Origin of the sequence: Pseudomonas sp. MS19, assembly GCF_013277615.1 — a bacterium.
Lineage (GTDB): Bacteria > Pseudomonadota > Gammaproteobacteria > Pseudomonadales > Pseudomonadaceae > Aquipseudomonas > Aquipseudomonas marincola.
This window is the reverse complement of sequence record NZ_VBTO01000013.1, coordinates 458,747-512,693: the sequence shown is the minus strand read 5'-3', so window position 1 is coordinate 512,693 and position 53,947 is coordinate 458,747. Positions and strand designations below refer to the sequence as shown.

Here is a 53,947-nt window from a genome sequence, read left to right as displayed (position 1 = left end):
GCATCGCGGTTTGCGTCATGACGATTTGCCGGATTCACTCGGCGGCATCTGCGCCTGCACAATCGCTTGACGGATTGCGTTGCTGCGCGCCGCTATCCATCCTCCGGGTATAGGGTTGAGTTTTCGGGCGGGGCTGGAATTCGCGGCAATAAAAAACGGGAGCCATTGGCTCCCGTTTTTGTCTGAGTAACTTGTTACTCAGCTTGCTGAGGCAAACTTAGGCTTCAGCTTTTTGCACAGCGTCTTTGATCAGGGTCTGCAGCTCGCCCTTATCAAACATCTCGGCAAGGATGTCGCTACCGCCGACCAGCTCACCGCCAACCCACAGTTGCGGGAAGGTTGGCCAGTTGGCGTACTTTGGCAGGTTGGCGCGGATTTCCGGGTTTTGCAGAATATCGACGTAAGCGAATTTCTCGCCGCACGCCATCACAACCTGCGAAGCCTTCGACGAGAAGCCGCACTGCGGGGCATTCGGCGAGCCTTTCATGTAAAGCAGAACAGTGTTGTTAGCGATCTGCTCTTTGATAGTTTCGATGATATCCATTGGGCACCTCAGGTCTTAACTTTTCGACTCATACGTCGACACGGTGGCTGCATTGTAACGAAAAACCGAGCGCCATGCTCGGCTTTGAAAACGCCACGGCAGCCACCCTTAGGCAGCCACCACCTCGACTGGCACACCGTTCAATGCCGCGTTACCTGAAAGCTTATCCAACTGACGCTCATCAGTCAGGTCATTGGCGCTGGCACCTGGCTGTTCGGTCGCAGTGGCCAATTGCACACCGGGCCGCGCGTGTCCCCAGCCATGCGGCAGGCTGATAACGCCCGGCATCATGTCTTCACTGGCGACTACTTCGACCTCAATTTGACCGATGCGTGATCGCACTCGCACGCGCTGGTTATCAGTCAATCCCCGCGCCGCCATGTCTGCGCTGTTCATCAATAGTTGGTGACGCGGCTTGCCCTTCACCAGCCGGTGATAGTTATGCATCCAGGAGTTATTGCTGCGCACATGGCGCCGGCCAATCAGCAACAGTTGGTTCTCGGCCGGCACCGGCTCTGCGGCGAAACGTTGCAGGTCGGCAAGAATCACCTCTGGCGCGGCATTGATGTGTTTGTCCGCGGTTTTCAAGCGCCCCGCCAGATTCGGCTTCAGCGGCCCCAGATCCAGCCCATGCGGATGATCGGCCAGGGTTTGCAGCGATAGTTTATGCGCGGAACGGTCGCCGTAAGCCCCTGCCCGCAACCCCATATTAATCATTTGCGAAGGTGCCATGGTTGGCTTCAACTGAGCGTCGGTCTTCTCGGCGAAAGCCTTGGCCAGCCCGACGAATATTTCCCAGTCGTGCAACGCGCCCGCCGGTTTAGCCAAAACCGGCTGGTTGAAGCGGGTGACGTTACGCACCGCGAACATATTAAAGGTGGTGTCGTAATGATCATGCTCCAGCGGCCCGGTTGGCGGCAGAATCAAGTCGGCGTAGCGCGTGGTTTCGTTGATGTAGAAATCGATGCTGAGCATGAACTCCAGACCATCCAGCGCCTGCTCCATCTGCCGGCCGTTAGGCGTCGACAACACCGGATTACCGGCCACAGTGATCATCGCCCGAATCTGCCCTTCGCCTTCGGTGAGCATTTCTTCTGCCAGCGCCGCCACGGGTAATTCGCCGCCGTATTCGGGCAAACCGGACACGCGGCTCTGCCAGACGTTGAAGTGCCCGCCGGAAGTGGCCGCAACCAGATCGACAGCCGGCTCGGTGCACAGCGCGCCGCCCACCGAGTCAAGGTTGCCGGTGACCATATTGATCAGTTGCACCAGCCACTGACACAACGTGCCGAATGCCTGTGTCGATACGCCCATGCGCCCGTAACACACCGCTTTTTCAGCGCTGGCAAAGTCACGCGCCAACTGGCGGATTGTTTGCGCGGGTACGCCGCAACGAACGCTCATGGCTTCGGCGGTGAAGTCTGCAATCGCCGTTTTCACCTGCTCGATACCGGCAATTTGCAGGTGGCTCTGACGGGTCAGGTTTTCACTAAACAAGGTGTTCAGCAGGCCAAACAGCAAGGCGGCGTCCTGCCCGGGACGGACGAATACATGCTGGTCGGCAATTGCTGCGGTCTCGCTGCGACGCGGGTCAACTACAACAAACTTGCCGCCACGCGCCTTTATCGCCTTGAGGCGTTTCTCCACGTCCGGCACTGTCATGATGCTGCCATTCGATGCCAGCGGGTTGCCGCCCAGAATCAGCATGAAATCTGTGTTGTCGATGTCCGGAATCGGGATTAACAGCCCGTGTCCGTACATCAGATAACTGGTGAGATGATGCGGCAGTTGATCGACCGAGGTCGCCGAAAACCGATTGCGGGTTTTCAACTGGCCAAGGAAATAGTTGCTGTGGGTCATCAACCCGTAGTTATGCACGCTCGGGTTGCCCTGATAAATGCCCACGGCATTTTTGCCGTAGCGCATCTGAATCTCGCTTAAGCGCTCAGCAACCAGCGTGAACGCCTCATCCCATTCGATCGCCTGCCACTCGCTGCCAACGCGGCGCATGGGGCGGTGCAAGCGATCAGGGTCATTCTGGATATCCTGCAGGGCCACTGCTTTTGGGCAGATATGGCCGCGACTGAAGGTGTCCTGCGCATCACCCTTGATTGAGACAATGCGCTCGGAGCCGTCTTCGGCGGGCGCAGTTTCGATAGTTAATCCGCATATCGCTTCGCACAGATGGCACGCACGGTGATGCTGGGTATGGGTCATGGCCAAGCCTCTGATTTTTATTCTGGCAGTTTCAGTACCGACTACAACAACTATGCCGCGCGCAGGGCCTCGCCGCCAGCAGCGTTCGTCTCATGAATCGACCTCTATCAGGCCAGCCGATTGCAGCAGTTATGAGCCCGACATAAACAGCCCAACGGCGGGCTATAACACGCTTTATTGCTGGGTTTAAGCCGACAATTTGCGCCGGATCGCCATTTCCTTATAAGATTTCGCCTTTCCCCGTTTCGTCGCACGCTGCGGCCTTCTGCTGCTGGCTCTGCTATTCCCGGATTACCACCGGCCCAATGAGCCTGCACCCTGTTGCAAAAAGGTATGTGAGTTATGAGCGCAAGACACTTTCTCTCGATGATGGATTGCACACCAACCGAGCTGGTGAGCCTGATCCGCCGAGGCATGGAGCTGAAGGACTTGCGCAATCGCGGCGTCTTGTTCGAGCCTTTGAAAAACCGCGTACTGGGCATGATTTTCGAGAAAGCCTCGACCCGCACCCGCGTCTCGTTCGAAGCCGGCATGATCCAGCTGGGCGGCCAGGCGATCTTCCTTTCGCCGCGCGATACGCAACTCGGCCGTGGCGAGCCAATAGGCGACGCGGCGATTGTGATGTCGCGCATGCTCGACGTGGTGATGATCCGCACCTTCGCCCACAGCACCCTCACCGAGTTTGCTGCCAACTCGCGCGTACCGGTAATCAACGGCCTGTCGGATGATCTGCATCCGTGCCAGTTGCTGGCCGACATGCAGACCTTTTTTGAACATCGCGGCAGCATTGCCGGCAAAACCGTGGCCTGGATCGGCGACGGCAATAATATGTGCAACTCCTACATCGAGGCCGCCGAGCAATTCGACTTCCAGCTGCGCGTTGCCTGCCCGCAAGGCTACGAGCCCAGCGCTGAGTTGCTGGCCAAATACGGCGATCGCGTATTGGTCACTCAGGACCCGATGGAAGCCGTTCGCGGCGCGGATCTGGTCAGCACCGACGTCTGGGCCTCGATGGGGCAGGAAGAAGAAGCCGTGCAGCGTATGGCGCGCTTCAAGCCTTACCAAGTGACCCGTGAGCTGCTCGACGCGGCCGCCGAAGATGTGCTGTTCATGCACTGCTTGCCGGCACACCGTGGCGAGGAAATCAGCGAAGACCTGCTCGACGATCCGCGCTCCGTGGCGTGGGATCAGGCCGAGAACCGCCTGCACGCTCAAAAAGCGCTGCTGGAGTTCCTGGTAGAACCGGCGTACCACCACGCATGAGCCAGTCATTGCTGCTCAACCTGCACAACCTGAGCTGTGGTTATCACGAGCACAAGGTTGTGCAAGACCTCAACCTGCACCTCAATGCTGGTGACATCGGCTGCCTGCTCGGCCCATCCGGCTGCGGCAAGACCACAACCCTGCGCGCAATCGCAGGCTTTGAGCCGGTTCATACAGGCGAAATCCAGCTGGCTGGCGATGTTATCTCCAGCCCGGGTTTCACCCTCGCCCCGGAAAAACGCCGGATTGGCATGGTGTTTCAGGATTACGCGCTGTTCCCGCACCTGAGCGTCGCCGAGAACGTCGCATTCGGCATTCGCAAGCTCGCCGACTGTGCGCGCAGAACCGAAGAGCTACTCGAACTGGTCAACCTTGCGCACCTGAGCAAGCGCTATCCGCATGAGTTGTCTGGCGGCCAGCAACAGCGCGTATCGCTGGCCCGTGCCCTGGCACCGGATCCAAGCCTGCTGTTGTTGGACGAGCCGTTCTCTAATCTCGATGGCGAACTGCGCCGCCGCCTCAGCCAGGAAGTTCGCGAGATCCTCAAGGCACGCGGCACCAGCGCCATTCTGGTCACCCATGATCAGGAAGAAGCCTTTGCGGTTAGCGATCACGTTGGCGTGTTCAACAACGGCAAACTCGAACAATGGGATACGCCCTACAACCTTTACCACGAGCCGCACACGCCGTTTGTGGCGAGTTTTATCGGCCAGGGCTACTTCATTCGCGGCCAGTTGCTCACCCCGGACACGGTGCAAACCGAATTGGGCGTGATTGGCGGCAACCGCGCCTATATCTGGCCAGTGGGCAGCGCAGTCGATGTATTGCTGCGCCCTGACGATATTGTCTACGCCCCCGACAGCCAGCTGCAGGCACGCATTATCGGCAAGACCTTCCTCGGCGCAGCCACCCTTTACCGCCTGCAAATGAATACCGGCAGCCAGCTAGAAGCCATCTTCCCCAGCCATGCCGATCACCAGCCCGGTGAAAACGTAGGCATCCGCGTAGCAGCCGATCATCTGGTCGCCTTCCCCGCGCCGGGCAGCATTGCCGCCCACGCCGACCTCTCGGAATCCGGCGTTCGCCGCTACAGCAGCTCCACACGCTAACGCACAGCAATACATACCTGCGAGGCCTGCAAAGGCTTCGCAGAATACTGAACTGTGGAAATGATAATCACGATGCGCAGAGATGCGCCGGGCAGTGATTGCTGCATTTTTCGTGCAGCAATGCACCTGAAAGATGGCGTCCCCTACTGGAGTCGAACCAGTATCTAACCCTTAGGAGGGGTTTATTCTATCCATTGAACTAAGGAGACGAGGTATTGCAAACAACGGCCGGCATCTTAACCATGATCGACCGTTTTGTCATGCCACTGCCACAACACAATTGCCATACTGAGAACACTCACTGGAGGAAATCAGCATGTCGCAGCCAATTGCCCAGCTTGTCCCCGACTCGCCCTTCGCCAACTTCAGCGTGCGTGCCGCCTGCGCGACCGACGCCCATGCGCTCGCCTCACTGCTCCAGCAGTTGGGGGATGATGAGCCAAGGCCAGATCCCGTCATTCTGGCGATGCGCCTCAACGAGCCAAATCAGGGCCGTGTAGTGCTGGTCGCCGAACGCGAAGGCAAACTATTGGGCACCTGCACCGTACATTTAATAGAGCATCTGGCCCACAACTTCGCCCGCTCGGCGATCCTTGAAGATGTCGTGGTCGATGCCAATATGCGCAGTTTGGGAGTGGGTCAGGCTTTGGTACACAAAGCCGCTGAACGAGCGCGCAACTGGGGCTGTTACAAATTGGCGCTTTCCAGCCGGAACAACCGTGCCGATGCCCAGCGCTTTTATCAAACGCTGGGTTATCAGTTGCACGGCGTTAGCCTGGCGCTGGAGCCTGTTTAAAGTTGCAGCGGCTCGTTTAGCGAACGCTGAATCTTTGCACGGCGATGGCATCAGCCACAGCAGTGGTGGTTCTGCCCTGCTGCTGCGCCTGTACGAAGACCTGTTTAAGGGTGTCGCCGATACCGTCCAGATGCGCTTTTAATTGCTCAGTAGTCCCGCCACTGCGCTCGTAGTAAATATCGATAATACCGCCCGCGTTAATCACGTAATCCGGCGCATAAAGCACGTTATTGAGCTGCAATTCCTCTGCGACGGAGGCATCGGCCAACTGGTTGTTGGCCGCGCCGGCGATGATGGGAGCGCGTAATACTTCAAGCACCTGACGATTGATAATTCCGCCCATCGCGCACGGAGCGAACACATCGACATCAAGGCCGTAGATATCCGTAGCGCTGACTGCAATCGCGCCTAGCTCCGTAACAGCGTGACGCATGTTGGCCTCGACGATGTCGGTCACCCACAGTTCGGCGCCAGCCTCTTTAAGGTGCCTGGCCAGCGTAAAGCCCACTTGCCCGACGCCCTGAATCGCCACCTTGAGCCCGTGCAGATCTTCACGTTGCAGACGTTGCTGCACAGCCACCTTGATCCCGCAAAAAACCCCGTAAGCCGTTGCTGGCGACGGATCGCCACTGCGCTGACCGCCACCGATCGCTTCACGCGCATTGGCGCCGGCCACATGGCGGGTACGCTCAGCCATTATCTGCATTTCGGCAACGCCAGTGCCCGAGTCGGCAGCGGTGATATAGCGACCGCCGAGGCTCTCGACAAAGTCGCCCATCGCCTGAAACAGCGCGGTGCTTTTGCCCGTGTGCGGATCACCGATGATTACGGCTTTGCCGCCACCCAGCGGCAGATTGGCCATCGCCGATTTGTAAGTCATGCCGCGCGACAAACGCAGCACATCACGCAGTGCAGCTTCTTCATCGGCATACGGCCACATCCGGCAGCCGCCAAGCGCAGGGCCAAGATTGGTGTTGTGGATGGCAATGATAGCTTTCAGGCCGCTGGCCTTGTCGTGACCGTAGACAACGTGCTGATGCTGGTCGAAATCAACGTGTGTAAACACCGACATGGTGTACCTCGATAAATCAATAAAGTTAAAAATTGAAGGCTGAATAGAAAGCGTGAAGGCTGCGCTGGCAGCCCTCATGCATCACTCAAGCGGCGGGTTCGAATACCTGAACGGCAGGAATCTCGGCACTGCTCAGGCGTTGCTGCAACTGCTTGGCATGCTCACGAGCCTTGAGCAGTGCTTGCTCTTTAACGTGGCCATAACCACGAATGGACTCGGGCAACTCGGCAATCGCCACGGCTGTGCGGTAATTGGCGGGCGTAAGCACTTTGAGAAATCCATCGATGCTTTGCTCGTACTCAGCAATCAACTGCTGCTCCACCCGGCGCTCAGCGCTGTAGCCGAAGGGATCGAACGGGGTCGCGCGCAAGAATTTGAACTTGGCCAAAACTGCAAACGCCTTAAGCATCCACGGGCCGAATTGACGCTTGCGTGGCTGGCCGCTGAGCGGATCACGCTTGGCCAACCATGACGGTGCCAAGTGAAACTCAAGTCGCAAATCGCCCTCGAACTGCGCTTGCAGTTGCTTGACGAATTTACCGTCGCTATACAGCCGGGCCACCTCGTATTCATCCTTGTAGGCGAGCACCTTGAAGTAATAACGCGCCACGGCCTTGCTCAACAGCTGCTCTTCACTGACATCGGCCTTGCGCACGCGCTCGACCAACTTCTGATAGCGCCGCGCATAACCGGCGCTCTGGTACAGACGCAGTTGCTCGACCCGATAGGCAATGATTTCATCGAGGGTTTTGGCCATCGGCTCGTCAGCAATAGCCGGACGCGCCAACTTCTCGACCGCCGCCAAATCGTGTGCAGCGCGACGCCCCCAGAGAAACGCTTGCTGGTTGAGTTGCACAGCCACGTTATTCAACTCGATGGCCTTGTTGATGGCCTCGGCCGAGACCGGCACGAAGCCTTTCTGGTAGGCATAACCGAGCATGAACAGGTTGGTTGCAATGCTGTCGCCCAACAGGCGAGTGGCGAGACGCGTCGCATCAACGAACCAGGTTTTCTTCGCGCCAACGGCTTCAACCAAGGCCTCACGCATGGCGGCGCCTGGCACTTGAGCATCTGGGTTGCGGGTAAACTCTGCTGTGGCCGCCTCGAAACTGTTGACCACCGCAAAGGCAATCTGATCATTGAGCTTGGCCAGCGACTCCTCGCTCGCTGCCACCACCAGATCACAGCCCAGCAGCAAGTCAGCTTCACCGGCGGCAATGCGCACCGCGTAAATATCATCCTGTTTAGCCGCCACCCGGATGTGGGTAATTACCGGACCAAATTTCTGCGCCAGACCGGCCTGGTCGAGCACGCTGCAGCCTTTGCCCTCAATGTGCGCCGCCATACCCAGCAACGCGCCAACTGTAGTGACACCGCTGCCGCCAACGCCCGGCAAAAGAATATTCCACGGCCGCTCCAGGCTTGGCTGCTTGGGCTCCGGCAACGCAATAAACAGCGCATTGAGGCCCACGGCTTCAGGCTTGCGCAAAGCGCCGCCGTGCACGGTAACAAAGCTTGGGCAAAAGCCTTCAACGCAACTGAAGTCTTTGTTGCAGCTGTTCTGGTCAATCTCGCGCTTGCGTCCCAGCTCCGTTTCCAGCGGCAGGATCGACAGGCAGTTGGACTTTACACTGCAATCGCCGCAGCCTTCGCACACCGCCGAGTTGATGACCGCACGTTTAGCCGGATCGACCAGCTTGCCGCGCTTGCGCCGGCGACGCTTCTCAGTGGCGCAGGTCTGGTCGTAGATAAGCACCGACACGCCTTTGAACTCGCGCAATTCACGCTGCACCGCATCGAGATCACGGCGGTGATGGAAGCTAACAATCGGCGCGAAGGTGCTGCGGTCCGGATACTTCTCCGGCTCATCGGTAACCAGCGCAATGCGTTTCACACCTTCAAAGAACACTTGCTGGCTGAGTTGATCAACGCGAAGCTCGCCATCAATCGGCTGCCCGCCGGTCATGGCCACAGCGTCGTTGTAGAGAATCTTGTAGGTGATGTTGACCCCGGCAGCCACCGCCGCACGAACGGCCAGATGGCCCGAATGAAAATAGGTGCCATCGCCAAGATTCTGGAAAATATGCGGGGTGTCGGTAAATGCCGCCTGGCCGATCCAGGTCGCGCCCTCACCGCCCATCTGCGTGAAAGTATCGGTATTACGGTCCATCCATTGGGTCATGTAGTGACAGCCAATGCCGCCTTGCGCGCGACTGCCTTCAGGCAGGTTGGTCGAGGTGTTATGCGGGCAACCCGAGCAGAAATGTGGTGTGCGCACAGTCGTGTGCTTGGGCGCTGCGAGAGCAGCTTCCTTAGCCGCCAGGAACTCCAGACGCGACTGAATCTGCGCGCTGCTGTAGATCGGCTGAAGACGCTTGGCGATCACGCGGGCGATCATCGCAGGCGTAAGTTCGCTGAGGTTAGGCAACAGCGAACGGCCTTGTTCATCAAACTCACCGACGACCCGCGGGCGCTTGCCCACTGGCCAGTTATAGAGTTGGCCCGTGAGTTGGTCTTCGATGATGCTGCGCTTCTCTTCGACCACCAGAATCTCGTCCAGCCCCTCGGCAAACTCATGCACCGAAACCGGCTCCAGCGGCCAGCTCATGCCGATCTTGAGCACGCGCAGGCCAACCTTGGCGCACAGTTCGTCGTCCAGCCCGAGGTCTTCCAGCGCCTGACGCACGTCCAGATAAGACTTGCCGGTGGTGATAATGCCCAGCCGCGGGTTCGGCGAGTCGAGCATCAGCGGATTGAGATTGTTGGCGCGGGCAAAGGCGCGAGCCGCGTAGATCTTGAAGGTATTCAGGCGCTTTTCCTGCACCAACGGCGGATCTGGCCACCGGATGTGCACACCGTCTTCCGGCAGCTCAAAATCTTCAGGCACCTTGATGTTGATGCGCAGCGGATCAACGTCGACCACAGCCGAAGAGTCGACGTTCTCGGCGATGGTTTTCAGCGCCACCCAGCAACCGCTGTAGCGCGAAAGCTCCCAGCCGATGATGCCGTAGTCGAGAATTTCCTGAACGTTTGCCGGATTGAGTACCGGAATCGAAGCGGCAATAAACGCATGCTCGCTCTGGTTGGCGATACTCGAAGATTTGCAGCCGTGGTCATCCCCCGCCAGCAACAGCACACCGCCTTTGGGCGAAACACCGGCCGAGTTGCCATGCTTGAACACATCACCACAACGGTCCACGCCCGGCCCTTTGCCGTACCATAAGGCAAACACGCCATCGTAACGCGCGCCCGGAAACAGCGAGGTCTGCTGACTGCCCCACACGGCGGTGGCGGCCAACTCTTCGTTAACACCGGGTTGGAAGTGAATAGCGTTGGACTCAAGGAAGCTTTTGGCCTCCCACAAACTCTTGTCCAGATTACCCAGCGGCGAGCCGCGGTAACCGGAAATGAAGCAGGCGGTGTTTAAACCGTTGGCAGTGTCACGCTGTTTTTGCAGCATGGGCAAGCGGGTTAGCGCTTGGGTGCCGGTGAGGTACAGATGACCCGTTGCAAGACGGTATTTGTCATCCAGGCGGATCTCGGCCAGAGACATGCGGGCGCTCCTTTTATTTTTTTAGGCGACCTGTGGGCAATACGGTTAGGTATTCCCGATTACTCACCCGCAGGATCACTGCAGGTGGCTCATGGCAACAATATGACCGCTCGGTACTGATTTTTTATTTCTTTTTTGAGGGTAAAACGCTAATACTGCGCATGAACCTTCCAATAAAAACAAATATTCAGGGCTATTCATGCAGGAAAAATTGAGCAGCATCGATCGCAAGATTTTGCGCCTGCTGCAACACAACGCGGATTTGTCCGCTGCCGAGATCGCCGAGCGGGTTGAATTATCGCAATCGCCTTGTTGGCGACGGATAAACCGAATGCAGGAAGAAGGCCTTATTGAGCGCAAGGTATCGCTGCTCAATCACAAGCTGCTCGGTTTTAGCATCACGGTGTTTGTGGACATCAAATTGTCGGCGCACGGGCGCAGTAATCTGGACGAATTCGAGAAGGCGATTGTCGGGTATCCCGAGGTATTGGAATGCCACACGATGGCGGGAAGTTCGGATTATCTGCTCAAGGTAATCGCCAAAGACATCGACAGTTACGAGCGTTTTTTGCGAGATCATTTATTGCAGCGCCCACACGTGCAGGAAGCGCATTCGAATATTGCGATGAGTGAGGTCAAACGCACGACGGAATTGCCGTTGGATTAAGCGGCCATGTGCTGAATCGTCGACGGGGCGGAGGTTGGAATCCGCACCGCGGCTTCCGACATGACGATCTAACTGATTCACTCGACGGCATCGGCGCCTGCGCAATCGCCCGACGGATTGCGTTGCTTCGCGCCGCTATCCATCCTCCGTACGTTCGAGATGTGCGCCGAGTTTTCGAATGGTTGGCTTTCTGCCGGAGGTTGGAATCCGCGTCGCGGCTTCCGACATGGCGATTCGACGGGTTCACTCGGGTGCATCGGCGCCCGCGCAATCGCCCGACGGATTGCGTTGCTGCGCGCCGCTATCCATCCTCCGTACGTTTGAGATGTGCGCCGAATTTTTGAATGGTTGGCTGCTGGAGGTTGGAATCCGCATCGCGGCTTCCGACATGGCGATTTAACGGGTTCACTCGACTGCATCGGCGCCTGCACAATCGCCCGACGGATTGCGTTGCTTCGCGCCGCTATCCATCCTCCATTCGTTCGAGGTCTGCTTTATTGCGTTTGAACGCTGGCGCTAATCCGGAATGGTTGGTGTTCTCTGGTCACCTTTTCGCCTTTACGGCGAGTTACTTTCTCTTTGTTTGCGCAAAGAGAAGAGTAACCAAAGAGAAAGCGCACCCGGCATGCGGGTTTTGCTGCGCAAAACTTCCCTCGCTCCGGCGCCGTTCCGTTGGTCGCCATCAAGGGACGTCCCTGTCCCTTGATGGCTCATTTGGCGTCCTTGCCAAATGCCCAACTCCACACCACCTCCACTCAGCCTCCTGACGGGCCAGATGACCGAGTTGTTTGGGAAAACTCCTAACGCAGGGTTTGAAGCAAAGCAGTGCCTGCTCACCTGCATGTTTCCAGTTCGCTGTTCTCGCCCGCGCACGCGTACGCGATAGTCCAAACACCGCCAACGCCCCTTGCCAGCAGGCCAAATGCAATCGTTGTGCAGTGGGTTGAGCAGCATGGATGCTGCGAGAGTCGCGCTGGGCCAAGGACGGCCCATCGCGGCGTGCCCACGGAGCAACGATGGAATGCGGGAAGCCGAGCGCAGTGAGGCCCAATGGAGGGGCAAGATCTTTTGGTTACTTTTCAATCGATTGTGAAAAGTGACTCGCCGTAAGGGCGAAAAGGTGACTAAAGAGCGCCCAAAAAACCAGGCATAGCGCCAGCGTTAGAAATTCAAATATCCCGACACACTAAATCATTGTCTAGACCTTACAGGAACCTTACTCAGCCCCTCAAAAAACCAACCCCACCTCACCTCCCAACAACCAACCCATCTCTGGCCACAACCACCCCCTCCGGCAACGCCCGCGCATTCCCCAGCAACCAACTATCAAACGTATGCCCAACATGCGTCAGAACCGTTTGCTTCGGCCGTAAATCCTCAACAATAGCCAACGCCCGCGTCAGGTCATTATGGTTACGCGGCTCATGCGCCTGCGGCGGCAACGAACAATCCAGCACCAGCCAATCCAACAACTCCCCGTCACGTAAATACTCAGCTGTAGCCACCGGCAAACCAACCGTATCGGTTAAATAGGCAATCCGCTGGCCTTGCGCTTCAAACAGATAACCAAAGGTCATCTTCGAATGCTGCAGCGGCAAAGCGGTTACCCGCAAACAACCAAATGTTCGCGCTTCGAACGCGCTGAACGGCTGCGAGAAATCGAGGATTCCCGGGTGTTTGTACAAGTCGGCCAACCCTTCGGGATCGGCCGGGCCATGCACGGGAATTATCAGCCCCTGCCCCCAGCGCAACTGCAGCAAACCCTGCGCATGATCGGCGTGATAATGGGTCTGCAAAATACCGCTGAGTGCATGCGGTGCAAACCGCTCGGCCAGGTCCGTCAGGCCGCTGTCGATCAGCCAGCGCTGATCGTCCACCTCCAGCAACGCGCAACATGGGCCGCGCCGTAACGCGGGGTCTGAACGTGCGCTGCTACATGCAGCACACGCACAGTTGTATACCGGCAATTGTCGCGCATCACCGGTGCCGAGCAGGGTCAGGCGCATGCGGGCGCGCGCTGGACCAGCGCCAGCAGTTGCTCTACGGTTTGCTCAAAATGGCTGGAGTTATCCAACAGTTGCAGATTTGCGTGCTGCTTTAGCATATCACTCTCGAACTGCGCATTTCGTGCGAGACGCGCCTCGATCTCTGCCAGTGGCTCACGCCCACGTTCCAGCAACCGCTGACGCAGCACGTCCATTTCGACCGTCAGTAAAACCGCCTGCAGCTTTGGATAGCGCTGCAAGGCTTCGGGCAAGTATGCCCGCGAGCCATTTACCAACACGTCGTGACCTTGCATCAGCCAGTCGTCAATCTGCTTGGGAATGCCGTAAGCCAGCCCGTTGGCGCGCCAGCTCATGGCGAACTCGCCGCCCGCCTCCATGCGCTCGAATTCTGCCAGCGTAACGGCGACTGCATCTTCCCCTACCGCCTCAGCCGAACGGGTAATCACCCGCCGGGCGATCTTGCAGCCGCGCGCAGTCAATTGCGCGCGTGCTGCATTGAGCAGGCTGTCCTTGCCTGAACCGGAGGGGCCTATCAGATAGATCAATCTGGCGCTCATCAATACACCCTTTTGGCCTGACGCCACACTTGTTGCACCACCACTTGCTTGTCGTGCAGGCGTGCCTGAACCAGATCAGCGCGCAAGCCTGTACGAATTTCACCGCGATCATCCAGCCCGGCAGCGCGTGCCGGATTGAGGCTGACCGTGGCAATCGCCTTGGCTAAATCATAGTCGTTGTCGAGATCTGCAAGTTGCAGCGCCGCCTGCAGCAAACTGGCCGGATAGTAGTCACTCGAAAGGATATCGAGCACACCTAAGCGAGCTAATTCAGCGGCGGCTATGTTACCCGAGTGCGAACCGCCGCGAACGATATTCGGTGCGCCCATCAGCACACTCAAGCCGAGCGAATGGCTGGCCTTGGCCGCCTCCAGCGTGGTCGGGAACTCGGCAATGGCCATGCCCAGACTCGCTGATTCCTGCACGTGCGCCAGCGTTGCATCATCGTGGCTGGCGATCGACAGGCCGCGCAGATGGCACTCCTGCACAATCTGCTGACGATGACGGTCGCTGTACCGCTTGGAGTTGGCAATTTGCTCTTCAATGAACGCGTCCATCTCGGCGACAGAAAGATGGTATTTGCCCATGTAGTACTCGCGGTACTTGGCTTCCTTGGCAAACTGGCGCTGCCCCGGCGAGTGATCCATGACCGAAACGAGCTGCACTAGCGGGTCTTCGACCAGATCGCGGAAAACGCTGAGCACGTCCGGGTGACAAACCTCACAGCGCAGATGAAGGCGATGCTCGGCGCGGGTATTGCCCTGGCTTTGTGCCTGCGTAATCGCCGCGAGCATTTGCGGCAGTTGCTGCATGCGTTTGCCACGCGGATTGATGTCGCCGATCGACAAGGCATCGAATACCGTAGTGATCCCGGCGGCGATGATTTGCGCGTCATGGCTGAGCACTGCCGAGGCTGACGGCCAGTCGACGCCCGGCCGCGGGCTCATGTGTTTTTCGAGGTTATCGGTGTGCAACTCGACCAGCCCCGGCAACAGATAGCTGCCCTGCATATCTTCAGCGCCCGGCACCTGGCTGACACCCGGCTGCACATCGAAGACCTTGCCATCGCGCAACACCACGCTGCCATCGAATACCTCATTGGCGGTCACTACGCGGGCATTGCTGAGTATCGTTTCAACCGGCATAAACAAACTCCTGATCGGCGGTGCATGGCGCCTGCATGTCGAGATAACGGTCAGCGACGGCTTCACGTGCGTGACGGTCATGGAAGATGGCAATCAATGCGCTGCCCGCGGCCTTGGCCTCGTTGATCAGCTCGAGCACCACCCGCTGATTGCGCTCATCGAGCGATGCGGTGGGCTCATCCAGCAGCATCACCGGCCAATCGACCATGAAGCCGCGGGCGATGTTGACCCGCTGCTGCTCGCCGCCGGAAAAAGTCCCGGGCGCGAGTTGCCAGAGGGTTTGCGGAATATTCAGGCGGGTGAGCAATTCACTGGCACGCGCCTTGGCCGCTTCCTTGCTCCAGCCCCGCGCCAGTGCGGGCTCCATCACCACATCGAGCGTGGCGACACGCGGGATCACGCGTAAGAACTGGCTGACATAGCCAAGGGTTTGCCGGCGCACATCCAGCACCTGCAACGGCGCACCGCCGACCAACTCGACCCACTGCTGCTGATGACGCACGCGAATGCTGCCGCCAGCGGCCAGATAGTTGCCATAAAGCGTGCGCAGCAGCGTCGACTTACCGGCTCCGGAGTTGCCCATCAGCACCAGGCACTCGCCAGCTTCCACGCTAAAGCTCAGGTTGCGCAGCACCTTGAGTACGATGCCGTGTTGTTGGTGCAGGGTGAACGTCTTGCTCAGTTCGGTGACTTCAATCAGGTTATTCATGGCATCTGTCCTGGGCCGTGATATTCCGGGCATTGGCGCTGCGAGACTCATGGCTGCAGCACCGAGGAGACCAGCAACTGGGTATACGGATGCTGCGGATCATCAAGAATCTGATCGGTCAGGCCGCTTTCGACCACGCGCGAGTTGCGCATCACCAGCAACCGATCTGCGAGCAAACGCGCCACCGCCAGATCGTGGGTGACGATAACCACGGCCAGGCCCAGTTCGCGCACCAGCCCACGCAGCAGATCGAGCAAGCGCGCCTGCACCGACACATCAAGGCCACCGGTGGGTTCATCCATGAAAATCAGTCGCGGACTGGAGACCAGATTGCGTGCAATTTGCAGGCGTTGCTGCATGCCGCCAGAGAAGGTGCGCGGCAGGTCGTCGATCCGCTTCGGATCGATTTCCACCTGCTTCAGCCAGCTGATACCCGCACCGCGCAGCTCGCCGTAATTGCGTACGCCTTGCGCCATCAAACGCTCGCCAATATTGGCGCCGGCCGATACCCCCATGCGCAAACCATCGCGTGGGTTCTGCTCGACAAAGCCCCACTCGGTGCGCAGTAACGTGCGCCGCTGCGCTTCGCTACTGGCATACAAATCGAGCAGTTGACCGTCTTCACGCAAATAGCTGATCTGTCCTTCATCAGGCAGGCAACGTCCGGCCAACAGGCTCAATAGCGTCGACTTGCCTGAACCGGACTCGCCGACGATACCCAGTACCTCACCCGGATACAGGTCGAACGAAACCTGCTGGCAGCCTTTTTCGGGGCCATACAACTTGCTCACATTGTTGACGGAAAACAGCGGCTCGAGCGCTGCCAGCTCACGATTTACACGTACGGCGGCGGTCATTGTGCGCCCTCCCCGGATTGCTGCTGGTCACGGCGTTGCAGGCAATAGTCGGTGTCGGAACAGACAAACTGTTTGCTGCCGGCATCATCGACAATCAGCTCGTCCAGATAAGAATCAGCGCTGCCGCAAATCGCGCAGTTGTGTTCCCAGCTCTGCACCTCGAACGGATGATCCTCAAAGTCCAGACTCTCGACTCGCGTGTAAGGCGGCACGGCGTACAAACGCTTTTCACGCCCGGCACCGAACAGCATCAGCGCGGGGCTCATGTGCAGTTTCGGGTTGTCGAATTTGGGAATCGGCGACGGGTCCATCACGTAGTTGTCATCCACCGTGACGGGATAGGCGTAACTTGTGGCGATGTGGCCGAAGGTGGCGATGTCTTCATACAGCTTGACGTGCATAACCCCGTAATCACCCAGCGCGTGCATGGTGCGCGTCTCGCTTTCAGACGGTTCGATAAAGCGCAAAGGCTCAGGAATCGGCACCTGATAGACCATGATCTGATCGGCGCTGAGTGGCGTTTCCGGGATGCGGTGACGGGTTTGAATCACTGTGGCTTCAGGCGTGCGCAAAGTGGTTGCAACGCCTGCGGTGCGCCCGAAGAAGCGGCGGATCGACACCGCATTGGTGGTGTCATCTGCGCCCTGATCGATGACTTTAAGCACATCGTCGCGGCCCAGAATCGCCGCAGTGAGCTGCATGCCGCCTGTGCCCCAGCCATACGGCAAAGGCATCTCACGGCCGGCAAATGGCACCTGATAGCCAGGAATTGCCACCGCCTTTAACAGGCCACGGCGGATCATGCGTTTGCTCTGCTCATCGAGGTAGGCAAAGTTGTAGCCACTGTCGGCTTGTTGTTGTGCGTTGTGCAATGAGGTCATGGCGTTTGCTCCTGCTGAGAGCCTGGCTGAGCGCGTAATTTGCGGATCAGCTCGAGTTCGGATTGGAAGTCGACGTAGTGCGGCAGCTTCAGGTGCGAGACAAAACCGGCCGCCTCGACGTTGTCGCAATGCGCCAGCACAAACTCTTCTTGCTGCGCCGGGCCTTGTACCTCCTCGCCGAACTCCTCTGCGCGTAATGCGCGATCCACCAGCGCCATGCCCATCGCCTTACGCTCGGCGTAGCCAAACGCCAGACCGTAGCCACGGGTGAATTGGGCCTCGATGCCTTTGCCGCCGATGAACTGATTGACCATCTCGCACTCGGTCACTTCGATGTCGCCCAACGGCACGGCAAAATCCAGCTCCTCGGGCTCGATCCACACCTCAAGTTCGCCGATGCGTATTTCGCCGGCGAACGGGTGATTGCGACCGTAGCCGCGCTGCGTCGAATAACTCAGCGCCAGCAAAAAGCCTTCATCACCGCGCGCCAATGCCTGCAAGCGCTGGGCACGATTGGCCGGAAACTCCAGCGGCTCGCGGGTGATGTCCGGCACCGCTGCCGAACTGTCGCCGTCGCGGCTCATCAGCCCTTCATCCACCAGAAAGTCGAGCACCCGCGGGCATTTCTCAACAGCGGCTTGCGGGTCAATTTCTGGGCCAGGCTGCTCGCCTTCTGCGAGCAAAGCAAAGTCGAGCAAGCGGTGCGTGTAGTCATAGGTCGGGCCCAACAACTGGCCGCCCGGCAAATCCTTGAAGGTGGCCGAGATGCGCCGTGACAACTGCATGGCACTGGTGTCGATCGGCATGCTGGAGGCAAAGCGCGGCAACGTGGTGCGATAGGCACGCAAGAGGAATATTGCTTCCATCAGATCGCCCGCCGCCTGCTTGATCGCCAGCGCGGCCAATTGCGGGTCGTAAAGCGAGCCTTCGCTCATCACCCGTGAGACGGCAAACGGCATTTGCTCGCGCACCTGATCGACGGTCAGCTCGGGAATGTCGGTAGCGCCACGGCGCTTCTTGGCCAACAACGCATGGGCGTTGTCGATGGCGCGCTCGCCTCCTTTAACGGCAACGTACATCAGGCAGCCTCCTCGTGGTTGTTGTGCAGAACGTGGGTGCTGCGGGGCAAACCCATTACGTGCTCGCCTGCGGCAAAGAACACATCAAGACCGCGCGGGAAGTTGCTGCGCGCTTTGCGTTGTGCCCAAAACCCGGCAGGAACTGGCAATTCGACCGCCTGCACATCCTTGATGCCAGGGCCGCGCCAGCGCAGTTGGGGGCCGTTATCCAGAGAGGACAACTGCACCAGCAACGTGCAGGACTGATCGGGATAACGCTCGCTGCCGTTGTCGAAATCACTGAGGTCGAGCAACTCGCTTTCATCGAGCAAACCGAACAGTGCCATCTCGCGTTCGGCAACAATCGGGCAACCGCAATGGAAGGCCAGATTGGCGCGGATCATCGGCGTATCAAAACGCGGTGCCAGCCATAAAGGTGTGTCGCCATCCAAAAAGGACAGGCACAGGGCATAAGTCGCCGGCTGCAAACTGTCGAGTTCCAGTGCGCGATCCATGGTCTGTACCAGACCCGGTTCGGCCAGGGCTTTGAGCGCTGTTCTGAAACTCAACTGTGCATCGAGCACCGGATCACTAAAGGCTGCCTGCAACCATTCTGAGCTGTGAGCCTGGGCCATCAATCTTCTCCTCGAACCAGGGTGAAGAACTCCACCTGGGTGGTTGCGGTTTCGGCAGCCTGTGCCGCCTTGCCAGCCTGCTGTTGCGCCGCCAGCGGTTCGATCAACTCGCGCAGCCAGTGTTGCTGCTGGCTGCCTTGCAAATGCGCGTCTGCCAACGCGGCCAACTCCGCGTGTTGCTTGTCGCGGCCGCTTACATAGCTGAAACCGATGCGCCCATCTTCAAGACGAACCACACAACGGGTGACGCTCATCTCGCCTAGATTGAAAGCCTCGCCGGTGCCACCGATGCGCCCGCGCACCAGCGTCATGCCGATTTCCGGGTGGCGAATGTGGCTGTATTGCGCGTCTTTCAAAGCATCTGCATAGGGTTGCAACTGTTGCGCGGCACGGGCCAGAACGCCCATCCAGTGCTGTCGCTTGGCGACATTGGGGTCGCTGTGCATGGTGAATGTCTCCATCAGGGGGCAACTTGATACTGAAAGCGATCGGCGCGGCTGGTGGACAACGCAAGCTCCACCGGTTGCCCGGCCGTATCGCAGGAAAGAGTGAGCACGCTGAGCAGTGGTGCATGCAGCGGCATGAGTAATTGCGCGGCCTCTTCACGGCTCGGCAGGCGGGCGCCAATCAGGCTGTAGGTGCGGTTGAGCCCGAGTGATTGCTCAAGCAAATACTCACGCAATGAGCCGCCGTTGTAGCGCTCGAGTGCTGGCGCGTGGCTTGCACAAAAGCGATGGCGAATCAGGCTGACCGGCTGCTCGTCGAGCAAGCGCAAGGTCGTCAACTCGATAAGCATGGCGCCCTCGGGTAATTGCAGGCGCTGGCTTTCATCGCCCGTGGCCTTGCGCTTTTTGCGCTCCAGCAACACCGCCTCTACGCGCAGGCCGAGTGCCGACAGCGAATCGCTGAACGCATTGTTTGCCTGCAACGGATACACCAGCGGTCTGGCCAAAACCTGGGTGCCTTTGCCCTGACGGCGCAGAACCAGGCCTTCAAGCACCAGTTCATCCACCGCGCGGCGCAACGTGTGCCGGTTGACTGAAAAACGCGCGGCCAATTGAACTTCGCTGGGCAGCAAATCACCTGGGCAAAACTGTTGCAGTTCTTCGCGCAGCACGCTGGCCAACTCGCGGTATAACGGCTCAATTTGTCTAGACAAGTTCATGGCAAAAAAAGGACGCATCAAGGCGTCTCGCTCAGGTCAGATGAACAATTTGCGCAAGCGCTGGGAGAGGATGTCGATGACGCTGACAACCACGATGATGACGATCAGAAGTGCGCAGGTTTGCTGAAACTGAAAGCCACGAATCGACTCCCACAGAATCACCCCGATGCCCCCCGCGCCGACCATGCCGACCACGGTTGCCGAGCGCACGTTGGATTCAAAGCGGTACAACGAATAGGAGATCCACAGCGGCAAGACTTGCGGGATCACCCCGAAAATCACTTCTTGCAGCGCGCTGGCACCGGTTGCCCGAACACCTTCGATCGGCCCCGGATCAATCGCCTCGACCGCTTCAGCAAAGAGCTTGGCAAGAACGCCTACCGTGCCGATGAACAACGCCAGCACCCCGGCGAACGGGCCTAATCCCACAGCCACAACAAAGAGCATGGCGAAGACCATCTCGTTGATCGAACGGAACGCATCCATCACCCGGCGCACCGGCTGATAAACCCACCACGGCACGATGTTTTCGGAACACAGGATGCCCAGCGGTATCGCGCAGACGATGGCCATCGCCGTACCCCAAATGGCGATCTGTACGGTCACCACCATTTCTTTCAAATAAAGGCGCCAGTGGCTGAAATCCGGCGGAAAGAAGTCACTGGCAAAGGTGGCCATGTTGCCGCTGTCACGAATCAGCCCGAGCGGGTTCATTTCTGCGCCCTGCCAGGACCACGCCAGCAACGCAATAACGCCGCCCCACATGAACAACTTGAGCCAGGATTGCTTGGCTGTAGCCTGAGCGTTAACAGCCGGGTTGAGTGTTGTCATAGGTACATCTCTTGAAGTGCAACAGGTGACTCATCAGACCGGCCCAGTCGCTCGAGACCGGCCTGATGGCAGCGCATTAACACGTGGCTGATTAGCTGGCTTGCTTGAGGTTCTTGCTTTCAAGCTCAGCCATGCGCTTTTCCAGGGTTGCCAGTTCGGCATCAATGGCGTCCAGCTTGGCCTGCTTGTCGGCAGCAGACAGGTTGCTGTTGTTGGCGATTTCGGAGCGTTGCTTGAACAACTCAAGCTGGCGGATCGGCAGCAGCTGGTCGTTAGTCGAGGCGCGGAACTGGCCCCACTGCAGCGCGGCCAGAACTTGCTTCTCGGCCGGTTTGGCGCCGTAGGACATGAAGAACTTCTGCAATTTGGCCTTGGTTTCGCCATCCAGATTTTTGCGCCAAACCATCGGGTCGGCCGGGATCAGAGGCGATGTCCAGATCACCTTCAGTTGCGCGGCTTTCTCCGGCGCAGTGATCTCCAGACGCTCCATGCCCTCACTGTTGAAGGTGCCGACATCGACCTGCTTGTTAGCCACCGACAAGGCGTTGACTTCGTGGCTGCCGTTCATGGTGCGCTTGAAGATCGTGTTGGCGTCGACCTTGTTCTTGGCGAACACGTAATAGCCAGGTACCAGGAAACCCGAGGTGCTGTTTGGGTCACCGTTGGCGAAGGTCAGTTGCTTGGCGTTTTTCAGCATGTCGTCGACGTTGTTGATCGAACTGTCCTTGTTCGCAACCATCAGGCTGTAATAACCCTGTGCACCGCTGAGTGCGGTGGTCTGGGCAAAGATTTCACCGCCGGCACGGTCCACAGCTTCCATTGCCGCCTTGTTGCCGTACCACGCAACATCAACCTTGTCGAAGCGCATACCCTGAATCACACCGGCATAGTCCGGGGCGAAGAAGGCGTTGATTTTCATGCCGGTCTGCTTGCTCATGTCCGCCAGAAACGGGTCCCATAAGGTGCGCAGATTCTGCGAAGACTCGGTAGAAATGATGCCGAACGTCAGTGACTCCTGAGCCGCCTGCGCGGTGCCCATGATGGAGCCGGTGATTAATGCAGATGCCGCCAGAACACGACCAAGACGATTGAACATGGAGCACACTCCTGTTGCTTGATAAGGGTTGCGTTGGTTTTGTTGGGTTTATGCTTTAACCAGTGCCAACGGCTGCTGGTATTGCTTGGCACGCGCCTCAATACCGGGCAGCAACAGGCTGGTATCGAGTTCGGCGCCGTAAAGGTCATTGAGAAAGTCGGGATTAAGCTGCTCGGTAGAGCCGTCGAAATGAATACGCCCGGCCTTAAGCGCCACTGCTCGCTTGCAGTAGCGAGCGGCGTAATCGACTTGATGCAACGTCACGACAACGGTCTTGCCGTCGCGCGAGTTGATGTCGGCGAGAATTTCCATGACCTTGCGCGCGGACTCGGGGTCGAGTGAGGCAATCGGCTCATCCGCCAGAATCACTTCGGCGCGCTGGCACAGGGCGCGGGCAATCGCCACGCGTTGCTGTTGGCCACCCGACAAGGTCGAGGCCCGCTGCGCCGCCAGATCACCCAGGCCGACACGCTCCAGCGACTCTTGCGCACGCTGGCGTTCTTCGCTGTTGAACATGCCCAGCGAACCGCGCCAGCGCGGCATACGCCCCAGACAACCGAGCAATACGTTGTGCAGCACGCTCAGGCGGCCAACCAGATTGAATTGCTGAAAGATGTAGCCAATGTCGGCCCGCAAGTGACGGACTTCACCGCTCAGGCGACCGCAATCCTGCATCGGCCGGCCAAGCACCTGAATATTGCCAGTCACCGACTTGTCGCATCGGGCCAGCCCGGCAACATGGCGTAGCAAGGTTGACTTGCCGGAACCTGAAGCACCAATCAAGGCGACCATTTCGCCTGGCTTAACCGCTAAAGAGAGGCCGTGCAGTGCCTGTTTGCGGCCAAAGGTCTTGTTTAAACTGTCTACTTGAATTGCCGCGCTCATGGCTTAGCCTCATCTTTAAGTAAGGCAAAGCCACCTGCGCTTCGCCATCTGGTGTAGACCAAGCTAGGCGAAGACTGTGTCAGGTCAGTTAATGAGTCATGACACTTCGGTGACGATTGATTATGCTTAAGCGATAAAGGCCTTCAGGCTGTTGTCCTTTTGAGCGCATGCGCAGCAACGGGACGAACCGCCAGATTGCGAGCGGAATTTTCATAGTTTTGTGTAGGACCACTCGCATTAACCCATTGGGTCTATGGCCAAACGCGCCAATACCAACGAGAATCCCGCTGGTTTTACTGGCTTCAAATCAAGGATGGTATTCAGGTCATAATGCCGCAGTTAAACGCTTCGGCTGAACGGTTGATGAATAAGGTTGTCACAGCATGTGAGAATCAAGTTGCATGCCAGTATCGCTCCCCTGAACTAACCGGTTTAATGTATGCGCCCTATGAAACAGGCTATCTATTCCAGCCGAACGGCTGACAAGTTTGTCGTACGCTTGCCCGATGGCATGCGTGAACGCATCGCTGATGTAGCACGCAATCATCATCGCAGCATGAATTCAGAAATCATTGCTCGTCTTGAGCAGAGCATGCTCCAGGAAGGCGCTCTGAGTGATGATTCGAGTCTGCGTCTGGACAGCCCGGAACTGTCTCTGCATGAGCGCGAGCTTCTGCAGCAATTCCGCCAGCTGACACGCCGCCAGCAAAATGCGCTGGTCGCCCTGATTGCCCACGACGCCGAAATGACAGCCGAAGAGGCTTGAGGTTTACCCATAAAAAAACCGGCCAGTTGGCCGGTTTTTTTATGGGAGAAGAAAATACTCCTCTGCACAGGCAATCGCCTTAGCCAACAAAGTTGAGCAACACGCCCGCCGCAACAGCCGAGCCGATCACGCCGGCCACATTCGGCCCCATCGCATGCATCAGCAGGAAGTTTTGCGGATTGGCTTCAAGCCCGACCCTGTTCGAAACACGCGCCGCCATTGGCACCGCCGAGACGCCAGCCGAACCGATTAGCGGATTGATCTTGTTGGCGCTGAACATGTTCATCACCTTGGCCATCAGTACGCCAGCCGCTGTACCACCACAGAACGCGACCATGCCCAGCAGCAGGATTCCCAGAGTTTTCAGTTGCAGGAATGCCTCGGCGGAAAGCTTCGAACCCACGGTAAGGCCCAGACAAATAGTCACCACGTTGATCAGCGCATTACGTGACGTGTCAGCCAGGCGCTCGACCACACCGGCTTCGCGCAGCAGGTTACCGAAGGCGAACATGCCCACCAGCGGCGCTGCATCCGGCAGCAACATGCCGACCAGCAGGCACAGCACCAACGGGAAGACGATTTTCTCGACCTGGCTAACAGGGCGCAGCTGCTTCATAACAATGGCGCGCTCAGCCTTGGTGGTCAGCGCACGCATGATCGGCGGCTGAATCAATGGCACCAACGCCATATACGAGTAAGCAGCCACGGCAATCGGCCCCAGCAGATCTGGGGCGAGCTTGGAGGTTACAAAGATCGAAGTCGGCCCGTCCGCCCCACCGATGATGGCAATCGATGCCGCCTCGCGCAGGGTGAACTCCATTCCCGGAATGCCCATTGCGGTGATCGCCAGCGCGCCGATCAGCGTCGCGAAAATACCGAATTGCGCCGCAGCGCCGAGGATCAGGGTTTTCGGGTTTGCCAGCATCGGCCCAAAATCAGTCATGGCGCCCACGCCCATAAAGATCAGCAGCGGGAATACGCTGGTGGGCAGACCAATTTCATAGAACAGATGCAAAATACCGTTGCCTTCGGCCATGCCTGCAACCGGAATATTGGCGAGCAGACCACCGAAACCAATCGGGATCAGTAGCAGCGGCTCAAAACCCTTGCGAATAGCCAGATAGATCAGACCCAGACAGATCGCGATCATCAGCGCCTGTCCCGGCTCCAGATGATACAGGCCGGTGCTCTGCCACAGTTTGAGGAGCTTCTCCATAATCCGCCCCTCAGCCGATGGTCAGCAGGCTGTCGCCCACCGCCACAGAGTCACCTACCTTGATATTGACGGCTCCGATGGTGCCTGCCTTGAACGCACGAATTTCGGTTTCCATCTTCATGGCTTCAAGAATGATCACCAGCTCACCCTCTTCTACCACTTGGCCCGGCTTGATCAGAACCTTGAAGATGTTGCCCGCCAGCGGAGCAACTTGCGGCTCGCCAGCGCCAACCGGGGCGCTTACCGGAGCCGCATCCGCAGCGCCGCTGTTGAGCGACTTGATACCGCTGATGTCGCCACCCTCGTTAACCTGCACCACGTAAGACTTGCCGCTGACCTCGACGGTATAAACCTCGGGCTTGCCGGCCTCGAGTGCAGGCAACGACTTGGCATTTGGCGCCGGCTCGAACGCGGCTGGGTTGCCGCGATTCTCGAGAAACTTCAGGCCAATTTGCGGGAACAAGGCATAAGTGAGTACGTCGTCGATTTCATCGGCGGCCAGTCGAATGCCCTTCTCGGCGGCAATGCCGCGCAATTCGGCGGTGAGTTTGTCCATCTCATCCGTGAGCAGGTCAGCCGGACGACAGGTAATCGCCTCGCTGCCATCAAGCACCCGCGCCTGCAATGCCGCGTTGAACGGCGCAGGCGCCGCGCCGTACTCCCCTTTGAGAATGCCGGCGGTCTCTTTGGTGATCGACTTGTAACGCTCGCCCGTGAGGATATTGATAACGGCCTGAGTGCCAACAATCTGCGAGGTCGGTGTCACCAGTGGAATAAAGCCGAGGTCTTCGCGGACTCGCGGAATTTCCGCCAGCACTTCGTCGAACTTGTCTTGGGCGCCCTGCTCTTTCAGCTGGCTTTCCATGTTGGTCAACATGCCGCCCGGCACTTGGGCGACCAGAATGCGGGAGTCGACGCCTTTGAGATTGCCCTCAAACTTGGCGTACTTTTTCCGCACTTCGCGAAAATATGCTGCAATTTCTTCGAGCAGCAACAGATCAAGACCGGTGTCGCGCTCGCTGTCTTTAAAAATGGCCACCACCGATTCAGTCGGCGAATGGCCGTAGGTCATCGACAGTGACGAGATGGCGGTGTCGACGTTGTCGATTCCAGCCTCAACCGCTTTGAGAATCGCGGCGGTGGAAAGACCTGCCGTGGCGTGGCACTGCATATGAATCGGGATCGACAGCGTCGCCTTGAGCCGCGTCACCAACTCGAACGCAGTGTAGGGATTGAGAATCCCGGCCATGTCCTTGATGGCCACCGAATCGGCGCCCATGTCTTCAATCTGCTTGGCCAGATCCACCCACATGTCCAGGGTATGAACCGGGCTTGTGGTGTAGGAAATAGTGCCTTGGGCATGCTTGCCCTGCTGCTTGACCGCCTTCAGTGCAGTCGCCAGGTTACGCGGGTCGTTCATGGCGTCGAAAACCCGGAACACATCAACGCCATTGATGGCGGCGCGCTCGACGAATTTGTTCACCACGTCATCGGCGTAATGGCGATAACCCAACAGGTTCTGCCCGCGCAGCAACATCTGCTGGCGAGTATTGGGCATGGCTTTCTTCAGTTCGCGAATGCGCTCCCACGGATCTTCACCCAGGTAGCGAATGCAGGCGTCGAAGGTCGCGCCACCCCAGGACTCAACTGACCAAAAACCGACCTGATCGAGCTTTGGCGCGATGGGCAGCATGTCTTCAAGGCGCACCCGGGTGGCCAGAATCGATTGATGAGCGTCACGCAGCACAACGTCGGTGATACCGAGCGGATTTTTCACAGCAGTCATACACAAACTCCGTCAGGCTGGGTCAGTCGCGGCGGGCGCGATGTTGAGAAATGGCAGCCTGAATGGCAGCGAGAACATCCGGTTCCGGGCCTTGGGCCTGAACAGCAGGTGTGGCGGGTGTGACAGCAGCAGCGGCAGCTGGCGGCGCTATTCGCCCGAGCAGGCGCGCCATCAGATGTATAGAGAGGATTAACAGGGTCAGGAAAACAAACACCGAACCCATGCCATAAAGCATGAGTTCAACGCCTTCGGAGAGGAGTTGGCTTGGGGTCATCATGACTCCTTTATTTATTGTTTAGGGACTTCCAGGTCGCATTTTTTATAGCCTTATACGCCCAAATGGAGCCAAAAGCCGGGAAAGGTTATCCCTAAACGATGACTCCAGGCAAACCTTGGGCCGGGCCTTGCGACCCGAGAGGTGCTGGGGCACTTACATGAGAAAGAGCGTGGCCAGGCCCAAAAAGATAAAGAAACCGCCGCTGTCGGTGACCGCGGTGATCATCACACTGGCGCCCATGGCCGGATCGCGGCCCATGCGCACCAGCGTCATGGGAATCAAAACCCCCATCAGCGCGGCCAGCAACAGGTTGAGGGTCATTGCTGCCGTCATCACCAGCCCCAGCGACCAGCTGTCATACAGCACCCACGCCACAATGCCGATCACGCCCCCCCAAATAACGCCGTTAATCAGCGAAACAGCGAGCTCTTTGCGGATCAGCCGCGAGGTATTGCCGGTACTCAATTGATCCAGCGCCATGGCGCGCACAATCATGGTAATGGTCTGGTTACCGGAGTTGCCGCCGATGCCCGCAACGATTGGCATCAAGGCCGCCAGCGCCACGAGTTTTTCGATTGAGCCTTCAAACAGGCCAATTACCCGCGACGCGAGGAAGGCCGTAATCAGGTTGATCGCAAGCCAGGCCCAACGGTTGCGCAGTGAGCGCCAGACCGAGGCGAAGATGTCTTCTTCTTCGCGCAGACCGGCCATGTTGAGCACTTCGGCTTCGCTCTCTTCACGGATCAGGTCAACCATCTCGTCGATGGTCAGACGGCCGATCAGCTTGCCGTTCTTATCGACCACAGGGGTTGAGATCAAGTCGTAACGCTCAAACGCCTGAGCGGCTTCCAGCGCTTCCTCGTCGGGATGGAAACTCACCGGGTCGGTGGCCATAACATCCACCACCAGACGCTCCGGGTCATTCACCAGCAAACGCTTGATCGGCAGGACGCCCTTGAGCACGCCGTCGTAATCGACCACGAAGAGTTTGTCGGTGTGGCCCGGCAACTCTTTCAGGCGGCGCAGGTAACGCAAGACCACTTCGAGGGTGACGTCCTCACGAATCGTCACCATCTCGAAGTCCATCAATGCACCGACCTGATCTTCCTCATAGGACAACGCCGAGCGAACACGCTCGCGCTGTTGTGCATCGAGGGTTTCCATCAGCTCATGAACGACATCGCGCGGCAATTCAGCCGCAAGGTCAGCCAGTTCATCGGCGTCGAGGTCTTTGGCGGCCGCGAGAATTTCGTGGTCGTCCATGTCCGCGATCAGGGTTTCGCGGACCGAATCGGATACTTCGAGAAGAATGTCGCCGTCGCGCTCGGCCTTGACCAACTGCCAGACGGCCAGACGGTCTTCCAACGGCAGGGCTTCAAGGATGTAGGCGACGTCTGCGCTGTGCAGGTCTTCGAGCTTGCGTTGCAGCTCGGCGAGGTTCTGGCGGTGCACCAGATTCTCGACCAGGTCGCTGTGCTGGCCTTCCTGACGCTGCGTCAGGTCTTCAACTACTTTGTGCCGCTGCAATAGCTCGACCACCTGCGCCAGGCGATCCTGCAGGCTTTCTTGCGGCTTTTTGGCTTCTACTTCAGTCATGGCGCGCTCCACCCCCAGTGACGGCGCACGCCAAGGAGGGTCAATCAGTCAATTCTTGATTGCACAATCGAGTTGCAGAGTAACTACTGGGTAAGTCCATGGTGCTGTCCACAAGCCCCGACGGGGCTGATACTGCGAATAATAACATCACCTAGCAGGATTGCGCGTTACAAAAACACGGCAAGAACAAGCGCTTGCATCGCAATCCTGAATTATTTCTGTAGATATTCTGTTACGACGCGGGCAACTCAGCACAAGGCACGCCACCCGACAAAATACCTGACTAAGCTTAGCCTCCTGTCACGGAGGACACCGATATGCTTTATCCAAGCATCGTCACCGCCATCCTGTTAGTGCTGGTCACAGGCACGCCGTGGGCGGCCCGCCTGTATCGCTGCGAAGATAACCAGGGTCAGATCAGCTTCACCGGGCATGGCTGTCCCGCTCAGCACCAAGGGCAATTGCTCGATGATCACAGCCGTGTCGTCAACTCAATAGCGGCGCCGGCAGAAGTCCAGCCAAAAGCACTGCCCGAGCTGGAGCCGCCCCGCCAGAGCGCTGAGATTGTGGTGGTCGGTGAGCGCGACGACGGATGCGGCAACCTTCTCAGCGATCGCCAGCGGCGCAATGCGCGCATCAAGCAGCTCATCCCGGCTGGCATGTCATTACAGGACGTAGAGCGAGCCTTGGGCTCACCGGAGCGGATTAGCCGAGTCAACGGCCGCACTCGCTATTACTACAGCGACAGGCGCGGCAACAAACGTCAGGTCAGCTTTGACCAGAACGGCTGTAGCGAAAAATAATCGGAATGAAAAACTGGGGACGAAAAAAAACCCGCATTTCTGCGGGTCTTTTCGGTGTTACTATATGGTGCACTCAGGAGGATTCGAACCTCCGACCGCTCGGTTCGTAGCCGAGTACTCTATCCAGCTGAGCTATGAGTGCAAATGGCGCTTGGTAGACCAGATCACCTCTGGTTGAATCAGAACGCCAGCCTTAGCAGGTCGCTCTAAATATGGTGCACTCAGGAGGATTCGAACCTCCGACCGCTCGGTTCGTAGCCGAGTACTCTATCCAGCTGAGCTATGAGTGCAACAATCGGTGCGCATTATAGGGATCGTAAAACTTTTTACAAGCAATTTTTCAAGTAATTCAACAACTTACTGAAAAAATCCTGACCCACCCTATACAGCTTAATAATGGCGGAGAAGGGGGGATTCGAACCCCCGACACCCTTTTGAGATGTACTCCCTTAGCAGGGGAGCGCCTTCGGCCACTCGGCCACCTCTCCGCAACACGGGGCGCATGATACCCATGTTTTCCCCGTTTGCAAAGCCAAAATTTCAATTAAATTAGTGGCTTGGTTCGTCGTCCTTTTCTTTCTGTATGCGCTGGTAGATCTCTTCGCGGTGCACAGCCACTTCTTTCGGGGCGTTAACCCCTATGCGCACCTGATTTCCCTTAACGCCAAGCACAGTGACGGTGACTTCATCACCCACCATTAGGGTCTCTCCGACCCGACGAGTCAGAATCAACATTCCATTCACCTCACGGATTAAATTCAGTACAAACAGTCTGCAAAATTAAAATGATGCCGAGCCAACCCAATTACAAGTCAACCCATCACCTAAGTATTGACCAGAGTAGCCGGAAAGATAGCGCCGTCCACTCCAGGCAAAAAAAGACAGAAGGCGCTCATTTTAATTAGCGCCTTCCGGTTACAGCTTTACTCGCTCTTCGCGGCTGGAGCATCCAGCTCGAAGGCGGTGTGCAATGCACGCACGGCAAGTTCCAGATATTTCTCTTCAATCACCACCGAAACCTTAATCTCGGAAGTCGAAATCATCTGAATGTTGATGTTCTCCTTGGCCAGCGCCTCGAACATCTGACTTGCAACACCTGCATGTGAACGCATGCCCACACCCACAATCGACACTTTGGCGATTTTGGTGTCACCGGACACTTCACGAGCGCCCAGTTCACGTGCGGTATTTTCCAGTACCTGCAGCGCATTCTGATAATCATTGCGGTGCACGGTGAAGGTGAAATCGGTGGTGTTATCGTGCGCAACGTTCTGCACGATCATGTCCACTTCAACATTGGCCGAGCTGATCGGGCCAAGAATCTTGAAGGCCACACCCGGAATATCCGGCACACCACGGATTGTCAGCTTGGCTTCGTCGCGGTTGAAAGCGATGCCGGAGATGATCGGCTGTTCCATGGATTCCTCTTCATCAATAGTAATGAGGGTACCTGGCCCCTCCTTAAAGCTGTGCAGAACGCGCAGCGGTACGTTGTACTTGCCGGCGAACTCCACCGAGCGAATTTGCAAAACCTTGGAGCCCAGGCTGGCCATTTCGAGCATTTCCTCGAACGTGATCTTCTCCAGACGCTGAGCTTGCGGGACCACACGCGGGTCGGTGGTGTAGACGCCATCTACGTCAGTGTAGATCTGGCACTCATCAGCCTTCAGCGCAGCGGCCAGCGCAACGCCTGTGGTGTCGGAGCCGCCACGGCCCAGCGTGGTGATGTTGCCGTTCTCGTCGACACCCTGGAAACCTGCAACAACCACGACGCGACCGGCCTTGAGATCGGTGCGCAACTTGTGGTCATCAATCTGCAAGATACGCGCTTTATTGTGCGCGCTATCAGTGAGAATCCGTACTTGATTACCGGTGTACGAAACCGCCGGCACATTACGCTTCATCAGCGCCATGGCAAGCAAGGCAATCGTCACCTGCTCACCGGTCGAGACCAGCACGTCCAACTCACGCGGTACAGGCTGGTCACCAATCTGTTTGGCCAGATCAATCAGGCGATTGGTCTCACCGCTCATGGCGGAAACCACCACGACGATGTCGTCACCGCCCTCGCGAAACTTTTTGATTTTCTCCGCCACCTGCTCGATACGTTCGACAGTGCCGACGGATGTGCCGCCAAATTTTTGTACGATCAAAGCCATTTCAAAGCCGCCTAAGCCCGTGAAGGGCGCCCATTAATCATGCAACCAAAATGACTGCTTCTGGCCCACTGCGCGCGCAGTGGGCACACCTTGTGTTTCCTCAAGCCTTCTCGACGAAAGCCTGCGCCAGCAGCAGTGCCTGATCCAGCGCCGCCGCGTCAACACCGCCGCCTTGCGCCATATCAGGACGACCACCGCCCTTGCCACCGACTGCCGCAGCAGCCTGCTTCATCAGATCGCCAGCCTTGAAGCGAGCGGTCAGATCTGCCGTCACACCGGCAACCAGAACAACTTTGTCATCCAAAACGCCGCCCAGCAGGATAACCGCACTGCCCAGTTTGTTCTTCAGTTGGTCGACCAGCGCCAGCAGCGCTTTGCCGTCGGCACCGTCGATACGCGCACTGAGAACCTTAACGCCGTTAATTTCCTGCGCCGAAGCGGCAAGATCATTACCGGCCGCACTCGCCGCTTTGGCCCTGAGCTGCTCAAGGTCTTTTTCCAACTGACGATTGCGCTCCAGCACAGCAGTCAGCTTGTCGAGCAGGTTGTCGCGGCTGCCTTTTACCAACTGTGCGGCTTCTTTGAGCTGCTCTTCGGCACCGTTCAGGTAAGCCAGCGCCTGAGCACCAGTTACCGCTTCGATACGGCGCACACCGGCGGCCACACCCGCTTCGCTGGTGATCTTAAACACGCCGATGTCACCGGTTCGTGAAACGTGAGTACCGCCACACAGCTCAACAGAGAAACCGTCGCCCATGGTCAGCACGCGAACCTGATCACCGTATTTCTCACCAAACAGCGCCATTGCGCCCTTGGCCTTGGCTGTTTCGATGTCGGTCTCGAGGGTTTCGACTTCGCTGTTCAGACGAATCTGCTGATTAACGCGATCTTCCAATGCGCGCAGTTGCTCTGGCTTGATCGCTTCAAAATGGCTGAAGTCGAAACGCAGACGCTGACTATCAACCAATGAGCCCTTCTGCTGCACATGCTCGCCAATCACTTCACGCAATGCCGCGTGCAGCAAGTGAGTCGCCGAGTGATTCAGCGCCGTGGCTTTACGCACCTCGGCAGAGACTTCTGCGTTAACCGAGGTATCAACCGCCAGGCTGCCCTTGGTAACGATACCGTGATGCAGGAAGGCACCGCCCGCCTTGGTGGTGTCGCGCACATCGAAGCGAACGCCTGGCCCTTCAAGGAAACCGCTGTCACCCACCTGACCACCGGATTCAGCGTAGAACGGCGTCTGATCGAGGACGACTACACCCTCCTCGCCTTCTGCAAGGCTGGACACTGCTGCGCCATCCTTGAACAAGGCGATGATTGTGCCGCTGCCATTGGTGGCGCTGTAACCGAGGAAACGCGTGTCGCTGTCGACCTTGACGACGCTGTTGTAGTCCATGCCGAAGGCGCTGGCAGAGCGGGCACGCTCGCGCTGAGCCTGCATTTCACGCTCAAAGCCTTCTTCATCGATAGTCAGGTCGCGTTCACGGGCGATATCGCCTGTCAGGTCAACCGGGAAACCAAAGGTGTCATACAGCTTGAACACAACATCGCCTGGCACTACGGTGCCTTTGAGTTCGGCGAGGTCCTGCTCAAGAATCTTCAGGCCCTGTTCCAGAGTCTTGGCGAACTGCTCTTCTTCGGTTTTCAGTACACGTTCGATGTGTGCTTGCTGTTGCTTGAGTTCGGTGAACGCATCGCCCATCTCGGCAACCAGCGCGGCCACGATCTGATAGAAGAAGCTGCCCTTGGCACCCAGCTTGTTACCGTGACGGCAAGCGCGACGGATAATACGGCGCAGCACATAGCCGCGGCCTTCATTCGATGGCGTCACGCCGTCGGCGATCAGGAAGCCGCACGAACGAATGTGGTCAGCCACAACTTTCAGTGAAGCCTGGCCTTCGTTCTGGCAGCCGATAGCTGTTGCCGAGGCGTTGAGCAAGCGCTGGAACAGGTCAATTTCGTAGTTCGAATTGACGTGCTGCAACACCGCACTGATGCGCTCAAGGCCCATGCCGGTATCAACGCTTGGCGCAGGCAGCGCGTGCATCACGCCATCGGCGGTGCGGTTGAACTGCATGAATACGTTGTTCCAGATCTCGATGTAACGGTCGCCGTCTTCTTCAGGTGAGCCAGGAGGACCGCCCCAGATGTGCTCGCCGTGATCGAAGAAGATTTCAGTGCACGGACCGCAAGGGCCGGTATCGCCCATCGCCCAGAAGTTATCCGAGGCGTATGGCGCGCCTTTATTGTCGCCAATACGGATCATGCGCTCGGTTGGTACACCGACTTCCTTGGTCCAGATGTCATAGGCTTCGTCGTCGCTGGCGTAAACCGTTACCCAGAGTTTCTCTTTCGGCAGGTTCAGCCACTGCTCAGAAGTCAGGAACTCCCAGGCAAAGGTAATGGCGTCGCGCTTGAAGTAGTCGCCAAAGCTGAAGTTACCCAGCATTTCGAAGAAAGTATGATGACGCGCGGTGTAGCCAACGTTCTCCAGGTCATTGTGCTTGCCACCGGCGCGCACACACTTCTGGCTGGTAGTGGCGCGCGTGTAGGCGCGTTTTTCCAGACCCAGGAAGCAGTCCTTGAACTGGTTCATACCGGCGTTGGTGAACAATAACGTAGGGTCGTTAGCCGGAATCAGGGAACTGGAGGCTACGCGGGTGTGCCCCTTCTCTTCGAAGAAGCGGAGGAAGGCTTCACGGATTTCTGCGCTTTTCATAGGTCATCCACGGAAATAGGCGATTACGCTGGCTTCTTAAAACCCCGTATGACACTCAGCCAGGCTGACAAAAAATATGAATGACGTCTTAACAGGTCATTTCAGGCATTTATTGGCGCAAAAGGCGCATATCTGACGGGTAATATGTCCGGCAAAGGGCCGCATTATATAGGCCCTGACAGTCGCGGCTAGTGTATTTGCGCGATAGTTCTTGACTATTACCCACGCACATCCATAAGACAACCGCGTGAGAAAGTAGCCGACTGGGCTTTTTTACCCTGCCAGCGCAGGGCAAAAAGCCTTAACTGAAGAATATTAAGCCGACCGAAAGCTTGCAAACGCCTCGATTACCCGCGTAATTGCGTCGCAGCTAACATCAAGATGGGTGACCATGCGCAACCGCGCAGCAGCCGACAAAATAATCCCCTGCTCGGCGCAATGGGCCTTGAGCGCGGCGGCCTGATCTCCGACATCAACATAAACCATGTTGGTTTGCACCGGTTCAACGCTGTAGCCCAGCTCAATCAGCCCATCGGCCAGCGCTTGAGCATTGGCATGATCCTCGCTCAAACGCGCAACCTGATGCTCCAGCGCGAACAACCCAGCAGCCGCCAAAACACCGGCCTGACGCATGCCGCCGCCGACCATCTTGCGCAACCGCCGCGCTTTGCCAATAAACGGCTCACTGCCACACAACACCGAGCCGACCGGCGCACCCAGCCCCTTGGACAAGCACACCGAGACTGAATCGAAATGCTCGGTAATCGCACGCGGGGCCACACCCAGTTTGACCGAGGCATTAAACAAACGCGCCCCGTCAAGGTGCAGCGACAAACCATGCAAGCCACAGAACTCATGTGCCGAGGCCAGATAGGCCAGCGGCAATACCTTGCCCTGCATGGTGTTTTCCAGCGCCAGCAACCGGCTGCGGGCGAAGTGGAAGTCATCCTGTTTTATAGCGGCGCAAACGCGGGCCAGATCAATACTGCCATCGGCTTCCATCTCCAGCGGCTGAGGCTGGATTGAACCGAGCACGGCGGCACCACCGCCTTCGTATTTGTAGGTGTGTGCCTGCTGACCAACGATGTATTCATCGCCGCGCTCGCAATGCGCCATCAGCCCAAGCAGGTTACTCATGGTGCCGGTTGGCACGAACAATCCGGCAGCGAAACCGAGCTGACCGGCCAGCGTGGCCTCAAGCAGGTTGACGGTCGGGTCTTCGCCATACACGTCATCGCCCAACGGCGCCGCCATCATTGCATCACGCATACCGGCAGTCGGCTGGGTTACGGTATCGCTGCGCAAATCAATAACAGTCATGGTTCGGGCCTTAAGTGGATATTACGGCGAGCCAGGCGGAACACTGCCCGCTTGGCTGAACAATGCGTGTTCAAGCAAGTTGGGCGTTATCGCTCGGCACAATCAATATGCCAGCGCGTTGGCCATTTTTGACTTTAGGATTGGGGAAGATAATGCGAGCGCCCGGCTCCTCAATGGTCCAGCGAACGCCTCCGCGATCTTCAGCTAACAGATAACCGACGTCAAGCTCAGTAAAGTTCTCGATATCGGCCGGCAAGTGCAGCTGGAACTCATCGCTCTGTTTGATCACCTCACGCGCCACCGCAAACAGCTGCAGGCCATCAAGCCCCTGCTCATCTTCATCGGGCTCAGTGGCTTCGATGATGTGCTGCAAACGCGCCTCGAGCAGGTCGAGGTTGACCATCTCGTTTTGCCCGAACGGCCGCGCCTTGCCCAATTCCAGCGTAAAGGCTTCGGCGCCCAACGCCGAGTAGGTGTAGGCACTGAAGGTGATCGAGCTTTTGCTTTGCAGCAGCGCCGCCTCCATACCCGCCGCATTCAGACGCGCCAGCTCCCGACGCGAATGCAGGCGCCCTTCGGCCCACGGATAGAGCGCGAACTGCTCGATCTTGGAGGCGCGGATTGCGGTGTGCAGGTCGTAGTGCAGATGCTGGCGCTCGGGCGAGCTGAAGAAACTAGCCGCCAGACGCTCGAGTTCGCCGGCACGCAACGCTTCATAGCCTTCGCTGTATTCATGACGGCCATTGAACAGACGGTTGATGTCTTGCTCGATATAACGCTCGCCATGGCGCATCGCCGCTGGATTACCCAGCAACAGCAAGATACGCACACGTGGTTGCAGCTGATTATTGGCAATCGAGCGAAGCAGACGATCAAGCAGCTCGATTGGTGCGGTTTCGTTGCCGTGAATACCGGCAGACAACAGTAAGTCGAGGCCTGTATCGCGCGCCTCTGGCGGGGTGATTTCCAGCGCGCCTTCTGCCAGCCAACGTAAACGCGTGCCCTCGGGCGTCAGTTGAATTTTCGCCGCTGGCTCACGTCCAGCCAGGGTCAGTTCAAGCAGTTGTCCAAGTGCAAGCATAACGACTCCATTATTGCCATTCAGGCGCCGCGATCGTGCACCTTTACATTGAAAACGCTATGACTGTGACAGCGGCCTCTGACAGCTTAAAACGGCGCAAAAGCACCGACGCATTAGCGCTGCAGAGGCCTCACGCAATCAGTCGTGGTTGCAATCCGGGCCATGCACGTGACCGGCGACACCGTCCTCATCAACATCGGCCGGCTCGATTTCCAGCTCAAGGCTGACCAGATTGGTCGCCAACGGGCGCAGTACCAGATTGGCGTACTCGGTATCGCCTTCCGCGACATCAACACCGATCATCAGCTGGTTGTTACCCACTTGCTGAATCCACACTTCCTTGCCCTGCCACATAACGGCAAAACGGGTGCAGGAAGTTTCCAGCTGGGTGCCGTCGGTGTCTTCGAGGATAAGTTGCAGGGCGTCAGACATTGTAGGAACTCTCTATTCAGGGCAATTGGAAAGGATAAACCGAGCCTAGTTTAAGGATCTGCGTCAGTTCATCCAATGCCGTCCGGCACTCAATCAGTAAATTCGGGTCTGCCAGATCGTTTTCGGTCAAACGGTCACGGTAGTGTTTATCGACCCAAACGGTCAGCGTGTCATACAAAGCCGGGGTCATGATCACACCCTGGTTGACTGCCGCCAACTCGTTTTCCTTGAGCGCAACACGCAGCCGCAGGCACGCCGGGCCGCCGCCGTTCTGCATGCTTTGCTTGAGGTCAAAAACCTTCACATCACGAATCGGGCCGTTGCTGCTCGTCAGCTGCTGCAGGTAGTTCCAAACATTGCTGTTGTTACGGCACTCCTCCGGCACAATCAGCAGCATGCTGCCATCACCGCGGCTGAGCAGCTGGCTGTTGAACAGGTAAGACTTCACCGCATCATCCACACCCACCGCATCACGCGGCACACACACGGAGTGGAATTCAGCGCCGACACGCGCCAGTTTTTCGCGCAGCTCAGCCATGACCGCATCGCTATTGAGGAAGGCATCCTGATGATGGAACAGCACTTCACCGTTGCCGACTGCAATCACGTCGTTGTGGAACACACCCTGATCAATCACAGCCGGCGTTTGCTGGGCGTAAACCACACCGCTCTCGCTCAGGCCGTGCAAGCGGGCGATGGCTTGTGAAGCTTCCAGCGTCTGCCGCGCCGGGTAATTCTGCGGCGCAGGCAAGCGGCTGTCGAAGGCACTGCGACCGTAAACAAAGAACTCAACACCGGCAGCGCCATATTCTTTGCAAAACCGCGTATGGTTAGCCGCACCTTCATCACCAAACTGGCCCACAGCGGGCAGCGCCGCGTGGTGAGCAAAGTGCTGGGAATCTGCAAACATGGCGCCCAGTACCCGGCTGGTGGTCGGGTGTTCGATTGAGCGATGGAATTTGCAGTTGAGGTTGGCAGCGGTGAAATGCACACGGCCATCGGCCGTGTCGGCACTCGGGCTCACCGTGCAGGCGTTCGCCGTCCACATGCTCGACGCCGAACAACTTGCCACCAACAGCGGCATGGCCTCTTTGGCGGCCTTGGCGATGACCTGCGCATCGGTGCCGGCAAAACCCAGGCTGCGCAAGGCATTCACATCAGGGCGTTCTTGCGGCGCCAGCACGCCCTGCTTGAAGCCCATTTCCATCAGCGCCTTCATTTTCGCCAGGCCTTGCTTGGCGGCTTCTTTAGGGCTGGAGGCGACGTTGCTGTTGCTCTGCGAGGCGACGTTGCCGTAGGACAAACCGCCGTAGTTATGCGTCGGCCCGACCAGCCCGTCGAAGTTCACTTCAAAAGCATTGCTCACAGGCTTACTCCTGGCGTCAGCGTGGCGGGTAGGCTCAGGCTCTCGCTCTCGAGCGAGGCAACCGGATAGGCGCAATAGTCGGCCGCGTAATAGGCGCTGGCACGATGATTACCGGAGGCGCCCACACCACCGAATGGTGCACTGCTGGCCGCGCCAGTGAGCTGCTTGTTCCAGTTAACGATACCGGCACGGCTGTGCAGCCAGAACTGCTCGTAGCGGCCCTTGGAATCCGACAACAGGCCAGCGGCCAAGCCGTACTGGGTGTTATTGGCCTCGGCGATGGCCTGATCAAAATCAGCGTAGCGAATCACTTGCAGCAGCGGGCCGAAGAATTCTTCGTCCGGGCGATCCGCTACCGCCGTCACATCAATAATGCCCGGCGTGAGCAAAGCTGCGCCGGCCTCTGGCTGGCGCATTTCAAGCAGGGAAACCGCGCCTTTGCCCAACAAGTCTTGCTGCGCAGAAATCAACTGCTGCGCTGCCGCCAGCGATATCACCGAGCCCATGAAAGGCGCAGGCTGAGCGTCGTAGGCGCCCACTTTGATGTTGGCGGCCACAGTAACCAGACGCGCCAGCAAGCTGTCACCCCATTCGCCTGCCGGCACCAACAGGCGACGCGCACAGGTGCAACGCTGACCCGCAGAAATAAACGCCGACTGAATGATGGTGTACACCGCCGCTTCGACATCACTGACCTGATCAACCACCAGCGGGTTGTTGCCGCCCATTTCCAGGGCAAGAATCTTGTCGGGACGACCGGCAAACTGACTGTGCAGCAAATTGCCGGTGCGGCTTGAGCCGGTGAAGAACAAGCCGTCGATGTCACGATTCGAGGCCAGCGCCACGCCTGTCTCACGTGCGCCCTGAACCAGATTCAAGACGCCGGTTGGCAGGCCGGCAGCGATCCAGCACTTGACCGTCAACTCGGCCACTTTAGGAGTCAATTCGCTTGGTTTGAACACCACGGTGTTACCCGCCAACAGCGCAGGAACAATGTGCCCGTTAGGCAAATGGCCCGGGAAATTATACGGCCCGAACACCGCAACCACACCGTGCGGTTTGTGCCGCAGAACAGCGGTAGCGTCTGCCAGCGGGCCACTCTTCTCGCCCGTGCGCTCGCGGTAGCTCTGCACCGAAATGGCGATTTTATTAACCATGCTGGTGGCCTCGGTAGCCGACTCCCAGAGCGGCTTACCGGTTTCCTGGCCAATGGTACGAGCCAGCTCATCTGCATGTTCCTTGAGGCTTACGGCAAATCGCTCAAGCAGCGCAATACGCTGATCGAGTGACTGTGCAGCCCAGCCCGGCAACGCTGCACGCGCAGCTGCTACCGCGCTGTCGACCTGAGCGGCCGTGGCACCACGGCCCTGCCAAAGAACGTCCTGAGTGACTGGGTTGAGCGACTCGAATGCGTCGCCCTCACCTGCCAGCCAGTTTCCTGCAATGAAATGAGTGCTCATTTTGTTTTACCACTCCCAGCAATTTGGCATCCGGCCAGGCCGAATGCAGAATTCAATCAATTAACCGCGTGCAGACAAGCGCACCGCGCGAACCAGATCGCCCGCCGACATTTGCAGGCGCTTGGCGGTTAACGCATCCACCACCAGCGTGCCAGCGGCCACGCGTGCCGGGGCGGCAGTGATCCGGCAATCTTCACGCTTGCGGTTATGAATCACGAACGGCGGTGCATCATCGCCAGGCGTGCCGATGGCCAGCACCAGCGTTTCGCTGTCGCGCACGGCACGGATTTTCTGCGTCTCGGCTTCAATTGCCGGGCCAGCATCGAAAATATCGACGTAGCCCTGATAGCTGAAGCCTTCGCCTTTGAGCATCGCCAACGCTGGCTCAGTGTCCGGATGCACACGGCCGATGGTGTTGCGCGCACCTTCAGAGAGAAAGCAGGTGTACAGCGGGAACTTGGGCATCAACTCGGCGATAAACGCCTTATTGCCGACCCCGGTCAGGTAATCGGCCTGGCTGAATTCCATTTTGAAGAAGTGGCGGCCCAGACATTCCCAGAACGGCGACTGGCCTTGCTCATCCGAGACGCCGCGCATTTCCGCGATGACCTTGTCACCAAACAACTCAGGGAATTCAGCGATAAACAGGAAGCGCGCTTTCGACAGCATCCGACCGTTAAGGCCGCTGCGCTTGTCACTGCGCAAGAACAACGAGCACAGCTCCGAGTTGCCGGTCAGGTCATTCGCCAGAAACAGGGTTGGCACCTGACGATGAATATTCAACTCTTGCGAGGCGCTGACCGTCAGGCCAAGGCGATAGTTGTACCAAGGCTCACGCAAACCGACAGCACCGGCAATCGCCGAAATGCCAACCACGCCGCCGTCGTCGTCTTCGAGCACGAACAGGTAATCGGCATCAGCGCGCTCGGCCGTGCCGGCAAAGGTTTTCTCAGCCCAGCCGACCCGGTGCGCGAGGCGCTCTTCATTGGCCGGCAAAGTGGTCAGGCCGGCACCCGTGCTACGTGCCAGGTCAATCAGGGCCGGTAAATCGGCGCTGCGTACGGGACGAACGATCATAAATCCTCCAGATAGCTGCAAGCGTTCAAGCGCCTGAGGCTGCTAAGTGCAATGCGCGCAGTCGCCCGCTATTACACGCTCACCGCTAATGGTTAAACCGCAACCAGACGCACGCTGGCGCCTTCGCCGACGCCCAGGGCTTCGGCGGTTTCAAGATCAAGCTCGACAGGATTGCCTGGCACCCAGTCCAGCTCGGTGACCAGCGCACGGAAGTCCTGGAGCTGGCCGTTGGCGACCAGATACTGTCGGCCGCCCGTCGCTTTGGCGCCGATGTGCACGGGCACAACGCGGCTGTCGGCGATAGAACGAATGCCCGACGTACGCGCATGCAAAGTTGGGCCGCCGTCAAAAATATCGATGTAGTGATCGGTCTCGAAACCCTCACGCATCAGGATGTCGAACGTTACCTGCGCACGCGGATGCACCTGCCCCATGGCTTCCTGGGCATAGTCTGGCAACAGCGGCACGTAAATCGGGTAATGCGGCATCAGCTCGGCGAGGAACGTGCGGCTCTTGAGGCCACACAAACGCTCAGCTTCGGCGTAGTTCATATCAAAGAAGTTGCGCCCCACAGCATCCCAGAACGGCGAGTCGCCCGCCTCGTCGCTGTGGCCGACAATTTCGACGACTACGGCGTCGGCAAACCGCTCGGGATGTGCAGCCACAAACAGCAGGCGCGCACGCGAATTGAGTTCTCCTGCGGGGGTGTTGACCAGCGGCCGCTCGACATAAAAACTGGTGAGCAAGCTGTTACCGGTCAGGTCGTGGCACAGCGACAGGACATGAATCTTGTTGTGGATCTTCAGCTCTCGCGAGTGATGCACAAAGGTCTCGTTGCGGAAGCTGTAAAACGGCTCCGAGTAACCGGTAGACGCAACAATCCCCGAGCAGCCAACCAGCTTGCCGGTTTCGGTATCTTCGAGCACGAAGAAGTAACTCTCTTCGCCATTGAAGATGACTTCAGCGGCAAATGAGGTTTCCGAGGCGGCGATCTTGTCGCTCAGGCGTTCACTGTCATCCGGCAGTGAAGTCACACCAACCGGGCTATCCGCGGCCAGACGCTGGACTTCAGCGAGATCAGCCATTTGCGCGGGGCGCATCACCAGCATGGTGCCACTCCTATCTCAAGAAAAGCCCTGAGCACTTGCATTGAGCGCTCAGGGAAACCGCAGCAGTGCTGCGGACATACGAAATAAGCCATCCCGTGCGAGGAACCCGGCACTTCCTGTGCCGGGCCTGTACTCAGTTAAGCCTGAGTGACCTTGGCGACAGCACGCTCGAACCGTGCCAGACCTTCATTGATCTCGGCTTCAGTCACCACCAGGCTCGGTGCAAAACGCACCACGTCGGGGCCAGCCTGCAGCACCATCAAACCTTCCTGAGCCGCGGCATCGAGAATGACTTTGGCCTTGCCTTTCCAGGCATCGGTCAGCACACAGCCAATCAGCAAGCCCAAACCACGCACTTCACTGAACACTGCATATTGCTGGCCAATCTTCTCCAGCGCGGTCTTGAACTGTTGATGCTTGGTTTTGACGCCTTCCAGCACCTCAGGGGTGTTGATGGTGTCGACGACCGCCTCGGCCACCGCGCACGCCAGCGGGTTGCCGCCGTAGGTAGTACCGTGGGTGCCGACGGCCAGATGCTTGGCCAGTTCGGTGGTGGTGAGCATCGCGCCGATTGGGAAACCACCGCCCAGGCTCTTGGCGCTGGAGAGGATGTCCGGGGTTACGCCGTAGTGCTGGTAAGTGAACAGCGAACCGCTGCGGCCCATGCCGCTCTGCACTTCATCGAACACCAGCAACGCATTGTGTTTGTCGCAAAGCTCGCGAGCGCCTTGCAGGTAAGCCAAGTCTGCCGGCAGTACGCCGCCTTCGCCCTGAATAGGCTCAAGCACTACGGCGCAGGTCTTGTCGCTGACTGCGGCCTTAAGCGCCTCAAGGTCGTTGTACGGAACGTGGCTGATGCCTTGGATTTTCGGGCCGAAACCATCGGAATACTTCGGCTGGCCACCCACGCTTACCGTAAACAGGGTACGGCCGTGGAAACTATTGACCGCGGCAATGATTTCGCACTTCTCTTCGCCGAACTTATCGAACGCGACCCGACGCGCCAACTTGAAAGCCGCCTCGTTAGCTTCCGCACCGGAGTTACAGAAGAACACCCGCTCAGCGAAGGTAGCGTCAGTCAGCTTTTTAGCCAGACGCAGCGCCGGCTCGTTGGTGAAGACGTTAGACACATGCCACAGCGCATTGGCTTGCTCAGTCAGCGCCTTCACCAGCACCGGGTGCGCGTGACCAAGTACGTTAACCGCGATGCCGCCAGCGAAGTCGAGCAGTTCTCGACCGGTTTGATCCCACACGCGCGAACCTTCGCCACGCACCGGAATGAAAGCGGCTGGCGAATAGTTGGGGACCATGAACTGATCGAAGTCGGCGCGTTGAACCGGGTCGTGCTGAACTGACATCTGAACTCTCCTAACGAGGAACACCCAAACAGGGTGACAGGCGATTTAACGATTGTAGGGACTGAACACCGGCTGGCATTGCCGCTATGCGACAACTTCTTATAGCGCCAACCCGAGTGAAAACGGCGCTTATGCAAATGCGACAGAAAGCGTCATGAAGGCGCAGTTTAAACGCAGCCAATAGCGCAGGGATAAATTATTGAAAAAATGACCAGCAAGTCATACCTGCCCGCAAGCCTGCTTACAGACCCGGGCAACTGCCAAGCAAGATTGAGACTTATGCCGGTATCGACACTTCACCGGCAACCGTGGCCGGCTGGATATTCAGAAAACTGCAAAGCTTGGCCTTTTGCGCCATTGCATCCTTATAGCCGAGCTCGATCAACTCGCTGCAATAGCTTGCCTCGAACAGCAGATAACTGAGTACACCCGCACCGCTTGCATGCGTAGCGCCGGGCCCGCGCAAGAACAGGCGCAAAGCCGCCGGCAGCTCGCGGCGATGGCGAGCTGCGATTACGTCGAGCGGCTGGCTGGGGGCAATGACCAGCACTTCAACCGGTTTGATGACATGACCAACCTGCTGATCGGCCGGCACCAGGCGGGCCATCTGATTGAGCCGCTCAAGCAATTCGATATCACTTTCAAGGCTGTCGATGAACGTGCTGTTAAGCATGTGCCCGGCAATCTGCGCCAAGCTGGGCTGCTTGGCATTGTGCGGGCGAAACTCGTTGGGGCTGGTTGTTTCGTCTTGCAGGTTGCCACTCACCCCCACCACCAACACGCGGCTGGCACCGAGATGCAGCGCCGGACTGATCGGTGCACTTTGACGCACGGCACCATCACCAAAGTATTCACGCTGAATTTTAACCGGCGGAAACAGCAGCGGGATCGAAGCACTCGCCATCAGATGCTCACACGCCAACCGCGTCGGTATACCCACGCGACGATGACGAAACCACGGCTCGATGGCGGCGCGACCCTGATAGAAGGTGACCGCTTGCCCGGTGTCATAACCAAATGCTGAAACCGCCACCGCGCGCAGTTTGCGCTGGCGAACCGCAGCCGAGATGCCGCTGAAATCGAGCCTGTCCTTGATCAACTCCGCCAATGGCGCGCTGTCGAGCAAGGCGACCGGCACTTGAGAGCCGAGACCAAGCAAGCTGTGACCCAAGAAACGACTGGCCTGACGAATCACCCCGGGCCAATCACTGCGGTAGACCTGATCAGTTGAAAACCCCTGCCAGACCTGAGTAAGACGCTGCACCGCCTGGCCAAAGTGCAACGCGCCACACGCCAGACTCACCGCGTTGATTGCACCAGCAGAGGTGCCGACAATAACGGGAAAGGGATTGTGCTCGGGATCTGGCAGCAAATCGGCAATTGCCGCCAGTACGCCCACTTGATAAGCCGCTCGCGCACCACCCCCTGACAGAATCAACCCGGTAATTGGTTCATGGGTTTGGGGTGCTGGGCTCATGAATAATCCTTAGCTGTTAGGGGCAGTATAGAAAAGCGCCTAGTCGGCGTGCGCTATTTCCTCTTGCGCTTGGGGTAAAGCCGCGCCTCACCCTCGGGGCGGGTCTTGAAGCGCCGATGCGCCCATAGATACTGCTGCGGACACTCCTTGATTGCCATTTCGACCCATTGATTGATCAACAGGCAATCTGCCTCTTCGTTGTCGGCCGGGAACCCCTCGAGCGGCGGATGAATAACCAGACGGTAGCCACCACCGTCCGGCAGGCGCTGCTGAGTGAACGGCAACACGCGGGCACGTCCCAGACGGGCAAACTTGGTCGTCGCCGTAACGGTTGCCGCCTGAATACCAAACAACGGCACAAACACGCTCTGCTTGCGGCCATAGTCCTGATCCGGCGCATACCAAATGGCCCGACCCGCGCGCAGTACCTTGAGCATGGCACGAACATCTTCACGCTCGATCGCAGTCGCATCCATATTGTGCCGCTCACGGCCGCGGCGCTGGATATAGTCGAACAACGGGTTGTCATGCTCGCGGTACATGCCGTCGATTGTATGCACCTGCCCCAGCAAGGCAGCGCCTATCTCAAGTGTGGTGAAATGCAGGGCCATGAGGATTACGCCCTGCCCCTCAGCCTGAGCCTGCTGCAAGTGCTGCAGCCCTTCGATGTGCGCCAGCTTGGCCAGACGCGCCTGAGGCCACCACCAGCTCATGGCCATTTCGAAGAACGCGATGCCGGTCGACGCAAAGTTATCGCGCAACAATTGCTCACGCTCATCTGCACTTTTCTCTGGAAAACAAAGCTCCAGATTGCGCGCAACAATCTCACGGCGCTCACTGGCGAATACCCGCATCACTGCACCCAGCGCACTCCCCAACCCGAGCAGGGCCCGATAAGGCAATTGCACAATCAGCCAGAGCAGGCCCAACCCCAGCCATAACGGCCAATATTTGGGGTGCAGAAAAGCGCGACTAAAAACAGGACGTTCCATGAACACTTCCGATCAGAGCATCAAGTGCGACATTCTATAGGACTTTTTTGCCGACCTGCGGTCTATGCCGTGAGCGACGAAAAACCCTGCCCCTCAGCAACAGGTATCGCGCGGCAGAAACACAAGGCACATAAGGTCAGCATTCACCTGACCAATGCAGCGTACGTCAGCCATTTGAACCAGGACATGGCCAGCAATTTCAAGTCATTGGCGCCCTGAGCATGCGGCAAAAACAGGTAGCCGCTTGCGGGCCAACGTAGTTCTCGCTATAAGAGCCACAGTGAAATAATCACAGTTTAGAAATTTCAGCGGTAAGCAGGTCTGTTTGTCCGCAAGCCCAACCGAAAAGGCGCCCCAGGCACACCATGAGTCAAGCCGACCTCCTCGACCAAGCCCCTGTATTCCAACTCAAAGGCAGCATGCTGGCCATCACCGTAATGGAGTTGGCGCAGTATTCGATTGAGCAACTCGATCAGCAACTGGCCGAAAAAGTAGCCCAAGCCCCGAATTTTTTCAGCAACACCCCGCTTATTCTGGCGCTCGACAAATTGCCCGAAAGCGAAGAAGAGCTGGATTTGGCTGCGCTGATGGCCGTATGCCGCAAGCACGGCCTGCGCACATTGGCGGTTCGCGCCAGCAATGAGGCGCACATAGCTGCCGCCAACGCCCTCGACTTGCCGGTATTGCCTCCTTCTGGCGCGCGCGAACGCGTTATCGATCCGACCGCAGGTCAGGCCGAGAAAAAACCTGAAAAGCCGCCAGCCCCGGCAGAGCCCGAACATAAACCGACCAAAATCATCACCAGCCCCGTGCGCGGCGGCCAGCAGGTTTATGCACAAGGCGGTGACTTGATCGTATTGGCGGCTGTCAGCTCGGGCGCGGAACTTCTCGCCGACGGCAACATCCATGTCTATGGGCCTATGCGTGGCCGGGCACTGGCTGGCGTAAAAGGTAATTTGAAAGCACGAATTTTCTGTAAACAGCTGGGCGCGGAAATGCTTTCCATCGCCGGCCATTACAAGGTTGCAGAAGACTTGAGACGCGATCCACTGTGGGGCGATGCGGTTCATGTCTGCCTGTCGGGTGAGCTGTTGAACATCACTCGTCTTTAACGGATACTGCCGCAAATTCTGGACACAATAAGGGCATCAGGAAGCCTCAATCGGCCGAAAGATCCCGCTTTAATCTTATATTTTGGGGTGAAACACCTTGGCCAAGATCCTCGTAGTCACTTCCGGCAAAGGTGGCGTAGGTAAAACCACCACCAGCGCTGCCATCGGTACCGGCCTCGCTCTGCGCGGGCACAAAACAGTCATCGTCGACTTCGACGTCGGCTTGCGTAACCTTGACCTGATCATGGGTTGCGAGCGCCGCGTAGTGTATGACTTCGTCAACGTTGTTAACGGCGAAGCCACACTGACCCAGGCCCTGATCAAAGACAAACGCCTGGAAAACCTCTTCGTACTGGCCGCAAGCCAGACCCGTGACAAAGACGCGCTGACCGTTGAAGGCGTTGAAAAGGTCATGAAAGAGCTGTCCGAAAACTTTGAATACGTGGTTTGCGACTCGCCAGCCGGTATCGAGAAAGGCGCTCACCTGGCCATGTACTTCGCTGACGAGGCGATTGTCGTGACCAACCCTGAAGTCTCGTCGGTACGTGACTCCGACCGCATGCTGGGCTTGCTTGCGAGCAAATCACGCCGCGCCGAAGAAGGCGGAGACCCGATCAAGGAGCACTTGCTGCTCACCCGTTACAACCCAGAGCGCGTCACCAAAGGTGAAATGCTCGGCGTTGACGACGTAGAAGAAATTCTCGCGATTCGCCTCATCGGCGTCATTCCGGAGTCACAAGCTGTACTGAAAGCATCCAACCAGGGTGTTCCGGTGATTCTTGACGACCAGAGCGATGCGGGCCAAGCCTACAGCGACGCAGTTGACCGCCTGCTGGGCAAAGAAGTGGCGCATCGTTTCCTTGATGTACAGAAGAAAGGATTCTTACAACGTCTGTTTGGAGGTCGTGAATGAATATTTTTGACTTCTTTCGTGAGCGCAAGAAAGGCTCCACTGCTTCGATCGCGAAAGAACGCCTGCAAATTATCGTCGCCCACGAGCGCGGCCAACGCAGCAAGCCGGATTACCTGCCGGCCTTGCAGCAAGAATTGGTCGACGTGATTCGCAAGTACGTCAATATCGAATCTGACCAAGTGCAGGTTGCCCTGGAGAATCAGGGCAGTTGTTCGATTCTGGAATTGAACATCACCCTGCCCGATCGTTAATCGCCGGGGTTCGCGCAAGCTCTAAGCTCTCGCCAACCGGTAACAACACGATCGACAGTTATGAAAATGGCGGCCCTATTGGCCGCCGTTTCATTTTCACCCCGCAACAAACCGCTAACGCAAGAATCGCCAATGCCTCTCAGCCAGATCGAAATACTCCACCAAGACGCCGCCCTGCTGGTGATCAACAAGCCCACCCTGCTGCTCTCGGTGCCCGGTCGCGCGGAGGACAACAAGGACTGCCTGGTGACTCGCCTGCAAGAAAACGGCTTCCCCGAAGCACGTATCGTGCATCGACTGGACTGGGAAACCTCGGGAATTATCGTGCTCGCACGCGACCCGGACAGCCACCGCGAGCTGTCGCGCCAATTCCATGATCGTGAGACAGAAAAAGCCTACATGGCGCTGTGCTGGGGCCAACCCGAACAGGACAGCGGCTCGATCGACCTGCCGCTGCGCTACGATCCACCAACCAAACCGCGCCATGTAGTCGACTTTGAGCAGGGTAAACACGCGCAGACCTTCTGGCGAATTATCGAACGCTGTGACGACTATTGCCGTGTCGAGCTGACGCCGATTACCGGCCGCTCACACCAATTACGCGTGCACATGCTTTCTATCGGTCATCCGCTGCTGGGTGACGGTCTGTATGCGCATGAGCAAGCGTTACACGCCTATCCGCGCCTGTGCTTGCACGCCTGCATGCTCAGCCTGACTCACCCGCAAACAGGTGAGCGGATGCGTTTCGAGTGCCCTGCACCTTTCTAACGGTGCAAAAGCAAAAAGGCCGGAGCATTCTCCAGCCTTTTCAGCACTTCAACGTCACGCTTAGCGGTTAGCCACGATCCGCTGCGGCGGTGATCAACTGCTTCATTTCCACGACTGCCTGCTTGAAGCCAACGAACAAGGCGTGGGCAACCAGCGCATGGCCGATGTTGAGCTCATTGATGCCGGCAATCGCGGCGACAGGCTCGACGTTGTGATAATGCAGCCCATGACCGGCGTTAACAATAAGCCCATTGGCCAGACCGCAGGCCACACCCTGGCGAATACGCTCAAGCTCGTGCGCAGTCTCTTGCGGGGTATGGGCATCGGCGTAACGCCCGGTGTGCAACTCGATAGCGGGCGCACCGACACGCTTGGACGCTTCGATCTGGGCGGTGTCCGGATCAATGAACAGCGACACCTCACAGCCAATCTTGCTCAAGCGCTCAACCGCCGCGCGAATCCGCTCCTCTTGCTCCGCCACATCAAGCCCGCCTTCGGTGGTGAGTTCCTGACGTGTTTCCGGCACCAGGCATACGTGCGCCGGGCAAATGCTCTCGGCGAACGCAAGCATTTCCTCGGTAACACCCATTTCGAAGTTCATGCGCGTTTGCAGCACGTCCTTGAGCACGCGCACATCGCGCTCCTGAATGTGCCGGCGATCTTCACGCAGGTGCACGGTAATGCCATCAGCGCCCGCCTCTTCGGCGTCCAGCGCCGCCTTTACCGGATCGGGGTAACGTGTACCGCGCGCCTGGCGCAGCGTCGCCACATGGTCAATGTTTACCCCAAGCAATACACGATTGGCATCAGTCACGAACAGGCTCCTTGAGCGTCATAAACAATTCACGGCTCACCAACGGTTTGCCGCCTAAATGGGGGGCCAGCGCCTGGCGCATGAGGCGTTTTGCCGCCGCGAGCGCGCCGACAGCCGACCAGTCGGCTTCGGCCATGGCCAATAATTCTTTGCCCTGAAATACGCCGGGCTGAAACTGCCCGACAGGCACCATCCCCTCTTCGGTTTGCAGGCGATACAGGCCTTCTGGGGCAATCGGCTCGCCTTGCACATCACTATCAAGGGCAAAACCATAGCCCAGCTCACCCAGCAAACGCCATTCAAATGAGCGCAGCAAGGGTTCAATAGCCCGCCCTTCGGCGAGCGCCTGCAAGGTCATGGCGTAGTGATCGAAGAGCAACGGATGCGGGTCTTCGGCGGGCAACAGGCGAATAAGCAGCTCATTGAGGTAGAGCCCACTGAACAATGCCTGCCCGGCGATCAGCATGGGAAAGCCGGTGGCCTCAAGGCGCGAGACATTCTTCAGCTCGCTGCGCCCGCGGAATTCGGCATCCAGCGCTACGAAGGGTCTGGCCAGCGTGCCGGCCTTGCCTCTGGCGCCGCGCAATACCGCGCGCAAGCGACCTTGTGGAGTGAGGAAATCGACCAACGCACTGCTTTCGCGATAGGCGCGGCTGTGAAGCACGAAAGCGGGTTGGCTGAGCGCAAGCATGGCAGATGCAGACTCAAGAGAGAATGGGGTCGCCTGCGCCCGACGCGATTACTCGGTCAGGCGCGGGTTGCGCGGAGTGAAATATCGCCCGCCATTGCAGGCAATCGTGCCGCGCGTCTGGGGTGTTAAATATCGTCATAGCCGAGCGAGCGCAGTGCTCGCTCATCGTCGGACCAGCCGCCTTTAACCTTGACCCACAGGTTGAGCATGACCTTGGAGTCAAACAGCACTTCCATGTCCTTGCGCGCTTCCTGACCCACACGCTTGATGCGCTCACCCTTGTCGCCGATGATGATTTTCTTCTGCCCGTCGCGCTCAACCAGAATCAGCGCATGGATATGCAGAATGCGCCCTTCCTTCTTGAACTCTTCAATCTCGACCGTTATCTGATAAGGCAACTCGGCGCCCAGCTGACGCATAATCTTTTCACGCACCAGCTCAGCGGCGAAGAAACGGCTGGAGCGGTCGGTGATCTGGTCTTCCGGGAAGAAGTGCACGCCTTCCGGCAAACGCTCGCCAACCAGTTTTTCCAGCGTTTCGAGGTTGTGCCCATGCTGCGCCGAGATCGGCACGATTTCAGCATTCGGCAACTGCTCAGCCAGCCACTCAAGGTGCGGCATCAGCTCGGCTTTATCTTCAAGGCGATCAGTTTTGTTGATGGCCAGAATCACCGGGCCTTCAACATACTGAATGCGCTCGAGAACCATCTGGTCTTCATCGGTCCAACGGGTGCGATCCACTACAAAAATAACCACATCGACATCTTTCAGTGCCGAAGACGCATTCTTGTTCATGTAGCGGTTAAGCGCTTTCTCGTTGTTCTTGTGCAGGCCCGGCGTGTCGACGTAAATCGCCTGCACCTCACCCTCGGTTTTAATCCCGAGCATGTTGTGACGAGTGGTTTGCGGCTTGCGCGAGGTGATCGCCAGCTTCTGCCCGAGGATGTGGTTGAGCAATGTCGATTTACCCACATTCGGCCGGCCAACGATGGCGACATAGCCGCAACGCAATACAGGTGAATCAGTCATGGCCGTTCTCCACGCCCAAGGCGATCAATGCAGCGGCAGCTGCAACCTGCTCGGCAATACGCCGACTGGCGCCCTGTCCGAGGGTTTTTTCATTCAATAAAGTCACCTGACATTCAACAATGAATGTCCGGCAATGCGGCTCGCCCTGAATATCCACGACTTCATAGCGTGGCAATTCACAAGCGCGCGACTGCAGAAACTCTTGCAGCCGCGTTTTCGGATCTTTGTTGGTGTCGACCAACGTCAGGCTATCGAACTCATTGGCCAGCCATGCCAGCACGCGGTCGCGGGCGACTTCCATGCCCGCGTCGAGGTAAATGGCACCAATCAGGCCTTCCAGCGCATCGGCCAGAATCGACTCGCGGCGAAAACCGCCACTCTTCAACTCACCTGAGCCTAGTCGCAAATATTCGCCAAGGTCGAAACCACGCGCCAGTACGGCCAGGGTCTCGCCTTTTACCAGACGCGCGCGCAGGCGTGACAGCTGGCCTTCACGCGCCTGTGGAAAGCGCTCGAACAACGCTTCCCCGGCGACAAAATTAAGGATTGCATCACCGAGGAACTCAAGGCGTTCGTTATTGCGCCCAGCGAAACTACGATGGGTCAATGCCAGAACCATAAGGTCCTGGTCTTTGAACTGATAACCGAGCTGGCGCTCGAGGCGGGCTAACGAAGCAGTCACGGCATACGCACACGGAATTCTTTGTCAAAATTAGCCACCAGATCGAGGTTCTCGATCAGTGGTTCACGCTTCTCGTATTTCAGATGAGCGTGAAATTCGTTGTTCTCGATTTTCACTTTTAGTATGTCTTCCAGCTTAACGTCGCGAATGCTATTTACGGTCATGCCACTGTTCACATAACTGTAAAAATCACCGACGGTGGTGATTTCGCGACCTTTCTCGGTTTCAACCGAGGTAATGATCTTTTCCAGGGACATGTAGTCCATGTAGTGCGGCAACATCTTGAACGCAGTACTGGCGAAAAAAGCCACCAGCGCCAGAACGAAGAGCCAACCAATAATCGACATCCCTTTCTGTGAACGGGTGTATGTCATTTTAGTCCCCAAATCTTAGAGTTTTTAGAAAGCCAGAATGGCTAAACACAAGACTATATATAGCTAGCGGCGCTGACTTGAACAGCGCCACAATTATTCAAATTAATGAATAAGGCCGACACGGCTGAAATTCGGCAGATTTTTCGACTTCGGGTCAGGCCAGCTCATCCAGACCGCAAATGCCTTACCGACAATATTCTGGTCAGGCACCATGCCCAGCAAGGGCTTGGGGATATTCGGATCGTTCCAGTAACGGCTGTCATTGGAGTTGTCACGGTTATCGCCCATCATGAAGTAATGGCCGGCAGGCACCGTCCACTCACCACCCGGAACGGCGTGATAACGCTTCATTTCCTTGCGGATCAGGTGTTCAACCTCACCCAGCTTCTCGTCATAAAGCATTACGCTTCCCAGGCTGCCGGCCTCTTCGCCGAGCAATTCCTGAGCAACTGGCTTGCCGTTAACAAACAAGTGTTTGTCCGGCGTATAACGCACCACGTCGCCCGGCACACCGACTACACGCTTGATGTAGTTGATGGAAGGGTCGCTCGGGTAACGGAACACCATGACATCGCCGCGCTGCGGGTCATCAATTTGGATAATCTTGGTGTCGATCACCGGCAGGCGGATGCCGTAGGCAAACTTGTTGACCAGAATGAAGTCGCCAACCTCAAGGGTCGGACGCATCGAGCCCGATGGAATCTGGAACGGCTCCACCAGAAACGAGCGCAAGACCAGCACAATCGCCAGCACCGGGAAGAACGACTTACCGTACTCCACCAGCATCGGCTCTTTGTTGAGTCGCTCAATTACCGCTTCATCAGGCTCGCTGACCTGACCATGATAGTGGCTGATGGCCGCGCGGCGACGCGGAGCCAACACCAATAAATCGAACAGCGCCAGCACGCCGCAAACAGCGACGGCCAGTACAAGCACAAGCGGGAAATTGATCGACATAGGCCCTAACTATCCACCTTGAGAACTGCAAGGAAGGCTTCTTGTGGAATTTCCACGTTGCCCACCTGCTTCATCCTTTTCTTACCGGCCTTCTGCTTTTCAAGCAGCTTGCGCTTACGGCTAACGTCACCACCGTAGCACTTGGCCAGTACGTTCTTCCTGAGTGCCTTGACCGTGGTGCGAGCAACAATCTGCCCCCCAATCGCAGCCTGAATCGCGACGTCGAACATCTGACGCGGGATCAGTTCCTTCATTTTTTCGGTCAACTGACGGCCCTTGTAGTGAGCCTTGTCGCGGTGAACGATCAATGCCAG

Annotated in this window: 51 protein-coding genes and 4 tRNA genes (1 of these 55 only partly in view); 10 read left to right on the top strand and 45 right to left on the bottom strand. The window is 57.8% G+C overall.

Features of this window, described 5'->3' with window-relative positions; translation table 11 throughout:
- Window positions 1–217 precede the first annotated feature (217 nt).
- Window positions 218–544 (bottom strand): Grx4 family monothiol glutaredoxin, encoded by a 327-nt coding sequence (gene grxD, locus FEZ62_RS15660; RefSeq protein ID WP_069899354.1) that lies wholly within the window; start codon window positions 542–544, stop codon window positions 218–220.
- 108 nt (window positions 545–652) lie between these two features.
- The gene (locus FEZ62_RS15655; RefSeq protein WP_172928749.1) at window positions 653–2,761 is read right to left on the bottom strand and encodes a molybdopterin oxidoreductase family protein; all 2,109 of its coding nucleotides are present in this window, start codon (window positions 2,759–2,761) and stop codon (window positions 653–655) included.
- A 342-nt stretch (window positions 2,762–3,103) separates the two neighbouring features.
- On the opposite strand from FEZ62_RS15655, the gene argF reads away from it, so the two are divergent.
- Complete coding sequence (gene argF, locus FEZ62_RS15650) at window positions 3,104–4,024, top strand: ornithine carbamoyltransferase (protein ID WP_172928747.1); 921 nt, start codon at window positions 3,104–3,106, stop codon at window positions 4,022–4,024.
- A complete protein-coding gene (locus FEZ62_RS15645; RefSeq protein ID WP_069899357.1) occupies window positions 4,021–5,133 on the top strand; it encodes an ABC transporter ATP-binding protein in 1,113 nt (370 codons plus the stop codon). The genes argF and FEZ62_RS15645 overlap by 4 nt, the downstream gene beginning before the upstream one ends.
- A gap of 134 nt (window positions 5,134–5,267) precedes the next feature.
- Here the strand turns inward: FEZ62_RS15645 and FEZ62_RS15640 are convergent.
- Window positions 5,268–5,342 (bottom strand) — tRNA-Arg (locus FEZ62_RS15640).
- Window positions 5,343–5,449: 107 nt separating this feature from the next.
- Here FEZ62_RS15640 and FEZ62_RS15635 point away from each other — a divergent pair.
- A complete protein-coding gene (locus tag FEZ62_RS15635) occupies window positions 5,450–5,929 on the top strand; it encodes a GNAT family N-acetyltransferase (protein ID WP_172928745.1) in 480 nt (159 codons plus the stop codon).
- Between the two features lie 16 nt (window positions 5,930–5,945).
- Here the strand turns inward: FEZ62_RS15635 and FEZ62_RS15630 are convergent, their stop codons facing one another.
- Together FEZ62_RS15630 and FEZ62_RS15625 are read right to left on the bottom strand one after the other, a co-directional pair.
- Window positions 5,946–7,001 (bottom strand): Glu/Leu/Phe/Val dehydrogenase, encoded by a 1,056-nt coding sequence (locus tag FEZ62_RS15630; RefSeq protein ID WP_172928743.1) that lies wholly within the window; start codon window positions 6,999–7,001, stop codon window positions 5,946–5,948.
- An 85-nt stretch (window positions 7,002–7,086) separates the two neighbouring features.
- Window positions 7,087–10,554 carry an indolepyruvate ferredoxin oxidoreductase family protein gene (locus tag FEZ62_RS15625; RefSeq protein ID WP_172928741.1) on the bottom strand — a complete coding sequence of 1,156 codons (3,468 nt, stop codon included), beginning with the start codon at window positions 10,552–10,554 and terminating at the stop codon, window positions 7,087–7,089.
- Window positions 10,555–10,753: 199 nt separating this feature from the next.
- On the opposite strand from FEZ62_RS15625, the gene FEZ62_RS15620 reads away from it, so the two are divergent.
- On the top strand, window positions 10,754–11,221 hold the full coding sequence (locus FEZ62_RS15620) for an Lrp/AsnC family transcriptional regulator (RefSeq protein ID WP_172928738.1): 468 nt from the start codon (window positions 10,754–10,756) through the stop codon (window positions 11,219–11,221).
- 1,247 nt (window positions 11,222–12,468) lie between these two features.
- Here the strand turns inward: FEZ62_RS15620 and phnP are convergent.
- The 13 genes from phnP to phnC all read right to left on the bottom strand — a co-directional run bounded on the left by phnP (window position 12,469) and on the right by phnC (window position 23,046).
- Window positions 12,469–13,227, bottom strand: a complete 759-nt coding sequence (gene phnP, locus FEZ62_RS15615) for a phosphonate metabolism protein PhnP (RefSeq protein WP_172928736.1) — start codon at window positions 13,225–13,227, stop codon at window positions 12,469–12,471.
- Window positions 13,218–13,784 carry a phosphonate metabolism protein/1,5-bisphosphokinase (PRPP-forming) PhnN gene (phnN, locus tag FEZ62_RS15610; protein ID WP_172928734.1) on the bottom strand — a complete coding sequence of 189 codons (567 nt, stop codon included), beginning with the start codon at window positions 13,782–13,784 and terminating at the stop codon, window positions 13,218–13,220. The genes phnP and phnN overlap by 10 nt, the downstream gene beginning before the upstream one ends.
- A complete protein-coding gene (locus FEZ62_RS15605) occupies window positions 13,784–14,929 on the bottom strand; it encodes an alpha-D-ribose 1-methylphosphonate 5-triphosphate diphosphatase (RefSeq protein ID WP_172928732.1) in 1,146 nt (381 codons plus the stop codon). The genes phnN and FEZ62_RS15605 overlap by 1 nt, the downstream gene beginning before the upstream one ends.
- Complete coding sequence (phnL, locus tag FEZ62_RS15600; protein WP_172928729.1) at window positions 14,919–15,638, bottom strand: phosphonate C-P lyase system protein PhnL; 720 nt, start codon at window positions 15,636–15,638, stop codon at window positions 14,919–14,921. The genes FEZ62_RS15605 and phnL overlap by 11 nt, the downstream gene beginning before the upstream one ends.
- Before the next feature lie 47 nt (window positions 15,639–15,685).
- Window positions 15,686–16,495 carry a phosphonate C-P lyase system protein PhnK gene (gene phnK, locus FEZ62_RS15595; protein ID WP_172928727.1) on the bottom strand — a complete coding sequence of 270 codons (810 nt, stop codon included), beginning with the start codon at window positions 16,493–16,495 and terminating at the stop codon, window positions 15,686–15,688.
- Window positions 16,492–17,376, bottom strand: coding sequence for an alpha-D-ribose 1-methylphosphonate 5-phosphate C-P-lyase PhnJ (locus FEZ62_RS15590; protein WP_150547335.1), 885 nt, complete (start codon window positions 17,374–17,376; stop codon window positions 16,492–16,494). Before FEZ62_RS15590 ends, phnK begins: the two co-directional genes overlap by 4 nt.
- On the bottom strand, window positions 17,373–18,455 hold the full coding sequence (locus tag FEZ62_RS15585) for a carbon-phosphorus lyase complex subunit PhnI (RefSeq protein WP_172928725.1): 1,083 nt from the start codon (window positions 18,453–18,455) through the stop codon (window positions 17,373–17,375). The genes FEZ62_RS15590 and FEZ62_RS15585 overlap by 4 nt, the downstream gene beginning before the upstream one ends.
- Complete coding sequence (gene phnH, locus FEZ62_RS15580) at window positions 18,455–19,069, bottom strand: phosphonate C-P lyase system protein PhnH (protein ID WP_172928723.1); 615 nt, start codon at window positions 19,067–19,069, stop codon at window positions 18,455–18,457. The genes FEZ62_RS15585 and phnH overlap by 1 nt, the downstream gene beginning before the upstream one ends.
- A complete protein-coding gene (gene phnG, locus FEZ62_RS15575) occupies window positions 19,069–19,515 on the bottom strand; it encodes a phosphonate C-P lyase system protein PhnG (protein WP_069899370.1) in 447 nt (148 codons plus the stop codon). Before phnG ends, phnH begins: the two co-directional genes overlap by 1 nt.
- A gap of 14 nt (window positions 19,516–19,529) precedes the next feature.
- On the bottom strand, window positions 19,530–20,252 hold the full coding sequence (phnF, locus tag FEZ62_RS15570; protein WP_242454962.1) for a phosphonate metabolism transcriptional regulator PhnF: 723 nt from the start codon (window positions 20,250–20,252) through the stop codon (window positions 19,530–19,532).
- A gap of 18 nt (window positions 20,253–20,270) precedes the next feature.
- Entirely contained in the window at window positions 20,271–21,065 is a 795-nt protein-coding gene (gene phnE, locus FEZ62_RS15565; RefSeq protein WP_172928720.1) for a phosphonate ABC transporter, permease protein PhnE, read from the bottom strand.
- A 91-nt stretch (window positions 21,066–21,156) separates the two neighbouring features.
- Entirely contained in the window at window positions 21,157–22,161 is a 1,005-nt protein-coding gene (gene phnD, locus FEZ62_RS15560) for a phosphonate ABC transporter substrate-binding protein (protein WP_069899372.1), read from the bottom strand.
- 48 nt (window positions 22,162–22,209) lie between these two features.
- Window positions 22,210–23,046, bottom strand: a complete 837-nt coding sequence (phnC, locus tag FEZ62_RS15555; RefSeq protein WP_172928717.1) for a phosphonate ABC transporter ATP-binding protein — start codon at window positions 23,044–23,046, stop codon at window positions 22,210–22,212.
- Between the two features lie 439 nt (window positions 23,047–23,485).
- Between phnC and FEZ62_RS15550 the strand changes: the two genes are divergently transcribed.
- Window positions 23,486–23,812 (top strand): Arc family DNA-binding protein, encoded by a 327-nt coding sequence (locus FEZ62_RS15550; protein WP_069899374.1) that lies wholly within the window; start codon window positions 23,486–23,488, stop codon window positions 23,810–23,812.
- Between the two features lie 79 nt (window positions 23,813–23,891).
- On the opposite strand, the gene FEZ62_RS15545 is transcribed toward FEZ62_RS15550, so the two are convergent.
- From FEZ62_RS15545 to mgtE, 4 genes are all read right to left on the bottom strand, one after another.
- Window positions 23,892–25,028: a sodium ion-translocating decarboxylase subunit beta gene (locus FEZ62_RS15545; RefSeq protein WP_069899375.1), complete on the bottom strand. Its 1,137-nt coding sequence runs from the start codon at window positions 25,026–25,028 to the stop codon at window positions 23,892–23,894.
- 10 nt (window positions 25,029–25,038) lie between these two features.
- Complete coding sequence (oadA, locus tag FEZ62_RS15540) at window positions 25,039–26,814, bottom strand: sodium-extruding oxaloacetate decarboxylase subunit alpha (RefSeq protein WP_172928714.1); 1,776 nt, start codon at window positions 26,812–26,814, stop codon at window positions 25,039–25,041.
- A gap of 22 nt (window positions 26,815–26,836) precedes the next feature.
- Complete coding sequence (locus FEZ62_RS15535) at window positions 26,837–27,088, bottom strand: OadG family transporter subunit (RefSeq protein ID WP_090508768.1); 252 nt, start codon at window positions 27,086–27,088, stop codon at window positions 26,837–26,839.
- Between the two features lie 156 nt (window positions 27,089–27,244).
- Window positions 27,245–28,687 (bottom strand): magnesium transporter, encoded by a 1,443-nt coding sequence (gene mgtE / locus FEZ62_RS15530; RefSeq protein ID WP_069899378.1) that lies wholly within the window; start codon window positions 28,685–28,687, stop codon window positions 27,245–27,247.
- A gap of 317 nt (window positions 28,688–29,004) precedes the next feature.
- Here mgtE and FEZ62_RS15525 point away from each other — a divergent pair, with 317 nt between their 5' ends.
- Window positions 29,005–29,490 carry a DUF4124 domain-containing protein gene (locus FEZ62_RS15525; protein WP_172928712.1) on the top strand — a complete coding sequence of 162 codons (486 nt, stop codon included), beginning with the start codon at window positions 29,005–29,007 and terminating at the stop codon, window positions 29,488–29,490.
- Between the two features lie 65 nt (window positions 29,491–29,555).
- Here the strand turns inward: FEZ62_RS15525 and FEZ62_RS15520 are convergent.
- From FEZ62_RS15520 to FEZ62_RS15445, 16 genes are all read right to left on the bottom strand, one after another.
- Window positions 29,556–29,632 (bottom strand) — tRNA-Arg (locus tag FEZ62_RS15520).
- 71 nt (window positions 29,633–29,703) lie between these two features.
- Window positions 29,704–29,780 (bottom strand) — tRNA-Arg (locus tag FEZ62_RS15515).
- Between the two features lie 107 nt (window positions 29,781–29,887).
- A tRNA-Ser gene (locus FEZ62_RS15510) sits at window positions 29,888–29,978 on the bottom strand.
- A gap of 61 nt (window positions 29,979–30,039) precedes the next feature.
- On the bottom strand, window positions 30,040–30,225 hold the full coding sequence (gene csrA / locus FEZ62_RS15505; protein ID WP_069899380.1) for a carbon storage regulator CsrA: 186 nt from the start codon (window positions 30,223–30,225) through the stop codon (window positions 30,040–30,042).
- Window positions 30,226–30,413: 188 nt separating this feature from the next.
- Complete coding sequence (locus FEZ62_RS15500; protein WP_069899381.1) at window positions 30,414–31,649, bottom strand: aspartate kinase; 1,236 nt, start codon at window positions 31,647–31,649, stop codon at window positions 30,414–30,416.
- Between the two features lie 100 nt (window positions 31,650–31,749).
- Entirely contained in the window at window positions 31,750–34,371 is a 2,622-nt protein-coding gene (gene alaS, locus FEZ62_RS15495; protein WP_172928710.1) for an alanine--tRNA ligase, read from the bottom strand.
- Window positions 34,372–34,686: 315 nt separating this feature from the next.
- Window positions 34,687–35,691, bottom strand: coding sequence for a low-specificity L-threonine aldolase (gene ltaE, locus FEZ62_RS15490; protein WP_172928708.1), 1,005 nt, complete (start codon window positions 35,689–35,691; stop codon window positions 34,687–34,689).
- Between the two features lie 70 nt (window positions 35,692–35,761).
- The gene (gene astE / locus FEZ62_RS15485) at window positions 35,762–36,772 is read right to left on the bottom strand and encodes a succinylglutamate desuccinylase (RefSeq protein WP_069899384.1); all 1,011 of its coding nucleotides are present in this window, start codon (window positions 36,770–36,772) and stop codon (window positions 35,762–35,764) included.
- Between the two features lie 138 nt (window positions 36,773–36,910).
- Entirely contained in the window at window positions 36,911–37,204 is a 294-nt protein-coding gene (locus tag FEZ62_RS15480) for a topoisomerase II (RefSeq protein WP_069899385.1), read from the bottom strand.
- 16 nt (window positions 37,205–37,220) lie between these two features.
- A complete protein-coding gene (gene astB, locus FEZ62_RS15475; RefSeq protein WP_150547345.1) occupies window positions 37,221–38,570 on the bottom strand; it encodes an N-succinylarginine dihydrolase in 1,350 nt (449 codons plus the stop codon).
- On the bottom strand, window positions 38,567–40,030 hold the full coding sequence (gene astD, locus FEZ62_RS15470; protein WP_172928706.1) for a succinylglutamate-semialdehyde dehydrogenase: 1,464 nt from the start codon (window positions 40,028–40,030) through the stop codon (window positions 38,567–38,569). The genes astB and astD overlap by 4 nt, the downstream gene beginning before the upstream one ends.
- Before the next feature lie 60 nt (window positions 40,031–40,090).
- A complete protein-coding gene (gene astA, locus FEZ62_RS15465; RefSeq protein ID WP_090508775.1) occupies window positions 40,091–41,107 on the bottom strand; it encodes an arginine N-succinyltransferase in 1,017 nt (338 codons plus the stop codon).
- A gap of 92 nt (window positions 41,108–41,199) precedes the next feature.
- Window positions 41,200–42,216 carry an arginine/ornithine succinyltransferase subunit alpha gene (gene aruF, locus FEZ62_RS15460; RefSeq protein ID WP_172928704.1) on the bottom strand — a complete coding sequence of 339 codons (1,017 nt, stop codon included), beginning with the start codon at window positions 42,214–42,216 and terminating at the stop codon, window positions 41,200–41,202.
- A 137-nt stretch (window positions 42,217–42,353) separates the two neighbouring features.
- On the bottom strand, window positions 42,354–43,574 hold the full coding sequence (locus FEZ62_RS15455) for an aspartate aminotransferase family protein (RefSeq protein WP_090508776.1): 1,221 nt from the start codon (window positions 43,572–43,574) through the stop codon (window positions 42,354–42,356).
- A gap of 277 nt (window positions 43,575–43,851) precedes the next feature.
- Entirely contained in the window at window positions 43,852–45,051 is a 1,200-nt protein-coding gene (locus FEZ62_RS15450) for a patatin-like phospholipase family protein (RefSeq protein WP_172928701.1), read from the bottom strand.
- Between the two features lie 53 nt (window positions 45,052–45,104).
- Window positions 45,105–46,043 (bottom strand): lipid A biosynthesis lauroyl acyltransferase, encoded by a 939-nt coding sequence (locus FEZ62_RS15445; RefSeq protein WP_172928699.1) that lies wholly within the window; start codon window positions 46,041–46,043, stop codon window positions 45,105–45,107.
- A gap of 365 nt (window positions 46,044–46,408) precedes the next feature.
- Here FEZ62_RS15445 and minC point away from each other — a divergent pair, with 365 nt between their 5' ends.
- The 4 genes from minC (at window position 46,409) to FEZ62_RS15425 (ending at window position 49,087) form a co-directional block, all read left to right on the top strand.
- A complete protein-coding gene (minC, locus tag FEZ62_RS15440) occupies window positions 46,409–47,155 on the top strand; it encodes a septum site-determining protein MinC (RefSeq protein ID WP_069899393.1) in 747 nt (248 codons plus the stop codon).
- Between the two features lie 97 nt (window positions 47,156–47,252).
- Window positions 47,253–48,068 (top strand): septum site-determining protein MinD, encoded by an 816-nt coding sequence (minD, locus tag FEZ62_RS15435; RefSeq protein ID WP_069899394.1) that lies wholly within the window; start codon window positions 47,253–47,255, stop codon window positions 48,066–48,068.
- Window positions 48,065–48,319 carry a cell division topological specificity factor MinE gene (gene minE / locus FEZ62_RS15430; protein ID WP_069899395.1) on the top strand — a complete coding sequence of 85 codons (255 nt, stop codon included), beginning with the start codon at window positions 48,065–48,067 and terminating at the stop codon, window positions 48,317–48,319. Before minD ends, minE begins: the two co-directional genes overlap by 4 nt.
- Before the next feature lie 60 nt (window positions 48,320–48,379).
- Window positions 48,380–49,087 (top strand): RluA family pseudouridine synthase, encoded by a 708-nt coding sequence (locus tag FEZ62_RS15425; RefSeq protein WP_345940451.1) that lies wholly within the window; start codon window positions 48,380–48,382, stop codon window positions 49,085–49,087.
- Window positions 49,088–49,154: 67 nt separating this feature from the next.
- Here FEZ62_RS15425 and pdxJ read toward each other — a convergent pair whose 3' ends face one another.
- The 7 genes from pdxJ to lepA form a co-directional block, all read right to left on the bottom strand.
- Window positions 49,155–49,901: a pyridoxine 5'-phosphate synthase gene (gene pdxJ / locus FEZ62_RS15420; RefSeq protein ID WP_172928696.1), complete on the bottom strand. Its 747-nt coding sequence runs from the start codon at window positions 49,899–49,901 to the stop codon at window positions 49,155–49,157.
- A complete protein-coding gene (gene recO / locus FEZ62_RS15415; RefSeq protein ID WP_090508780.1) occupies window positions 49,894–50,592 on the bottom strand; it encodes a DNA repair protein RecO in 699 nt (232 codons plus the stop codon). The genes pdxJ and recO overlap by 8 nt, the downstream gene beginning before the upstream one ends.
- A 125-nt stretch (window positions 50,593–50,717) precedes the next feature.
- On the bottom strand, window positions 50,718–51,620 hold the full coding sequence (gene era, locus FEZ62_RS15410; protein WP_069899398.1) for a GTPase Era: 903 nt from the start codon (window positions 51,618–51,620) through the stop codon (window positions 50,718–50,720).
- The gene (gene rnc, locus FEZ62_RS15405; RefSeq protein ID WP_172928694.1) at window positions 51,613–52,302 is read right to left on the bottom strand and encodes a ribonuclease III; all 690 of its coding nucleotides are present in this window, start codon (window positions 52,300–52,302) and stop codon (window positions 51,613–51,615) included. The genes era and rnc overlap by 8 nt, the downstream gene beginning before the upstream one ends.
- Window positions 52,299–52,676 carry a DUF4845 domain-containing protein gene (locus tag FEZ62_RS15400; RefSeq protein WP_069899400.1) on the bottom strand — a complete coding sequence of 126 codons (378 nt, stop codon included), beginning with the start codon at window positions 52,674–52,676 and terminating at the stop codon, window positions 52,299–52,301. Before FEZ62_RS15400 ends, rnc begins: the two co-directional genes overlap by 4 nt.
- A gap of 102 nt (window positions 52,677–52,778) precedes the next feature.
- Window positions 52,779–53,633 (bottom strand): signal peptidase I, encoded by an 855-nt coding sequence (gene lepB / locus FEZ62_RS15395; protein WP_069899401.1) that lies wholly within the window; start codon window positions 53,631–53,633, stop codon window positions 52,779–52,781.
- A 5-nt stretch (window positions 53,634–53,638) separates the two neighbouring features.
- A protein-coding gene (gene lepA, locus FEZ62_RS15390; RefSeq protein WP_069899402.1) for a translation elongation factor 4 crosses the window boundary here: on the bottom strand, window positions 53,639–53,947 show its final stretch. Its footprint extends 1,491 nt past the window's final position; only the last 309 of its 1,800 coding nucleotides appear in the window; its start codon lies beyond the right edge, outside the window; it ends in the stop codon at window positions 53,639–53,641.

Bases quoted from the DNA above. Each gene is read 5' to 3' on its own strand.
- grxD (WP_069899354.1), bottom strand. From the start codon at position 544: ATGGATATCATCGAAACTATCAAAGAGCAGATCGCTAACAACACTGTT.
- FEZ62_RS15655 (WP_172928749.1), bottom strand. From the start codon at position 2,761: ATGACCCATACCCAGCATCACCGTGCGTGCCATCTGTGCGAAGCGATA.
- argF (WP_172928747.1), top strand. From the start codon at position 3,104: ATGAGCGCAAGACACTTTCTCTCGATGATGGATTGCACACCAACCGAG.
- FEZ62_RS15645 (WP_069899357.1), top strand. From the start codon at position 4,021: ATGAGCCAGTCATTGCTGCTCAACCTGCACAACCTGAGCTGTGGTTAT.
- FEZ62_RS15635 (WP_172928745.1), top strand. From the start codon at position 5,450: ATGTCGCAGCCAATTGCCCAGCTTGTCCCCGACTCGCCCTTCGCCAAC.
- FEZ62_RS15630 (WP_172928743.1), bottom strand. From the start codon at position 7,001: ATGTCGGTGTTTACACACGTTGATTTCGACCAGCATCAGCACGTTGTC.
- FEZ62_RS15625 (WP_172928741.1), bottom strand. From the start codon at position 10,554: ATGTCTCTGGCCGAGATCCGCCTGGATGACAAATACCGTCTTGCAACG.
- FEZ62_RS15620 (WP_172928738.1), top strand. From the start codon at position 10,754: ATGCAGGAAAAATTGAGCAGCATCGATCGCAAGATTTTGCGCCTGCTG.
- phnP (WP_172928736.1), bottom strand. From the start codon at position 13,227: ATGCGCCTGACCCTGCTCGGCACCGGTGATGCGCGACAATTGCCGGTA.
- phnN (WP_172928734.1), bottom strand. From the start codon at position 13,784: ATGAGCGCCAGATTGATCTATCTGATAGGCCCCTCCGGTTCAGGCAAG.
- FEZ62_RS15605 (WP_172928732.1), bottom strand. From the start codon at position 14,929: ATGCCGGTTGAAACGATACTCAGCAATGCCCGCGTAGTGACCGCCAAT.
- phnL (WP_172928729.1), bottom strand. From the start codon at position 15,638: ATGAATAACCTGATTGAAGTCACCGAACTGAGCAAGACGTTCACCCTG.
- phnK (WP_172928727.1), bottom strand. From the start codon at position 16,495: ATGACCGCCGCCGTACGTGTAAATCGTGAGCTGGCAGCGCTCGAGCCG.
- FEZ62_RS15590 (WP_150547335.1), bottom strand. From the start codon at position 17,376: ATGACCTCATTGCACAACGCACAACAACAAGCCGACAGTGGCTACAAC.
- FEZ62_RS15585 (WP_172928725.1), bottom strand. From the start codon at position 18,455: ATGTACGTTGCCGTTAAAGGAGGCGAGCGCGCCATCGACAACGCCCAT.
- phnH (WP_172928723.1), bottom strand. From the start codon at position 19,069: ATGGCCCAGGCTCACAGCTCAGAATGGTTGCAGGCAGCCTTTAGTGAT.
- phnG (WP_069899370.1), bottom strand. From the start codon at position 19,515: ATGCACAGCGACCCCAATGTCGCCAAGCGACAGCACTGGATGGGCGTT.
- phnF (WP_242454962.1), bottom strand. From the start codon at position 20,252: ATGCGTCCTTTTTTTGCCATGAACTTGTCTAGACAAATTGAGCCGTTA.
- phnE (WP_172928720.1), bottom strand. From the start codon at position 21,065: ATGACAACACTCAACCCGGCTGTTAACGCTCAGGCTACAGCCAAGCAA.
- phnD (WP_069899372.1), bottom strand. From the start codon at position 22,161: ATGTTCAATCGTCTTGGTCGTGTTCTGGCGGCATCTGCATTAATCACC.
- phnC (WP_172928717.1), bottom strand. From the start codon at position 23,046: ATGAGCGCGGCAATTCAAGTAGACAGTTTAAACAAGACCTTTGGCCGC.
- FEZ62_RS15550 (WP_069899374.1), top strand. From the start codon at position 23,486: ATGCGCCCTATGAAACAGGCTATCTATTCCAGCCGAACGGCTGACAAG.
- FEZ62_RS15545 (WP_069899375.1), bottom strand. From the start codon at position 25,028: ATGGAGAAGCTCCTCAAACTGTGGCAGAGCACCGGCCTGTATCATCTG.
- oadA (WP_172928714.1), bottom strand. From the start codon at position 26,814: ATGACTGCTGTGAAAAATCCGCTCGGTATCACCGACGTTGTGCTGCGT.
- FEZ62_RS15535 (WP_090508768.1), bottom strand. From the start codon at position 27,088: ATGACCCCAAGCCAACTCCTCTCCGAAGGCGTTGAACTCATGCTTTAT.
- mgtE (WP_069899378.1), bottom strand. From the start codon at position 28,687: ATGACTGAAGTAGAAGCCAAAAAGCCGCAAGAAAGCCTGCAGGATCGC.
- FEZ62_RS15525 (WP_172928712.1), top strand. From the start codon at position 29,005: ATGCTTTATCCAAGCATCGTCACCGCCATCCTGTTAGTGCTGGTCACA.
- csrA (WP_069899380.1), bottom strand. From the start codon at position 30,225: ATGTTGATTCTGACTCGTCGGGTCGGAGAGACCCTAATGGTGGGTGAT.
- FEZ62_RS15500 (WP_069899381.1), bottom strand. From the start codon at position 31,649: ATGGCTTTGATCGTACAAAAATTTGGCGGCACATCCGTCGGCACTGTC.
- alaS (WP_172928710.1), bottom strand. From the start codon at position 34,371: ATGAAAAGCGCAGAAATCCGTGAAGCCTTCCTCCGCTTCTTCGAAGAG.
- ltaE (WP_172928708.1), bottom strand. From the start codon at position 35,691: ATGACTGTTATTGATTTGCGCAGCGATACCGTAACCCAGCCGACTGCC.
- astE (WP_069899384.1), bottom strand. From the start codon at position 36,772: ATGCTTGCACTTGGACAACTGCTTGAACTGACCCTGGCTGGACGTGAG.
- FEZ62_RS15480 (WP_069899385.1), bottom strand. From the start codon at position 37,204: ATGTCTGACGCCCTGCAACTTATCCTCGAAGACACCGACGGCACCCAG.
- astD (WP_172928706.1), bottom strand. From the start codon at position 40,030: ATGAGCACTCATTTCATTGCAGGAAACTGGCTGGCAGGTGAGGGCGAC.
- astA (WP_090508775.1), bottom strand. From the start codon at position 41,107: ATGATCGTTCGTCCCGTACGCAGCGCCGATTTACCGGCCCTGATTGAC.
- aruF (WP_172928704.1), bottom strand. From the start codon at position 42,216: ATGCTGGTGATGCGCCCCGCGCAAATGGCTGATCTCGCTGAAGTCCAG.
- FEZ62_RS15455 (WP_090508776.1), bottom strand. From the start codon at position 43,574: ATGTCAGTTCAGCACGACCCGGTTCAACGCGCCGACTTCGATCAGTTC.
- FEZ62_RS15450 (WP_172928701.1), bottom strand. From the start codon at position 45,051: ATGAGCCCAGCACCCCAAACCCATGAACCAATTACCGGGTTGATTCTG.
- FEZ62_RS15445 (WP_172928699.1), bottom strand. From the start codon at position 46,043: ATGGAACGTCCTGTTTTTAGTCGCGCTTTTCTGCACCCCAAATATTGG.
- minC (WP_069899393.1), top strand. From the start codon at position 46,409: ATGAGTCAAGCCGACCTCCTCGACCAAGCCCCTGTATTCCAACTCAAA.
- minE (WP_069899395.1), top strand. From the start codon at position 48,065: ATGAATATTTTTGACTTCTTTCGTGAGCGCAAGAAAGGCTCCACTGCT.
- FEZ62_RS15425 (WP_345940451.1), top strand. From the start codon at position 48,380: ATGAAAATGGCGGCCCTATTGGCCGCCGTTTCATTTTCACCCCGCAAC.
- recO (WP_090508780.1), bottom strand. From the start codon at position 50,592: ATGCTTGCGCTCAGCCAACCCGCTTTCGTGCTTCACAGCCGCGCCTAT.
- era (WP_069899398.1), bottom strand. From the start codon at position 51,620: ATGACTGATTCACCTGTATTGCGTTGCGGCTATGTCGCCATCGTTGGC.
- FEZ62_RS15400 (WP_069899400.1), bottom strand. From the start codon at position 52,676: ATGACATACACCCGTTCACAGAAAGGGATGTCGATTATTGGTTGGCTC.
- lepB (WP_069899401.1), bottom strand. From the start codon at position 53,633: ATGTCGATCAATTTCCCGCTTGTGCTTGTACTGGCCGTCGCTGTTTGC.